At 62.2% G+C, this 55339-nt stretch carries 60 protein-coding genes (2 of these 60 running past the window's edge); 33 read left to right on the top strand and 27 right to left on the bottom strand.

Going from position 1 to position 55339, the window contains the following annotated elements; genetic code table 11:
* Both ACO07D_RS06135 and ACO07D_RS06130 read left to right on the top strand, forming a co-directional pair.
* On the top strand, positions 1-1140 hold the 3' portion of the coding sequence (locus tag ACO07D_RS06135) for a DNA translocase FtsK 4TM domain-containing protein (protein ID WP_421702068.1). 1929 nt of this gene lie to the left of the window's left edge; the window shows 1140 of its 3069 coding nt (coding positions 1930-3069); its start codon lies off the left edge, out of view; it ends in the stop codon at positions 1138-1140.
* 92 nt (positions 1141-1232) lie between these two features.
* The gene (locus ACO07D_RS06130; protein WP_421702067.1) at positions 1233-1850 is read left to right on the top strand and encodes a LolA family protein; all 618 of its coding nucleotides are present in this window, start codon (positions 1233-1235) and stop codon (positions 1848-1850) included.
* A gap of 21 nt (positions 1851-1871) precedes the next feature.
* Here the strand turns inward: ACO07D_RS06130 and ACO07D_RS06125 are convergent, their stop codons facing one another.
* Both ACO07D_RS06125 and ACO07D_RS06120 read right to left on the bottom strand, forming a co-directional pair.
* Positions 1872-2456, bottom strand: a complete 585-nt coding sequence (locus ACO07D_RS06125; protein WP_421702066.1) for a lytic transglycosylase — start codon at positions 2454-2456, stop codon at positions 1872-1874.
* Between the two features lie 62 nt (positions 2457-2518).
* A complete protein-coding gene (locus ACO07D_RS06120) occupies positions 2519-3400 on the bottom strand; it encodes an AEC family transporter (RefSeq protein ID WP_421702065.1) in 882 nt (293 codons plus the stop codon).
* An 83-nt stretch (positions 3401-3483) separates the two neighbouring features.
* Here ACO07D_RS06120 and hspQ point away from each other — a divergent pair, with 83 nt between their 5' ends.
* A complete protein-coding gene (hspQ, locus tag ACO07D_RS06115) occupies positions 3484-3810 on the top strand; it encodes a heat shock protein HspQ (protein WP_421702064.1) in 327 nt (108 codons plus the stop codon).
* 36 nt (positions 3811-3846) lie between these two features.
* Here the strand turns inward: hspQ and ACO07D_RS06110 are convergent, their stop codons facing one another.
* The 3 genes from ACO07D_RS06110 to ACO07D_RS06100 all read right to left on the bottom strand — a co-directional run bounded on the left by ACO07D_RS06110 (position 3847) and on the right by ACO07D_RS06100 (position 6586).
* Positions 3847-5430: a gamma-glutamyltransferase family protein gene (locus tag ACO07D_RS06110; RefSeq protein ID WP_421702063.1), complete on the bottom strand. Its 1584-nt coding sequence runs from the start codon at positions 5428-5430 to the stop codon at positions 3847-3849.
* A 306-nt stretch (positions 5431-5736) separates the two neighbouring features.
* Positions 5737-6225 (bottom strand): ATP-binding protein, encoded by a 489-nt coding sequence (locus ACO07D_RS06105; RefSeq protein ID WP_421702062.1) that lies wholly within the window; start codon positions 6223-6225, stop codon positions 5737-5739.
* A gap of 13 nt (positions 6226-6238) precedes the next feature.
* Positions 6239-6586, bottom strand: a complete 348-nt coding sequence (locus ACO07D_RS06100) for an STAS domain-containing protein (RefSeq protein ID WP_421702061.1) — start codon at positions 6584-6586, stop codon at positions 6239-6241.
* Between the two features lie 102 nt (positions 6587-6688).
* Between ACO07D_RS06100 and ACO07D_RS06095 the strand changes: the two genes are divergently transcribed.
* The 13 genes from ACO07D_RS06095 (at position 6689) to ACO07D_RS06035 (ending at position 21012) form a co-directional block, all read left to right on the top strand.
* Positions 6689-7867 carry a thiolase family protein gene (locus ACO07D_RS06095; RefSeq protein ID WP_421702060.1) on the top strand — a complete coding sequence of 393 codons (1179 nt, stop codon included), beginning with the start codon at positions 6689-6691 and terminating at the stop codon, positions 7865-7867.
* A 74-nt stretch (positions 7868-7941) separates the two neighbouring features.
* Positions 7942-8394: a GAF domain-containing protein gene (locus tag ACO07D_RS06090; protein WP_421702059.1), complete on the top strand. Its 453-nt coding sequence runs from the start codon at positions 7942-7944 to the stop codon at positions 8392-8394.
* A gap of 114 nt (positions 8395-8508) precedes the next feature.
* The gene (locus ACO07D_RS06085) at positions 8509-9081 is read left to right on the top strand and encodes a helix-turn-helix domain-containing protein (protein WP_421702058.1); all 573 of its coding nucleotides are present in this window, start codon (positions 8509-8511) and stop codon (positions 9079-9081) included.
* Between the two features lie 10 nt (positions 9082-9091).
* Positions 9092-9460 (top strand): GFA family protein, encoded by a 369-nt coding sequence (locus tag ACO07D_RS06080; protein WP_421702057.1) that lies wholly within the window; start codon positions 9092-9094, stop codon positions 9458-9460.
* 10 nt (positions 9461-9470) lie between these two features.
* Positions 9471-9860, top strand: a complete 390-nt coding sequence (locus tag ACO07D_RS06075; RefSeq protein WP_421702056.1) for a GFA family protein — start codon at positions 9471-9473, stop codon at positions 9858-9860.
* A 10-nt stretch (positions 9861-9870) separates the two neighbouring features.
* Positions 9871-12318, top strand: a complete 2448-nt coding sequence (locus ACO07D_RS06070; protein ID WP_421702055.1) for a GcvT family protein — start codon at positions 9871-9873, stop codon at positions 12316-12318.
* Positions 12319-12567: 249 nt separating this feature from the next.
* Positions 12568-13542, top strand: coding sequence for a GlxA family transcriptional regulator (locus tag ACO07D_RS06065; protein ID WP_421702054.1), 975 nt, complete (start codon positions 12568-12570; stop codon positions 13540-13542).
* Positions 13543-13664: 122 nt separating this feature from the next.
* Positions 13665-16115, top strand: a complete 2451-nt coding sequence (locus ACO07D_RS06060) for a GcvT family protein (protein WP_421702053.1) — start codon at positions 13665-13667, stop codon at positions 16113-16115.
* 102 nt (positions 16116-16217) lie between these two features.
* Complete coding sequence (locus ACO07D_RS06055; protein WP_421702052.1) at positions 16218-17339, top strand: GGDEF domain-containing protein; 1122 nt, start codon at positions 16218-16220, stop codon at positions 17337-17339.
* A gap of 116 nt (positions 17340-17455) precedes the next feature.
* Positions 17456-18358: an EamA family transporter RarD gene (gene rarD / locus ACO07D_RS06050; protein WP_421702051.1), complete on the top strand. Its 903-nt coding sequence runs from the start codon at positions 17456-17458 to the stop codon at positions 18356-18358.
* 39 nt (positions 18359-18397) lie between these two features.
* Positions 18398-19042, top strand: a complete 645-nt coding sequence (locus tag ACO07D_RS06045; protein WP_421702050.1) for an RluA family pseudouridine synthase — start codon at positions 18398-18400, stop codon at positions 19040-19042.
* 93 nt (positions 19043-19135) lie between these two features.
* Entirely contained in the window at positions 19136-20263 is a 1128-nt protein-coding gene (locus ACO07D_RS06040; RefSeq protein WP_421702049.1) for a beta-ketoacyl-ACP synthase III, read from the top strand.
* Between the two features lie 92 nt (positions 20264-20355).
* The gene (locus ACO07D_RS06035) at positions 20356-21012 is read left to right on the top strand and encodes a peroxiredoxin (RefSeq protein ID WP_421702048.1); all 657 of its coding nucleotides are present in this window, start codon (positions 20356-20358) and stop codon (positions 21010-21012) included.
* A 69-nt stretch (positions 21013-21081) separates the two neighbouring features.
* On the opposite strand, the gene ACO07D_RS06030 is transcribed toward ACO07D_RS06035, so the two are convergent.
* Together ACO07D_RS06030 and ACO07D_RS06025 are read right to left on the bottom strand one after the other, a co-directional pair.
* Positions 21082-22521, bottom strand: a complete 1440-nt coding sequence (locus tag ACO07D_RS06030) for an aldehyde dehydrogenase family protein (protein ID WP_421702047.1) — start codon at positions 22519-22521, stop codon at positions 21082-21084.
* A gap of 166 nt (positions 22522-22687) precedes the next feature.
* Complete coding sequence (locus tag ACO07D_RS06025) at positions 22688-23296, bottom strand: TetR/AcrR family transcriptional regulator (RefSeq protein ID WP_421702046.1); 609 nt, start codon at positions 23294-23296, stop codon at positions 22688-22690.
* An 87-nt stretch (positions 23297-23383) separates the two neighbouring features.
* Here ACO07D_RS06025 and ACO07D_RS06020 point away from each other — a divergent pair, with 87 nt between their 5' ends.
* Positions 23384-23764 carry a hypothetical protein gene (locus ACO07D_RS06020; RefSeq protein ID WP_421702045.1) on the top strand — a complete coding sequence of 127 codons (381 nt, stop codon included), beginning with the start codon at positions 23384-23386 and terminating at the stop codon, positions 23762-23764.
* A gap of 65 nt (positions 23765-23829) precedes the next feature.
* On the opposite strand, the gene ACO07D_RS06015 is transcribed toward ACO07D_RS06020, so the two are convergent.
* The 5 genes from ACO07D_RS06015 to ACO07D_RS05995 all read right to left on the bottom strand — a co-directional run bounded on the left by ACO07D_RS06015 (position 23830) and on the right by ACO07D_RS05995 (position 27541).
* Positions 23830-24024, bottom strand: coding sequence for a DUF2783 domain-containing protein (locus ACO07D_RS06015; RefSeq protein WP_421702044.1), 195 nt, complete (start codon positions 24022-24024; stop codon positions 23830-23832).
* Positions 24025-24028: 4 nt separating this feature from the next.
* The gene (locus tag ACO07D_RS06010) at positions 24029-25648 is read right to left on the bottom strand and encodes an FAD-dependent oxidoreductase (protein WP_421702043.1); all 1620 of its coding nucleotides are present in this window, start codon (positions 25646-25648) and stop codon (positions 24029-24031) included.
* A gap of 147 nt (positions 25649-25795) precedes the next feature.
* Entirely contained in the window at positions 25796-26044 is a 249-nt protein-coding gene (locus ACO07D_RS06005) for a hypothetical protein (RefSeq protein WP_421702042.1), read from the bottom strand.
* A gap of 2 nt (positions 26045-26046) precedes the next feature.
* Entirely contained in the window at positions 26047-26997 is a 951-nt protein-coding gene (locus ACO07D_RS06000) for an MBL fold metallo-hydrolase (protein ID WP_421702041.1), read from the bottom strand.
* Between the two features lie 82 nt (positions 26998-27079).
* Positions 27080-27541, bottom strand: coding sequence for a DUF2059 domain-containing protein (locus ACO07D_RS05995; RefSeq protein ID WP_421702040.1), 462 nt, complete (start codon positions 27539-27541; stop codon positions 27080-27082).
* A 101-nt stretch (positions 27542-27642) separates the two neighbouring features.
* Between ACO07D_RS05995 and ACO07D_RS05990 the strand changes: the two genes are divergently transcribed.
* Complete coding sequence (locus ACO07D_RS05990) at positions 27643-28194, top strand: DUF2585 family protein (protein WP_421702039.1); 552 nt, start codon at positions 27643-27645, stop codon at positions 28192-28194.
* A 17-nt stretch (positions 28195-28211) separates the two neighbouring features.
* On the opposite strand, the gene fahA is transcribed toward ACO07D_RS05990, so the two are convergent.
* Positions 28212-29474 carry a fumarylacetoacetase gene (gene fahA, locus ACO07D_RS05985; RefSeq protein WP_421702038.1) on the bottom strand — a complete coding sequence of 421 codons (1263 nt, stop codon included), beginning with the start codon at positions 29472-29474 and terminating at the stop codon, positions 28212-28214.
* Between the two features lie 72 nt (positions 29475-29546).
* Positions 29547-30899, bottom strand: a complete 1353-nt coding sequence (gene hmgA / locus ACO07D_RS05980) for a homogentisate 1,2-dioxygenase (RefSeq protein ID WP_421702037.1) — start codon at positions 30897-30899, stop codon at positions 29547-29549.
* 252 nt (positions 30900-31151) lie between these two features.
* Between hmgA and ACO07D_RS05975 the strand changes: the two genes are divergently transcribed.
* The 5 genes from ACO07D_RS05975 (at position 31152) to ACO07D_RS05955 (ending at position 37016) form a co-directional block, all read left to right on the top strand.
* Positions 31152-31991: an OmpA/MotB family protein gene (locus ACO07D_RS05975; protein WP_421702036.1), complete on the top strand. Its 840-nt coding sequence runs from the start codon at positions 31152-31154 to the stop codon at positions 31989-31991.
* Between the two features lie 100 nt (positions 31992-32091).
* Positions 32092-33399, top strand: a complete 1308-nt coding sequence (locus ACO07D_RS05970; protein WP_421702035.1) for a flagellar hook protein FlgE — start codon at positions 32092-32094, stop codon at positions 33397-33399.
* 29 nt (positions 33400-33428) lie between these two features.
* On the top strand, positions 33429-34895 hold the full coding sequence (gene flgK, locus ACO07D_RS05965) for a flagellar hook-associated protein FlgK (protein ID WP_421702034.1): 1467 nt from the start codon (positions 33429-33431) through the stop codon (positions 34893-34895).
* Positions 34896-34905: 10 nt separating this feature from the next.
* Positions 34906-35916 (top strand): flagellin, encoded by a 1011-nt coding sequence (locus ACO07D_RS05960; RefSeq protein WP_421702033.1) that lies wholly within the window; start codon positions 34906-34908, stop codon positions 35914-35916.
* Positions 35913-37016, top strand: a complete 1104-nt coding sequence (locus ACO07D_RS05955; RefSeq protein ID WP_421702032.1) for a flagellar basal body P-ring protein FlgI — start codon at positions 35913-35915, stop codon at positions 37014-37016. The genes ACO07D_RS05960 and ACO07D_RS05955 overlap by 4 nt, the downstream gene beginning before the upstream one ends.
* Positions 37017-37222: 206 nt before the next feature.
* On the opposite strand, the gene fliP is transcribed toward ACO07D_RS05955, so the two are convergent.
* From fliP to fliF, 4 genes are read right to left on the bottom strand one after another with little or no spacing between them, the layout of a single operon-like run.
* A complete protein-coding gene (gene fliP, locus ACO07D_RS05950) occupies positions 37223-37918 on the bottom strand; it encodes a flagellar type III secretion system pore protein FliP (RefSeq protein ID WP_421702031.1) in 696 nt (231 codons plus the stop codon).
* Between the two features lie 53 nt (positions 37919-37971).
* Complete coding sequence (locus ACO07D_RS05945; protein WP_421702030.1) at positions 37972-38259, bottom strand: FliM/FliN family flagellar motor switch protein; 288 nt, start codon at positions 38257-38259, stop codon at positions 37972-37974.
* Positions 38252-38893: a flagellar biosynthesis protein gene (locus ACO07D_RS05940; protein ID WP_421702029.1), complete on the bottom strand. Its 642-nt coding sequence runs from the start codon at positions 38891-38893 to the stop codon at positions 38252-38254. The genes ACO07D_RS05945 and ACO07D_RS05940 overlap by 8 nt, the downstream gene beginning before the upstream one ends.
* Positions 38890-40581 (bottom strand): flagellar basal-body MS-ring/collar protein FliF, encoded by a 1692-nt coding sequence (gene fliF, locus ACO07D_RS05935; protein ID WP_421702028.1) that lies wholly within the window; start codon positions 40579-40581, stop codon positions 38890-38892. The genes ACO07D_RS05940 and fliF overlap by 4 nt, the downstream gene beginning before the upstream one ends.
* A 126-nt stretch (positions 40582-40707) precedes the next feature.
* Between fliF and ACO07D_RS05930 the strand changes: the two genes are divergently transcribed.
* The 10 genes from ACO07D_RS05930 (at position 40708) to ACO07D_RS05885 (ending at position 50768) form a co-directional block, all read left to right on the top strand.
* Complete coding sequence (locus ACO07D_RS05930) at positions 40708-41208, top strand: flagellar basal body-associated FliL family protein (RefSeq protein WP_421702027.1); 501 nt, start codon at positions 40708-40710, stop codon at positions 41206-41208.
* A 19-nt stretch (positions 41209-41227) separates the two neighbouring features.
* Entirely contained in the window at positions 41228-41599 is a 372-nt protein-coding gene (locus ACO07D_RS05925) for a DUF6468 domain-containing protein (protein ID WP_421704996.1), read from the top strand.
* Complete coding sequence (locus tag ACO07D_RS05920) at positions 41596-42198, top strand: MotE family protein (RefSeq protein ID WP_421702026.1); 603 nt, start codon at positions 41596-41598, stop codon at positions 42196-42198. Before ACO07D_RS05925 ends, ACO07D_RS05920 begins: the two co-directional genes overlap by 4 nt.
* Positions 42199-42265: 67 nt before the next feature.
* The gene (motA, locus tag ACO07D_RS05915) at positions 42266-43135 is read left to right on the top strand and encodes a flagellar motor stator protein MotA (protein WP_421702025.1); all 870 of its coding nucleotides are present in this window, start codon (positions 42266-42268) and stop codon (positions 43133-43135) included.
* Between the two features lie 452 nt (positions 43136-43587).
* On the top strand, positions 43588-45579 hold the full coding sequence (locus ACO07D_RS05910) for a hypothetical protein (protein WP_421702024.1): 1992 nt from the start codon (positions 43588-43590) through the stop codon (positions 45577-45579).
* A gap of 146 nt (positions 45580-45725) precedes the next feature.
* Positions 45726-46430, top strand: coding sequence for a lytic transglycosylase domain-containing protein (locus ACO07D_RS05905; protein ID WP_421702023.1), 705 nt, complete (start codon positions 45726-45728; stop codon positions 46428-46430).
* A gap of 3 nt (positions 46431-46433) precedes the next feature.
* Positions 46434-48518 (top strand): flagellar biosynthesis protein FlhA, encoded by a 2085-nt coding sequence (gene flhA, locus ACO07D_RS05900; RefSeq protein WP_421702022.1) that lies wholly within the window; start codon positions 46434-46436, stop codon positions 48516-48518.
* Positions 48515-49291, top strand: coding sequence for a flagellar biosynthetic protein FliR (locus ACO07D_RS05895; protein WP_421702021.1), 777 nt, complete (start codon positions 48515-48517; stop codon positions 49289-49291). Before flhA ends, ACO07D_RS05895 begins: the two co-directional genes overlap by 4 nt.
* Positions 49291-50388 (top strand): EscU/YscU/HrcU family type III secretion system export apparatus switch protein, encoded by a 1098-nt coding sequence (locus ACO07D_RS05890; RefSeq protein WP_421702020.1) that lies wholly within the window; start codon positions 49291-49293, stop codon positions 50386-50388. The genes ACO07D_RS05895 and ACO07D_RS05890 overlap by 1 nt, the downstream gene beginning before the upstream one ends.
* On the top strand, positions 50385-50768 hold the full coding sequence (locus tag ACO07D_RS05885) for a hypothetical protein (protein WP_421702019.1): 384 nt from the start codon (positions 50385-50387) through the stop codon (positions 50766-50768). The genes ACO07D_RS05890 and ACO07D_RS05885 overlap by 4 nt, the downstream gene beginning before the upstream one ends.
* A 7-nt stretch (positions 50769-50775) precedes the next feature.
* On the opposite strand, the gene ACO07D_RS05880 is transcribed toward ACO07D_RS05885, so the two are convergent.
* The 9 genes in view from ACO07D_RS05880 to ACO07D_RS05840 are tightly spaced (at most 12 nt apart) and all read right to left on the bottom strand, a layout consistent with a single transcriptional unit that may run on beyond the window.
* Positions 50776-51279 carry a flagellar basal body-associated FliL family protein gene (locus ACO07D_RS05880; RefSeq protein WP_421702018.1) on the bottom strand — a complete coding sequence of 168 codons (504 nt, stop codon included), beginning with the start codon at positions 51277-51279 and terminating at the stop codon, positions 50776-50778.
* A 12-nt stretch (positions 51280-51291) separates the two neighbouring features.
* Entirely contained in the window at positions 51292-52020 is a 729-nt protein-coding gene (gene flgH / locus ACO07D_RS05875; protein ID WP_421702017.1) for a flagellar basal body L-ring protein FlgH, read from the bottom strand.
* 11 nt (positions 52021-52031) lie between these two features.
* Positions 52032-52463, bottom strand: a complete 432-nt coding sequence (flgA, locus tag ACO07D_RS05870; RefSeq protein ID WP_421702016.1) for a flagellar basal body P-ring formation chaperone FlgA — start codon at positions 52461-52463, stop codon at positions 52032-52034.
* Positions 52463-53248, bottom strand: a complete 786-nt coding sequence (gene flgG / locus ACO07D_RS05865; protein WP_421702015.1) for a flagellar basal-body rod protein FlgG — start codon at positions 53246-53248, stop codon at positions 52463-52465. The genes flgA and flgG overlap by 1 nt, the downstream gene beginning before the upstream one ends.
* 11 nt (positions 53249-53259) lie before the next feature.
* Complete coding sequence (locus ACO07D_RS05860) at positions 53260-53979, bottom strand: flagellar hook-basal body complex protein (RefSeq protein WP_421702014.1); 720 nt, start codon at positions 53977-53979, stop codon at positions 53260-53262.
* 3 nt (positions 53980-53982) lie between these two features.
* Positions 53983-54252, bottom strand: a complete 270-nt coding sequence (locus ACO07D_RS05855; protein WP_421702013.1) for a flagellar biosynthetic protein FliQ — start codon at positions 54250-54252, stop codon at positions 53983-53985.
* Entirely contained in the window at positions 54249-54542 is a 294-nt protein-coding gene (gene fliE / locus ACO07D_RS05850) for a flagellar hook-basal body complex protein FliE (protein ID WP_421702012.1), read from the bottom strand. The genes ACO07D_RS05855 and fliE overlap by 4 nt, the downstream gene beginning before the upstream one ends.
* Positions 54543-54553: 11 nt before the next feature.
* Positions 54554-54946: a flagellar basal body rod protein FlgC gene (gene flgC, locus ACO07D_RS05845; protein ID WP_421702011.1), complete on the bottom strand. Its 393-nt coding sequence runs from the start codon at positions 54944-54946 to the stop codon at positions 54554-54556.
* 11 nt (positions 54947-54957) lie between these two features.
* Positions 54958-55339, bottom strand: the 3' portion of a protein-coding gene (locus ACO07D_RS05840; RefSeq protein ID WP_421702010.1) for a FlgB family protein. It continues 11 nt past the right edge of the window; 382 of the gene's 393 nt are visible here — the last part of the coding sequence; the start codon falls outside the window, past its right edge — the gene reads right to left on this strand; the stop codon is at positions 54958-54960.

The raw sequence follows: 55339 nt of genomic DNA, 5'->3' as shown, positions 1-55339 counted from the left end.
AACATGCGCCTGCCGCTGGCGCTGGGCAAGGATATCGGGGGCGACGCCATTGTCGCGAACCTGGCCAAGATGCCTCACCTGCTGATCGCGGGGACCACCGGGTCGGGTAAATCCGTCGCGATCAACACGATGATCCTGTCGCTGCTTTACCGCCTGACCCCGGACGAATGCCGCTTGATCATGATCGACCCGAAGATGCTGGAACTCAGCGTCTATGACGGCATTCCGCACCTGCTCTCGCCTGTCGTGACCGACCCGAAGAAGGCGGTCGTCGCCCTGAAATGGGTCGTGGGCGAGATGGAAGAACGTTATCGCAAGATGTCCAAGATGGGCGTGCGCAACATCGAAGGCTACAACGGCCGGGTGGCTGACGCGCTGGGCAAGGGCGAGATGTTCGAACGCACCGTGCAGACCGGGTTCGACGAGGATACCGGCGAGCCGATCTTCGAGACTGAGGAGCTTCAGCCCGAGAAACTGCCCTATATCGTCGTCGTTGTCGACGAGATGGCCGACTTGATGATGGTTGCGGGGAAAGAGATCGAGGCCTGCATCCAGCGCCTGGCGCAGATGGCGCGTGCCTCGGGCATCCACCTGATCATGGCCACGCAGCGCCCGTCGGTGGATGTGATCACCGGTACGATCAAGGCGAACTTCCCGACCCGGATTTCGTTCCAGGTGACGTCGAAGATCGACTCGCGGACCATCCTGGGCGAACAGGGTGCCGAGCAACTTCTGGGCATGGGTGACATGCTTTACATGGCTGGCGGCGCACGCATCACCCGTGTGCACGGTCCCTTCGTGTCGGACGAGGAAGTCGAGGAAATCGTCAGCTATCTCAAGAGTTTCGGCCCGCCGGAATACATGAGCGGCGTGGTCGACGGACCGGCGGATGAGAAGGCCGATGACATCGACGCGGTTCTGGGCCTGGGTGGCAATACCAATGGTGAAGACGCGCTTTACGATCAGGCCGTCGCCATCGTGATCAAGGATCGTAAGTGTTCGACCTCCTACATCCAGCGCAAGCTGGCGATCGGCTACAACAAGGCCGCACGTCTGGTTGAGCAGATGGAGGAGGAGGGACTGGTCTCTGCCTCGAACCACGTGGGCAAGCGCGAAATCCTGGTGCCGGAGCAGCAGTAAGGGGCCAGGAATTTCTGGCACTCTTCGGCGGGTCTCTGCCTTGTGAGGGCCAGGGGGGTGCCAAGCGGCGCGGCAGCGACTATGTGGAAGATATGAAACTGTTTCGCATTGCCCTGCCCGCCGTCCTGTCTGCCGCCGTGTTCGCGGCGTCTGCCCTACCCGCCGCTGCCGAGAAGCTCTCGATGGCTGAAATCTCGACCTACCTGAATGCGATCAAATCCGCGCAGACGCGGTTCGTGCAGGTCAATGCGGATGGCTCGCAATCCACCGGCACCGTTTTCATCAAACGCCCCGGCCGCGCGCGGTTCGAATATGACCCGCCGGTCGATGCATTGGTCATGGCGGGGGGGCAGCAGGTGGCGATCTTCGATCCGAAATCGAACGCCGGCCCCACGCAATACCCGCTGAGACGCACGCCGCTGAACCTGATCCTGGCACGCCGCATTGACCTCAGCCAGGCGCGGATGGTGGTGGGGCATGGGGAAGAGGATGGTATGACCACGATCACCGCCCAGGACCCCAAGAACCCGGAATATGGCACGATCCGCCTGTTTTTTTCACATGAACCGGTGACGCTGCGCCAGTGGATCATCACGGATGGGGCCGGGGATCAGACCAAGGTGATCCTGGGAGATTTTGACCGTGATGTCGAGCTGGGCAGCGCCATGTTCTCCATCCCCACCGAGACGCGCAAACGTCTGGGGGAATGATCCAAGCTCTGGGCCCGCGCCTCAGCGGCGCGAGCAGTTTGCGAGCTGCACCCGGTAGGTTTCGGCCCGTTCAGCCACCCGATTGGCCACGTTCAACAGCCAAGGTTTCGACCGGTAGGTGCCGCGTGCATACCCGCCGCGCCCGTCGTGATAGGCCAGGTACTGGTTGCGCGCATCCGACAGCGGGATGCCCAGTTCCTCGTAACTTTGTGTCATGTACCAGCCCATGAAATCCGTTGCGTCGCGGATATCATCACGCTTGGCGCCACGGCCCCCTTCGGCGCGCTGGTATTCCTTCCAGGTCGCATCCAGCGCCTGGGCATAGCCATAGGCCGAGCTTTGCCGTCCCATCGGCAGCACGCCCAGCACGTATTTCACCGGTGTGCGGTTGTCGCCGATGAATTTCGATTCCTGGTGGATGATCGCCATCTGCACATGCACGGGCACCCCCCATTTGCGTTGGGTACGTTTCATGGCCTTCAGGTAGGTCGGCCGCTGTTTCACGATGCTGCACGCGTTGTCCAGATTGCGTGGTGCCTTGCTGCCCCCGCCGGAACAGGAAGCCACCAGAAGAATGACGATGCATGCGCGAAGAAGTCTGCTCATCTGCCCCTCGCTTTTGTTTTGTGGGTATTCTACCGCAGCGAGCGTGGCGAAGGAACCCCGGTTCAGATCACAAAAGCGAGGATGAGCGGAAGTGCGGCCACCGACAGCAGGGTCGAGACGACGACCAGCCCGGCCACCGCATCTGCATCCGCGCCGTATTTCTCGGCCAACAGGTATGAGGTGACGGCGACGGGCGTCGCAATCTGAACCACCAGCACGCCGAAGGCCACGCCGGTCAGGCCGAACCACAGGCCCACGCCCCAGGCTGCGGCCACGCAGATCACCACCTTCAGTGCGCTCAGCCACACCGCCCGCGACACCGCGCCCGGATGCAGTCGCGCAATGGCCACGCCCAGGGTCAACAGCATCATCGGAATCGCAAGTTGCCCCAGAAGCTCCAGCGTATTGGTCAGGAACCGCGGGGTCTGCCAGCCCTGCCACAGGAACACGGCGCCCAGCACGGTGGCGCCGACGATGGGCTCCTTCAGCACCTTCAACAGTGATCCGCCGCCCGACACTAGCCAGAGTCCGAAAGTGAAACTGCCGATGGCCATCACCGCAAAAACCACCACGGCAAAGCCCAAGCCTTCATCCCCAAAAGCAAACAGGGCCAGGGGCAGTCCCAGGTTGCCGGTATTTCCGAAGATGATCGGGTTCAGATAGGTGCGCATGTTCAGCCCGGCCAACCTCAGCACAACGTAACTGATCACCGTAACCAGCGCATAGGCGGCCAAGGCGGCCAGAGAAACGGCGGTCAGGGCGGCCGGATCGACCTCGGTCTTCATCAGCGCGGTAAAGATCAGCGCAGGCACGGACAGGGTCATCGCCAGGCGCGTGATGAACTGGATCCGGTACTCAAACCCCAGTTTCACCCAGGCAAATCCGATGCCCGCCAACAGGAAAACCGGGGCGGTGATCTCCAACACTGTCAGAACAAGGTTCACAAACTGTTTCCCAAATACTTGGCCCGGCCACATGGACAAGCCTGCTCTGCCCGGAGTATTAATTGTTAAGGGGCTGTAAAACCATGCTGAAAACACGCGCAAAATACGCTTTGGGACAGGTTGTCCGTCACCGCAAACACCCGTTTCGCGGGGTTGTGTTTGATGTGGACGCGATGTTCTCTAACACCGAGGAATGGTATCAAGCCATTCCCGAAGAGGCGCGCCCGGCCAAGGATCAGCCTTTCTACCACCTGCTGGCGGAGAACGATCAGTCCTATTACGTGGCCTATGTCTCTGAACAGAACCTGGTCGCGGATTACTCCGGTGAGCCGGTCAGCCACCCCGATCTGCCAGACCTGTTCGGTGAATTCGAAGACGGGCATTACCCGCTGGAATTCCAGATGAACTGACGCCCGGCGGGGCGCATTTTAGACAGTTTGATCCCCTCAGAACCCCAGGGCGCAGCCGTCCTTGCGTGGGTCCGATGCGCCGACCAACAGGCCGCGCGCGTGGTCGATATGGATCGCCTGCCCGCCGCCCAGCGGGCCCTCGGGCACTTCAATCTGGTGTCCCATCTCGGCAAGTTCGGCCTGTACCGCATCGGGATAGCTGCGTTCCATCTTCAATACACCGCCGTCTGCAAAACTGCGCGGGGCGTCCAAGGCCTCCTGAAGCTCCATGCCGTGGTCGACCATGTTCGTCATGAAGCGCGAATGCCCCACCGGCTGATAGGCGCCGCCCATGACGCCGAAACTGGTGGTAATCCTGCCACTCTCGGCCAGCATGCCCGGGATGATGGTGTGCATCGGCCGTTTGCCGCCGCCCGCCTCGTTCGGGTGGCCCGGGGTCAGGTTGAACCCGGCGCCGCGGTTCTGGAACAGCAGGCCGAACTTGTCCGAGGCCAGGCCCGAGCCGAAACTGTGGTAAATCGAATAGATCAGGCTGGCCGCCATCAGGTCGCGGTCCACCACGGTCAGGTAGACCGTGTCCTTGTGTACCGCCTCCGTCAGCGGCGCAGGGGTCGCCATGGCCCGCTTCGGATCAATCAGGGCGGCCAGTTTTGCCGCCGTTTCCGGAGCCAGCATATGTTCCAGCCGGGCGGTGTGATCCGGGTCTGCGATGAAGCGGTTCCGCGCGTCATAGGCGAGTTTTGCGGCCTCGGCTTCCAGGTGTACCCGGGCAGCAGACAGAGGTGGGACCGGGTCGAAATGGGCCAGGATGTTATTCAATAGGATGGCCGTCGCGCCCTGGCCATTGGGCGGGTGCTCGATCAGCTCGACCCCCTTGTAGGCCCCCGAGACCGGCGTGGAGTCCGTACAGCGCGTGGCGGCGAGGTCGTCCAGCGTGTGACAGCCCCCCATCGCGCGCAGGCTGGAGATCAGGTCCTCGGCCACCTCGCCCTCGTAGAACCCGGTGCGGCCCTGCTGGGCGATGCGGCGCAACACTTCGGCCTGACCCGGCGCGTGAAAGAGGTCGCCTGCGGCATAGGGCGATGTCCCGTTCTTCAGGTGCAACGCCTTTGCTCGCCCACTCAAATGCCCGTCGCGGGCCGAGATAGCCCAATCGAAAGCCACGCGGGGGGCAACCGGAATGCCTTCTTCGCCATAGCGGATCGCCGGGGAGAGCACTTGCGCCAACTCCAGGTTGCCGTAGGTCTCGTGTAAATGGCAAAACGCATCCACGGCGCCGGGCAGCGTTACCGCGCGCACATCGCGAATCGGCATGGCCTTGTTCCCTTCGGCGCGCAACCGGTCCGGGTCCAACCCAGCCGGAGCACGACCCGAGCCGTTCAGACCGATGACCCGATCCTCATCCGCTGGTTTCAGCAACACAAAGCAGTCACCCGCCAGTCCGGTCATCTGCGGCTCGGCGATTCCGAGCACCGCTGCTGCCGCAATCGCCGCATCCACCGCGTTGCCACCATCCTGCAGTATCCCGACTGCAGTCTGGGCAGCCAGTGGATGCGAGGTGGCACAGATGCCCCGCGTGACGTAGACGGCCGAGCGGCCGGGCAGGTGGAAATCGCGCATGGGGCTCTCCTTCTGATCGGACCCTGTGTTCGGGCACGAGCCTAGGCACCTTGGCGAATTCTGCAACCATGTGGGGAGGGGACTGCGGGAAGAAGCCTCGGTGCCGCGCACTGGGTGGGGGCTGTTCAACGCGACACCGAGGGAAGCCTATGCAGCTACAGCCCTGTTATGACTCGTGTTTCGGGCCGGTCTGGGGACTCAATGGGGCAATTTCGCGGCATTCCCGAACGGAGCCCGGTTGGATCTGCGCAGAATGCAAAAGCACGCCCCAGGATGGGACGTGCCGATACTCGCACATAAATTGGGTCAGTTGGGCAGTTGGTCGCCCTTCAGTTCGATACGGAAACTCAGATGGTTCCGGCTGCCATCGCGGCGATAGGTCAGGTTCTGGGTAAGCTCTCGGATCAGGAACCAGCCGAATCCGCCCTCGGGCAGGTCCTGTTCCCCAAGCGCATCCAGATCATGCGGTAGCCCCATCGGCATCTCACCCCCGGGCATCGGTACGCCGTCATCAAGGATCTTGACGTCCAGTTCATCGCCGCGACGCACAACGTCCAGCTCGATCACGCCGATGTCGCGTTCCTGATATGCGTGTTCGACCACGTTGTTCAGTACTTCGGCCAGCACCAGTTCGACCGAGGCTTTGTCGTCCTGGCCCATCTCCAGATGGGCCAGTCCTTGCATGCAGCTCTTCAGAGCCTTGCGCACGGACAGCTGATTGCCGGGAAATACCAGATGCACCCGTTGCATCTGCGCCATCATGCCCTCCCGATGCAGGTCACGTGCGTGGCCCATGAAAGCGAACCTTTCAGGACGCATTTGCCACGTCGCCGCCCAGGACGCTCGCCGCACTCGCGTGAATGGTAAAGACAGTGTCCATGCGGGTCAGTTGGAAAACCTTCTTCACGGTCGGGCTCAGCCCCGCCAGTTCCAGGACCTTTTCCTTGCCGACCTGTTTCATCGAGGCGACGACGGCACCCAGACCCGAACTGTCGATGAAGCCGACCTGCGCCATGTCCAGCACGATCCGATCCGGCCCATCTTCGCACAACTCGCGCATCCGGTCCTTGAAGGTAATCGCCACGGCGGCATCGATCCGGCCTTCGCCGACGGTGATGAGCCGCATGTCCTTGGTGTCAGTATAATCAAGCTGCACGGTTTTTCTCCTTCCCGAGGGCATCTTCGGAAATGAGGCTAGACGTGTATCGTTACCATTCGGTAAGCGTGGGTCGGAATTTCGGGAGTTTAGGAGAAAGCCATGAAGAATGTCGTGATTGCAGGGGCGGCGCGCACGCCGATGGGAGGCTTTCAGGGCGCGTTTTCCGGGGTAACGGCCTCGGAACTGGGCGGTGCCGCGATCAAGGCCGCGCTGGAAAACTCAGGTGCCGACGTTGCGGATATCCAGGAGTTGCTGATGGGTTGCGTGCTGCCTGCTGGTCAAGGCCAGGCTCCCGCGCGCCAGGCAGGATTTGCCGCCGGTCTGGGCGAAGAGGTCCCCGCCACGACGCTGAACAAGATGTGTGGGTCGGGCATGAAAACCGCCATGATCGCCTATGACCAGGTGGCACTGGGTGACACCGATGTGATGGTCGCGGGCGGCATGGAAAGCATGACCGAAGCGCCCTATGTGCTGCCGAAGATGCGTGCGGGCGCGCGGATCGGCCATGGTGCGGTGGTCGACCACATGTTCCTGGACGGGCTTGAGGATGCCTATGACAAGGGCCGCCTGATGGGGACATTCGCCGAGGATTGCGCCGAAAGCTTCCAGTTCACCCGCGAAGCGCAGGACGAATATGCGCTGAAATCGCTGTCCAACGCGTTGGAAGCACAGAAGACCGGCGCCTTCGAGGGCGAAATCGCCCCGGTCACGCTGAAGACCCGCAAGGGCGACGTGGTGGTGGGCGAGGATGAGCAGCCCGGAAATGCTCGCCCCGACAAGATCCCGACGCTGAAGCCCGCCTTCCGCAAGGAGGGCACGGTGACCGCAGCCAACAGTTCGTCTATCTCGGACGGCGCCGCGGCGCTGGTGATCGCCTCGGAGGAGGCCGCGAAGGAAAAGGGTCTGACCGTGCGCGCCCGCATTCTGGGTCACGCCAGCCACGCCCAGGCGCCTGGCCTGTTCACCACCGCGCCGGTGCCCGCCGCGCAGAAGCTCCTGGACAAGCTCGGGTGGGACAAGGACGACGTGGATCTGTGGGAAGTGAACGAGGCCTTTGCCGTCGTGCCCATGGCCTTTATGCGGGAAATGGGCCTGGAGCGGGACAAGGTGAACGTCAACGGCGGCGCCTGCGCGCTGGGCCACCCGATCGGCGCCTCGGGCACGCGGATTATGGTCACGCTGTTGAATGCGCTGGAGAAACGCGGGCTGAAACGCGGTGTGGCCGCCATTTGCATCGGCGGGGGCGAAGGCACGGCCATCGCGATCGAGCGGGTCTGATCCCGCTTTTCTTGCCGCAAGTACCTTGGGGTCCGGGGCAAAGCCCCGGTCTTCCGCTTTCAAGGAGCGCCGAGATGCGTGTGAACTACTCTGACCTGGCCAAGCAGATCGCCGCCTTGACTGATGGCGAGAGCGACGAGGTCGCCCTGATGGCCACCTTGGCCTGTGAAATCCACCATTCGGATGACAGGTTCGACTGGACCGGCTTCTACCGTGTGGTTGCGCCGGAACTGCTAAAGATCGGCCCCTACCAGGGCGGCCACGGCTGCCTGGTCATCCCGTTCTCGCGCGGGGTCTGCGGCGCGGCGGCGCGAACCGGCGAGGTGCAGCTGGTCGCTGATGTTGACGCCTTCCCTGGCCACATTGCCTGTGCCAGCTCGACCCGGTCTGAGATTGTCCTGCCCGTGTGGAACAAGCTCGGCGAACTGATCGCGGTGCTGGACATCGACAGCGACCAGCCGGATGCGTTCACCGGGGAAGACGCCTCGGAGCTTGCCTCCATTCTCACGGCCACTTTCTCCCGCTGACACCCCTGTCATGCTGCTCTGCGGCGAGTTTTTCGCTTGCCGCGAATCACCCTTTGCCGCCATTCATGAAAAAACGCGTGAAAATTTCACGCACATTTTCATCTGGGGGCCCGAATGCTGCACAGCAATCCGAACAGCACCAAGACGCTTGGCGCCGACATTCGTGCGCTGCGCAAGTCGCGCGGGCTGACCCTGACCGACCTAGCCGAGACCCTGAACCGCTCGGTCGGCTGGCTCAGTCAGGTGGAGCGCGACAAGTCCGAACCCTCGATCTCGGACCTGCGTGAAATCGCGGGCGCGCTGGGCGTGCCCATGTCCTTCCTCTTCGCCCACAACTCTGCCCCTGCGGACGAACAGGGCTACGTGGTTCGTGCGGGCACGCGGCGGCCGATGGGCGCGGGCGAAGAAGGGTTGATCGAAGAACTGCTGTCGCCCGACCTGACCGATGATTTCGAGATGGTGCACTCCACCTTCGCGCCCCGCTCGGCGATGCAGAAACCGGCCAACCGCCCGACACAGGAGGTGGGCTACATGGTTTCCGGAAAGCTGGATCTGGAGATCGGCGGGCGTCACTTCACAGTTGGCCCCGGCGACAGTTTCCGCATCAAGCATGAGCCCTATCAATGGGCCAACCCCTATGACGAACCGGCCGTGGCGATCTGGGTGATCGCGCCGCCGGTCTACTGAGGAGGACGGAATGAAAGGTGATTGTCTTTGCGGTGCCGTTTCCTTTGAAACCGATGCCACACCTCAGGGCGCTTCGATGTGCCATTGCGGCCAGTGCCGCAAGCAATCGGGCGGTATCTGGTCCTCGGCCTATGTGCCCGAAGCTGACCTCACCATCACTGGTCCGGTCAGCTGGTTCGCCTCCAGCGACACGGCCAAACGCGGGATCTGTCCGCGCTGCGGTTCCTTCCTGTTCTGGAAGGCCCATGACGAAGACACCATCAGCTTTTCGCTTGGTTCAGTCAACGGCCCCACCGGCCTGACGCTGAGCAAGCACATCTTTGTCGCCGACAAGGGCGACTACTACGAAATTGCGGACGGCGTGCCGCAAAAGGACTGAGGAGACGGGCATGAAGTACAAAGGATCCTGTGAATGCGGTGCGGTGGCCTATGAGGCCGAGGCAGCCCCCCGTGATGTGACCATCTGCCATTGCGGCCAGTGCTTGCGTACCAGCGGCCATGCTTGGGCTTCAGTGTCGGTGCCGGCGGACAGCATTACGCTGATCCGCAGCGATGGGCTGAAATGGTTCACATCCTCGGAGATCGCACGCCGCGGATTCTGTCAGGAATGCGGCTCTAGCCTGTTTTTTGATGTCTTTGGCAAGAATCGTACAGCCATCGGCGCTGGAACCCTTCACCAGCCTACCGGCCTGAAAACCGGCAAGCATATCTTTGTCGCGGACAAGGGGGATTACTACGACATCTCCTGCGCCGCTCCGCAATTCGAACACTACGACTAAGGGAGAGACCATGTCTGATTTTCCAACCAAGGCCCGCGTGGTCATTATCGGCGGCGGCGTCGTCGGCGCCTCGACCCTTTATCACCTGGCCAAGAAGGGCTGGACCGACTGTGTGCTGCTTGAAAAGAACGAGCTGACCGCGGGCTCGACCTGGCACGCGGCCGGGAACGTACCGACCTTCTCGACCTCCTGGTCGATCATGAACATGCAGCGCTATTCGACCGAGCTCTATTCCCGTCTGGGTGAGGAAGTCGACTATCCGATGAACTACCACCAGACCGGTTCGATCCGCCTGGCCCACACCAAGGAGCGCATGCAGGAGTTCGAGCGTGCCTGCTCGATGGGCCGCTACCAGGGCATCGAGATGGAGATCTGGACCCCGGAACAGGCCAAGGAACGCTATCCGTTCCTGGAGACCCACGACCTGGTCGGCGTGCTCTGGGATCCCTCGGACGGTGACATCGACCCGGCGCAGGTGACCCAGGCCCTGGCCAAGGGCGCGCGCGACATGGGCCAGAAGATCATCCGCTTCTGCCCGGCCACCGGTGTCACCCAGAAGGAAGACGACAGCTGGATCGTGCACACCGACAAGGGTGACATCGAATGCGACTACGTGGTCAACGCGGCGGGCTACTATGCCCAGCGGGTTGGCGAGATGTTCAAGCCCTATGGCGGGCGCACCGTGCCGATGATGGTGATGGAGCACCAGTACCTGCTGACCGAGCAGATCCCCGAGATCGAGGCCTGGTCGAAGGAACACGGCGGCAAGCTTCCCCTGATCCGCGACGTGGATGTCTCCTATTACCTGCGTCAGGAGAAACACGGCTATAACCTCGGCCCCTATGAACCCAACTGCAAGGCGCATTGGGTGGATGCCGAAGACGCCATGCCCGAGGATTTCAGCTTCCAGCTGTGGCAGGAAGATCTGGATCGGATCGAAGATATCGTCGTCGACGCCATGGCCCGCGTGCCGCTGATGGAAAGCTCGGGCGTGTCCAGCGTGATCAACGGCCCGATCCCTTATGCACCCGACGGGCTGCCGCTGATGGGGCCGATGCCAGGTGTGAAAAACGCCTTCGAGGCCTGCGTCTTTACCTTCGGCATCGCCCAGGGCGGCGGGGCTGGCAAGGTGATGGCCGAATGGATCGTCGATGGCGCGACCGAGTGGGACATGTGGGCCGTCGATCCGCGCCGTTACACCGACTACACCGACCAGGATTACTGCAATAAGAAGGGCATGGAAGTCTACGGCAACGAATATGCCATGCACTTCCCGCATCACGAATGGCCCGCGGCGCGCGACAAGAAACTGTCGCCGGTGCATGACAAGGTCATCGCTGCGGGTGGCGTCATGGGCGCCTATAACGGTTGGGAACGCGCCAACTGGTTCGCGCAGGAAGGCGATGACACTTCGCTGGAAGCCACCCACACCTGGGGACGTTCGGGCCCGTGGGAGCAACGCATCAAGGAAGAATGCGAAGCGGTGCGCGATCACTGCGGAGTTCTGGACCTGCCCGGCTTCTCGCGCTTCATGGTCAAGGGTGAAGGTGCGGCTGAGGCGCTGCGGGGTCTGGTCACCGGGGGCCTGCCCAAGGTCGGCCGCATGAACTTGGTCTATGTCGCCGAACACCGCGGCCGCATCCTGACGGAAATGTCCTGCATGCGCCTGGGCGAGGATGAGTTTGTCATGATCACCGCTGCCACCGCGCAGTGGCATGACCGCGACATCCTGGTGAACGCCATGCCCAAGGGTGTGACCGTCGAGGATGTGACCACCACCCGCGATACGCTGATCGTCACCGGCCCTGCGTCGCGTGAGATCCTGTCGGGTCTGACCGATGCGGATCTGACCACCGGCTGGCTGACCCATCAGTCGGCCACCGTCGCCGGTCAGCCCGCGCATCTGGTGCGTGTTTCCTTCGCCGGGGAACTGGGCTGGGAAGTCCATGCGCTGAACGCGCACATGCCGACGATCTACGACGCCATCACCGGTGCCGGTGCCAAGCCTTTTGGCATGTATGCGCTGAATAGCTTGCGCCTGGAGAAGGGCTATCGCGCTTGGAAGGGCGACCTGTCCACGGATTATTCGATGCTGGAAGGCGGGCTGGAGCGTTTCGTCAAGCTCGACAAGCCGCAGGACTTCCCGGGCAAAGCCGCGATCTTGGCTGAGAAACAGCAGGGCGTCGCGAAGAGCTTCGTCACCCTGCTGGTCGAAGCGGGTGATGCCGATGCGCCCTATATGTCCTGTGTCTGGTCGGGTAATGAGATCGTCGGCGAGACGACCTCGGGCGGCTGGGGCTACCGGGTGAACAAGTCGATCGCCCTGGGCATGGTCCGTGCGGAACTGGCCGTGCCGGGCACCGAGCTGGAGGTCGAGATCTACGGCGAGAAGTGCAAGGCGGTGGTGCAGGAAGACCAACCGCTTTGGGATCCGGAAAACGCCCGTATCCGGGCTTGATGTGAAAAGGGCGTCGCCCCGCGCGGTGGGGCGGCACCTGACTTGGGGTGGGCGTTTGGGGAGTGGTACTCCCACGCACGGCTGAAAGCCGGGCGGCGCCCGACCCTCCCCACGGGAGGGCGCTTTGCAACGTTGCATCCTGCGTGATCGTCACGCTTGTGTCACCGACATCGCGTCTTTCCACCCTTACGACCGCCCTCGCAGGCTCGGGTGCCGCCCGGCTTGCAGGGCAAACAGGGGATAGGCACGATGAACCAACCGCTGCGCCACGCCACAACGGCGGCAGACACGATCCGCTTCGACATCCTCGTCAGCGACGGTTTCGTCCTGATGGAGCTGGCCGGTGTGGCGGAGCCCATTCGCATCCTGAACCGGGTCACCCTGCAGGACGGAGTCTCGTTCCGCTACCTCAGCCGCCATGGCGGGCGCATCGCCTGCCGGGCGGGGATCGACTTGGACACGGACCCGGTGCCGGAAAAACCCGACGCCGATTACCTGGTCGTGATCGGCAATACCGACCCGGCCGCGCCCGGCCTGTCGGTGCAGGACATCATCCGCCGCTATACCCATCGCGGCGCCAAGGTCGTGCTGCTGGCCGAGGCCGCCAGTCGCCATATCGCCGAAACCACCCCCGACAGCCCGCACACCACCCATTGGGAGAACTCCACCGTCCTGGGCGAAACACCGGTCAGCTTCGACCCGAAGTTTGCCCTGGCGGTCGAGGATGGCGCGATCCTGACTTGCGCCGGGATGGGGGCGACCGTCGACCTGATCCTGTCTCTGCTGACCCGTCACGTGCCGACCGCCAAGGTCATGGCGGTGGCAGGCGTCCTGCTGCATGACCGCATTCGTGACTTTGCCACCCAGCAACCGATTGGTGGCCCCACGGTGAACGCCACCGGCGATCGCGACCTTGATGCGGCGATCGAGCTGATGCAGGCCAATACCGAGGAGCCCATTCCGATCCACGAACTGGTAGCGCTGCTGGGCCTGTCGAACCGCTCGCTCGAACGCAAGTTCAAGCAGCGCTTGGGCACCACGCCACACCAGTTCTACCGCGCGCTTCGTCTGAACAAGGCCAACAACCTGCTTCTGAACACCTCCATGTCGATCCAAGAGATTGGCATCGCCTGCGGTTTCCTGGGCGGGTTTTCCGGCCCATTTAAGGCGATGTTCGGCACCACCCCGCAGCAGGTACGCGCCCAAAGAACCCGTCACGGCTGACGCTTTTGCCCGGATTCGGGGGATATCTGCCGCTTTTCGCGATATCATGACGCCTGAGCCGTGCCACCGTTCCCGCGTCCACGGACCACGATCACACTCACCACTATCCATAGGAGCGCCCCATGGCTGATCTTCCCACCCACGCCCGCGTCGTCATTGTCGGCGGCGGAGTCATCGGCTGTTCGGTCGCCTATCACCTGGCGAAACAGGGCTGGACCGACGTGGTCCTGCTGGAGCGCAAGCAGCTGACCTCCGGCACCACCTGGCACGCCGCCGGGTTGATCGCCCAGCTGCGCGCCACGGCGAACATGACCAAGCTCGCGAAATACTCGCAGGAGCTCTATGGCAACCTTGAGGCTGAAACCGGCGTTGCCACCGGCTTCAAGCGCTGCGGCTCGATCACCGCGGCCTTGACCGGTGAGCGGCTCGAAGAGCTGCACCGTCAGGCCGCCATGGCCCGCGCCTTTGGTGTCGAGGTCGAGGAAATCTCGCCCGCCGAGGTAAAGGCGAAGTATGAGCACCTGAACATCGACGACGTGACCGGCGGCGTCTATCTGCCCCTGGACGGGCAGGGCGACCCGGCGAACATCGCGCTGGCGCTGGCCAAGGGCGCGCGGCAGAACGGCGCGGTGGTCAAGGAACGTATCAAGGTTACCGGCGTGGCCAAGGCCGACCGGCGTGTGACCGGGGTGGATTGGGTCTCGGACGACGGGTCCGAACAGGGCCACATCACCTGCGACCACATCGTCAACACCGCAGGCATGTGGGGCCACGAGGTCGGTCGCATGATGGGCACCAACGTGCCGCTGCATGCCTGCGAGCACTTCTATATCGTGACCGAGAACATCCAGGGCTTGACCCAGATGCCGGTGCTGCGCGTGCCGGACGAATGCGCCTATTACAAGGAAGACGCAGGGAAAATCCTGCTGGGCGCCTTTGAACCCAACGCCAAGCCCTGGGCGATGAACGGGATTCCCGACACGTTCGAATTCGACCAGCTGCCCGAGGATTTCGACCATTTCGAACCGATCCTGGAAGCCGCCTGCAACCGCATGCCGATGCTGGCGGAAGCGGGGATTCACACCTTCTTCAACGGGCCTGAGTCATTCACACCCGATGATGCCTACCACCTGGGCCTCGCGCCCGAGATGGACAATGTCTGGGTCGCCGCCGGCTTCAACTCGATCGGCATCCAGTCGGCGGGCGGCGCCGGTCAGGCGTTGGCGCAGTGGATGGATGATGGCGAAAAGCCTTTTGACCTGGGCGATGTGGACATCAGCCGCATGCAGCCGTTCCAGGGCAACAAGACCTACCTCTACGAACGCTCCAAGGAAACGCTGGGCCTGCTCTATGCCGACCACTTCCCGTTCCGCCAGAAGGCCACCGCGCGTGGTGTGCGGCGCACGCCCTTCCACCACCACCTGAAGGAACAGGGCGGCGTCTTCGGTGAAATCGCCGGTTGGGAACGCGCCAACTGGTTTGCCAATCACGGCCAGAAGGCCGAGTACGAATACACCTGGGGCCGCCCGAACTGGTTCGAAAACTCCGCCGCTGAACACCGCGCCGTGCGCGAAAACGTCGGCATGTATGACATGTCCTCCTTCGGCAAGATCCGTGTTGAAGGCCCGGATGCCGAGGCGTTTTTGAACTACATCGGCGGCGGCGACTATTCGGTGCCGAATGGCAAGATCGTCTATACCCAGTTCCTGAACTCCCGCGCCGGGATCGAAGCGGATGTAACCGTAACCCGTCTGACCGAAACCGCCTATCTGGTCGTCACCCCGGCCGCCACGCGTCTGGCGGATCAGACCTGGATGGAGCGCCACAAGGGCGACTTCCGCGTCGTCATTACCGACGTGACGGCGGGCGAGGGCGTGCTGGCCGTCATGGGCCCCAACGCGCGCAAGCTGCTGGAAGCGGTCAGCCCGGCTGATTTCTCCAACGCCGTGAACCCCTTCGGCACCGCGCAGGAGATCGAGCTGGGCATGGGCCTGGCCCGCGCGCACCGCGTCACTTACGTGGGCGAGCTGGGCTGGGAGCTCTATGCTTCCTCCGACATGGCAGGGCACATGTTCGAAACCCTGTTCGAGGCAGGCCAGGACATGGGGCTGAAGCTTTGCGGCATGCACATGATGGACAGTTGCCGGATCGAGAAAGGCTTTAGGCACTTCGGCCATGACATTACCGCCGAGGATCACGTTCTGGAGGCCGGTCTGGGCTTTGCGGTGAAGACCGACAAGCCCAACTTCATCGGCCGCGACGCGGTGCTGGCGAAGAAGGAAACAGGGCTGGAAAACCGTATGGTGCAGTTCAAGCTGACCGACCCGGAGCCGCTGCTGTACCACAACGAGCCGATCATTCGTGACGGCGAGATCGTCGGTTACCTGTCCTCAGGCAACTACGGCCACCACCTGGGCGGCGCCATGGGCATGGGCTACGTGCCCTGCAAGGGTGAGAAACCGGCGGATGTGCTGGCCTCGACCTATGAAATCGACGTGGCCGGCACCCGGGTGAAGGCCGAGGCTTCGCTGAAGCCGATGTATGATCCGAAGGGCGAACGCGCCAAGGCGTGACCCCACCGCCCGGAAGGGTTTGTTAACCTCAAGCACCTACCCTCGCCCCAAGCGCGGGTGGGTGTGCCCCCGCCAAGGATTAACCGGGCCTTTGGGGGCGCAATGAAACACGATACCAACCTGACCGATTTCACGCTGGCCGAACACATGCGCATCACCGATGCGGAAGTGGCGGAGCGCAAGCGCATGCTGGGCCTGACGCCCGCGCATGAGCAGATCCTGGCCGGGTTCGATCAGGCCATTCGCGAATGTGCCGAGGGGCTGATCGAGGATTTCTATCTCCAACAGACCGAGTTTACCCAGATCCAGGCGATCATCGGCGATGCGGATACGCTGAAACGGCTCAGGGCCTCCATGCGCGGCTATGTGATCCGGCTGTTCAGCGGCAATTACGATGCGGATTACGTGAACTCGCGCCTGCGCATCGGCAAGGTCCATGCCCGCATTGGCGTGCCGCCGAAGACCTATGTCGCCTCGATGCACCGGTTGGAGCATCACGTGACGACGGTCCTGACGGAAAGCTACGGCTATGAGCCCTCTTGCGGGGCGCTGACCAAGTTGATGCTGTTCGACCTTGGCCTGGTGTTGGACACCTATATCCAGGGGCTGGTGAACGAGGTCGAACTGGCCCGAGACGAGGTGCTGAACCATTCCGAACGGCTGGAACGCATCGTGCGCGAGCGTTCGGCTGAAATCCGGCGCATGACACAGATCGATGAGCTGACCGGGCTTTTCAATCGCCGCCATTTTCTGGAGCTGGCCAAAGACGCCTGTGACAAGGCCAAGCGTGGGGGCACCGCCGTGTCCTTTGTCTTTGTCGACCTGGACCGGTTCAAACGGGTGAATGAGGCGCTGGGGCACCAGGCGGGGGACCGCATCCTGGCCCAGGTCGGTGCTGTGGTTGCGGAGCTGCTGGGCGATGATGGCATTGCCGCGCGGCATGCGGGCGACGACTTCTGGGTCCTTTTGCCCCGCACCGATGCGGATGGGGCGCAGGGGTTTGGCGAGGCCCTGTCGGCGCGGCTGCCCGAGGTCGAAGGCCTGCTCCTGACCGCGCGCTATGGCATCGCCTCGGCGGGGCAGGGCAGTTACCCTTCGCTGGACGAGCTCATCGCGATTGCGGATGGGGCATTGCACGCAGAGGACCTTGTGGGGCCCTCGCGTGAGGAACCGGAAGAAGGTGAGACCATTGTGTTCCAGCGCAGCCAGCTGCCCGGCGCATAGGTGCGCGCGCTGGTGTAGCGACGCAATCCGGACGCTGATATCTGGCATCACAAATCTTCATGACATGTGTCGCGCATGGCACTTCTGAACGCGTGAAATGCTGCCATAACAGCGCCATGAAGACACCACGGACCGTACAGAACCAGGATACGCCGCAGGGGCTGGCCTTTGCCGTCACCGCCTATGTCCTTTGGGGATTCCTGCCGCTTTACATGAAGGCGCTGGCGCATATTCCCGCGCCCGAGGTGGTGGTGCACCGGGTGCTCTGGTCCGTGCCCGTGGCCGGTGTGCTGCTGATCGTCTTGGGACGGACCCGCGACTTGGCGACCGCGCTGCGTTCGCCGCGTACCCTGGCAATGGGCTGCGTGACGGCGGCGCTGATTTCGGTCAACTGGGGCATCTATGTCTGGGCGATTGCCGTGGACCGGGCGCTGGATGCCGCCCTTGGGTACTACATCAATCCGCTCTTTTCGATCTTCCTGGGGGCGGTGCTGCTGGGCGAGCGTCTGACCCGCGCGCAAATGGCTGCCATTGCTCTGGCCATTGGCGCCGTGGCGGTTCTGACCTTCGAGGCTGGATCGCTGCCCTGGCCCGCCATTGCGCTGATGTTCAGCTGGGGCTTCTACGCGCTGGCCAAGAAACAGCTGCCGATCGGGCCGAACCAGGGTTTCATGCTGGAGGTGCTGATCCTGACCGGCCCGGCGCTGGTCTATCTGGCCTGGCTGGTGGCAAACGGGCAGAGCCATTTCGGCGGCTCCGTTTTTGACACCTGGATGCTGGTGGGGTGCGGGTTGGTCACCGCAGTGCCGCTGATCATCTACGCCAATGGTGCCAAGCTCTTGCGCCTGTCGACTGTGGGCATCCTGCAATATATCGCGCCGACGATGATCTTCCTCACTGCTGTCTTCGTCTTTGGCGAACCTTTCGGCGGCGCACAGGCGATTGCCTTCCCGATGATCTGGGCTGCGCTGGTGATCTACAGCTGGTCGATGGTCAAACAGGTGCGCCGCGCGACCTGAGCCTTGCCCCTGCGGCGCCAGCCCGCTATCTCGCGCCCCATGGACGCCTATTGCCCCCCTGATACGCCGCTCGACATCCTGCACCAGGACCACGAGCTTCTGGTCGTGAACAAGCCCTCGGGGCTCCTGTCCGTGCCGGGACGGGGCGAGCACCTGGCCGACTGCCTGATCTCCCGCATCCAGGCGGTCTTTCCCGAGGCGCTGCTGGTGCACCGTCTGGATCGTGACACCTCCGGCGTGATGGTCTTTGCCATGACGCCCCATGCACAGCGGCACCTGGGCCTACAGTTCGAGAAGCGGCAGGTGAAGAAGGTGTACATCGCGCGGGTTTATGGCGAGGTCGAAGGGGGCGAAGGCACCGTGGACCTGCCCCTGATCGTCGACTGGCCCAATCGCCCGCGCCAGCATGTGGATCATGAGAACGGCAAACCCGCCGTGACTGATTGGAAAGTCGCCAAGCGTGGCGACAATGAGACCCGCATGCGCCTGTTCCCGCAAACTGGTCGCAGCCACCAGCTCCGCGTGCATATGTTGGAGCTTGGCCATCCGATCCTGGGCGATCCCTTCTACGCCACCGGCCCCGCGTTGGACGCTCCGCGTCTGATGCTGCATGCAGAGAGCCTGCGCCTGCGCCACCCGGATGGCGGGCGGGGCATGACCTTCAAGGCGAAATGCCCGTTTTGAGGCGCCTGCCCAAACGTCAACCGCGCCCCGGCGCCTTGCCCTTCCCACGGTGACCTGTTTGACTGCGGGGAACCTGTAAACAAGGGACTTCGCATGTTCACACCCGTCATCTCCGGCACCGGAGTCTTTACCCCGGACCAGGTCGTTACCAATGCCGAACTGGTCGAGGCCTTCAACGCCTATGCCGACAAGCAGAACGCCCTGAACGCCGAGGCCATCGCGGCGGGCGAGGTGGAGCCGATCGGTCATTCGAGCGAGGAGTTCATCGTCTCGGCCTCGGGGATCAAGCAGCGTTTCGTGATGGACAAGTCCGGCGTGCTGGACCCGGATCGCATGTATCCGGCGCTGGCGGAGCGGGCGGATGACGCCCCGGGTATCATGACGGACATGGGCGTGGATGCCTGTCGCAAAGCGCTGGCTCAGGCCGGGGTGGACGCCAGCGAGGTCGATCTGGTGATCTGTGCCGCCTCGAACCATGAACGCGCCTATCCGGCCATTGCGGTCGAGATCCAGCAGGCGCTGGGCGCGGGCGGGTTCGGATTTGACATGAACGTGGCCTGTAGCTCGGCCACCTTTGGCATCCAGGCGGCGGCGGACATGGTGCGGTCGGGCTCGGTTAAAAAGGCGCTGGTGGTCAATCCCGAGATCTGTTCGGCCCACCTGGAATGGCGCGACCGGGACTGCCATTTCATCTTTGGCGACGTGGCCACCGCCACGCTGATCGAGCGTAAGGAAGACGCACAGGGTGATCACTTCGAGATCCTCTCGACCCGTTGCCTGACGCAGTTCTCAAACAATATCCGCAACAACAACGGTTTCCTGCGCCGCACGCGGGAAGGCACCGGCGCCCTGCCGGATCGGCGCGACATGCAGTTCATGCAGAACGGCCGCAAGGTGTTCAAGGAGGTGCTGCCGATCGTGTCGAAACACATCCTTGGCCATATGGCCGAGGAAGGCGTGGCGCCCGACCAGCTGAAACGCCTGTGGCTGCACCAGGCCAACAAGACGATGAACGATTTCATCGGCAAGAAGGTTCTGGGCCGTGTGCCCGAGGAAGGCGAGCAGCCCAATATCCTGCAGGACTATGCCAACACCTCCTCGGCCGGGTCGATCATCGCCTTCGACAAGTATTCCGCTGACCTGACGCCGGGGGATCTGGGCGTGATCTGTTCCTTTGGTGCCGGGTATTCGGTGGGCTCGGTGCTGGTGAAACGGGCCTAGGCTCTCCCCTGCTTGTCTTTGGGGCGATTTTGGCGCCCTTTCCGACTGTGCTAAAATGCCCCTCACAGGATCAAGTGAGGGAGGACGAAACTATGGCACTCAGGATCAACGATACTGCCCCGGATTTCACGGCCGACACCACGGAAGGCCCGATCTCTTTTCACGATTGGATTGGCGACGGGTGGGCGGTGGTGTTTTCCCACCCCAAGGATTTCACCCCCGTTTGCACGACCGAACTGGGCATGATGGCGGGGATCAAGGGCGAGTTCGACAAGCGTAACTGCAAGATCATCGGCATTTCGGTGGACCCGGTCGAGGATCACCTGCGGTGGAAGGAAGACATCAAAAAGGCCACCGGCCAATCGGTCAACTACCCCATGATCGGCGACCCCGAGCTGTCGGTGGCCAAGCTCTATGACATGCTTGGGGCCGAGGCCGGCGACAGTTTCGAGGGGCGCACGGCGATGGACAACCAGACCGTCCGCACCGTCTTCCTGATCGGCCCCGACAAGAAGATCAAACTTCAGCTGTCCTACCCGATGACCACGGGTCGGAACTTTGACGAGTTGCTGCGCGTGATCGACTCGGTGCAGCTCACCTGGGATCACAAGGTCTCCACGCCCGCAAACTGGACCAGCGGCGATGACGTGATTGTCGTCCCGGCGGTGTCCGACGATGATGCGCGGGCGCAGCATGGCGACTTTGATGCGGTGCTGCCCTATTTGCGCGTGGTGCCTCAGCCGGGCTGACCAATGCAGAGGAAGAAAACCGAAAGGGCCCGCGTGTCGCGAGCCCTTTCATAATTCCGGCAGGTGGGATCAGCCGTTGAACCAGCCCGAGGCGGCCTTGATCTCCAAGAAATCCTCGATGCCAAATACGCCACCTTCGCGGCCGTTGCCGGACTGTTTGTAACCGCCAAACGGCGCACCAGCTGCACGGCCCTGGCCGTTCACTTCGACCATGCCCGAGCGCAGGGCGCGGGCCACGCGGTTGGCGCGCTTGCCATCCTGGGTCTGCACGTAATTGGTCAGGCCATAGACCGTGTCATTGGCGATCTCGATGGCTTCCTCTTCGGTGTCGAAGGGGATCATCGACAGGACCGGGCCGAAGATTTCCTCGCGGGCGATGGTCATCTGGTTGGTCACGTCGGCAAAGACGGTCGGTTTGACGAAATAGCCCTTGTTCAGACCTTCGGGACGGCCGGTGCCGCCGGCGACCAGGCGGGCGCCCTCGTCGATGCCTTTCTGGATCAGATCCTGGATCTTGCCCCATTGAAGCTCGGACACGACCGGGCCGATATGGCGGCCTTCCTCGCTGGCCGGACCGACGCCGACGCCTTCGGCAATCTCGCGTGCGGCTTCGACCGACTGGTCGTAGATCTCGCGCTGCACCAGCATGCGCGAGGGGGCGTTACAGCTTTGCCCGGTGTTCTGCATCATGTGCAGCACGCCGCGTTTCACGGCTTTCTCGTCCGCGTCGGCAAAGAGGATGTTGGCCCCCTTGCCGCCCAGCTCCAGGCTCACGCGTTTCAGCGTGTCGGCGGCGGCCTTTGAGATCGCGATGCCGGCGCGGGTTGAGCCGGTAAAGCTGACCATGTCCACGTCCGGGTGGGTCGACAGCTGCGTGCCGACGCCGACGCCATCGCCGTTGACCATGTTGTAGACGCCCGCAGGCACACCCGCGTCATGCATGATCTCGGACCAGACGACCGAAGATAGAGGCGAGATTTCCGACGGTTTCAGAACCATGGTGGAGCCCGCCGCGAGTGCGGCAATGACCTTCAACGAGACCTGGTTCATTGGCCAGTTCCACGGCGTGATCAGGGCGCAGACTCCGATGGGTTCGTAGAGGATGCGGTCGTTCGGGGCATGGGCGCCCAGCATCTTGTCGAACTCGAACCCTTCGAAGGCGCGGATGAAGTTCTTGATGTGATAGGCACCGGCGCCGACCTGATTGGCGCGCGCCAGGCTGATCGGCGCGCCCATTTCCTGGCTCATCGCCTGGGCCAGGTCTTCACCGCGCTTGGCGTATTCCTCGGCGATGTTCTGCAGCACTTCCAGCCGGTCCGCCTTGGAGCTCACACCCCAGGTCGTGAACGCCGCCTTGGCCGCTGCGACCGCCGCGTCCGTGTCAGCCTGGCCGCCCAGCGAAATGGTGGCGAAGGCTTCCTCGGTCGAAGGGTTGATGACGGGGAAGTCATTCGGGACGGTGGGGGCTACCCAAGCACCGTTGATGTAGAAGTCGCGTTTCTCGATCATGTCTCACTCCGGTTCGGATTTGGCGGCACTCTGTCACCGGGATTCGGTAGGTGCAAGCAAGCTTCCGGGGGATATGATCAAAAAATCGTGCTGGTGGAAATGGCCAATTATTGGATTGGTCGGCGGACCAATTTCGGCGTCCCGGTCCGTTCGGTGCTCTGGCAGATTACCGGTCGGTAGGCGACAGAAGCAGGCGGAAATGCGACAGTGCCCGGGTGGCGCGTCGAGCAATTTCATCTGGTGTGGGACATTTGGTCTGGCCGATGGCGCGCCGGATCTGTTGATCCCCGACCAGCAGGTCCAGAAACAGGGACACTGCGTCCTGGGGGATGTCAAAGTCCAGGACCCCGTCCGCGCGCGCCTGTTCGAGCACTTGGGAGATCAGAGGCGCAATGGCTTCGCGCCCGGACCGGGAAATCGCCTGCCCCAGCGCTCCGGTACTGTCCGCCGCAGCCGCCCGGTTCAGCGCAATTGCGCGGTCCCCCAGCAATAGCGTCAGCAGGGCAGGCGCGAAATCCTCTAGGATCTGCATCGGGTCCGCCTGTGCCTCCAAGCCGGTTTCCAGCATTTGGCGGACCTCTGCCGCATTGCCTTCAACCAGGGCGGAAAACAGTCCGATCTTGTCCCCATACCAGCGATAAAGCGTCTCGTTCGAGGCCTTTGCCGCCTTGGCAATGGCCAGCATTGAGGCCCCGGCAAAGCCCTTTTGTTCCAATACCTCATAGGCGGCGGTTTCGATCTGCTGCTGTCGTATTTCGCGTTTGTCCGATTTCACGGGGGCCTCCAAACCTGTTGACAGAATCCGTACATGCAATTACGGCTAGGTACAAGCGTACACATGATTACGGTATTGGAGGCTGATATGAGAGATGATGAGAACACAAGAATTGCAACCACCGGGCTGGTGATGCTGATCATTCTGCAGGGGGTCATGCTGGCGTCGCTTTATGCCGGAGTGCCACCCCATCCACCGGTGAAAATCCCGCTGGGAGCGATTGCACCCATTCTGGCGGCAGGGTTTGCCACGGCGGTGGCAGGCATCCTGCTGCGCCCGACCACGTTGCTGGGTCGGGCGTTTGCGCTGCTGGCGGTGGTGATCGCGCTTTTGTCCTTTGGGCCGCAGAAATACCTCAACGATCAATTTGCGCTGATCTGGCCTGCAGTGGTTCTGGGCCAGGTGGCGGCCTTGATGGTGGTGGCCGGTGCGGTGTCACCTGTTTTGGCGCGGCGCAGGCCTGCTTGAGGCACGCGCACAGCAAAAGAAAAGCCCGGCCAATGGCCGGGCTTTTGAGTGTCTTGTCAGGTGGTTCAGCCGTCCAGCTTGGCCACCTTCAGGGCTTCGCTCAGCACCGCGCGGTCACCCACCTGGTTGGCCAGCACCAGCACAAGGCGGGCATTCAGCGCATCGCTGTCCGCTTTTGACAGGCCCTCGTGGGCGGCCAGAAGTTCGGCGTAGAAGTCATCCGCGCCAGCGATGTTCGGTTGCAGGTTCAGATCAGACATGGGGTTACTCCTTTCCGGTGGCGCGGCGAATGGCGGCGCGGAACAGGTTTTCGTCAAAGCTCGGGCGGCGGGCCGCCACGTGCTGGTCGGGACGGATCAGGTAGACCGCTGACTCCTCGTTACCGAGGTAGCGCGCCTTCAAGAGGCCCGTGGTATCGGCCTTGGCCGACAGGGCCAGGCGGGTCACTTCGATCCCGTCCTCTTCCAGGCTGTCCGGCGCATCTGCGTCGATGGTCAGCAGGGTGAACTTGTCGCCCAGTTGACGCAGAAGATAGTCGTCACCCAGCTTCACGTCCGGGCAGGGGGAACCAGGGCGCGTTCGCTCCGGCCCATCCAGCGCGTCGGCGGTGTTCAAGGGCGAGCCGTCATAGGTGCAGGGCACCGACAGGCGACCGGCATTGACCAGCGGGCGGGCGAATTCATGCTGCTCGGCCAGGTCCAGCACCGCGTCGCGCAGGATACGGGACATGTCCGACTTCGGCGTAATGAAGTCGGTCGAGCGCGAGGAGTTCATGATGTTCTCGTCCGCGCCATGGATCCGCTCCATGTCGTAGCTTTCCAGCAGGCTTTCGGGCGCCTTGCCGTCCATCACCAGCTTCAGTTTCCAGCCCAGGTTGTCGGTGTCCTGCAGGCCCGAGTTCGCGCCGCGGGCGCCGAAGGGCGACACCTGGTGCGCGGCGTCACCGGCAAAGATCACGCGGCCATGGCGGAATTTCTCCATCCGGCGGCATTGGAAGGTATAGATCGACACCCATTCCAGTTCGAACTGCACGTCCTCGCCCAGCATCGCCTTGAGGCGCGGGATGACGTTTTCCGGTTTCTTTTCCTCGTCCTTGTCGATGTCCCAGCCCAGTTGCAGGTCGATGCGCCAGACATTGTCGGGCTGCTTGTGCAGGAGAGCGGACTGACCCTTGTTGAAGGGTGGGTCGAACCAGAACCAGCGTTCAGTGGGGAAGTCGGCTTCCATGATCACATCGGCGATCAGGAAGTTGTCTTCGAACACGCGACCGACGAAGTCGAGGCCCAGCATCTGGCGGGTCGGTGAACCGGCGCCGTCACAGGCGATCAGCCAGTCGGCTTCGACATTGTAGGGGCCTTCCGGCGTGTCCACTTCCAGCGTGGCATGGGTGTGGTTGTTGCTGATCGCCGAGACCTTGTTCTTGCCGCGGATCTCGATCTTCTTGCCCTCGGCCTGCAGCTCGCGGACCCGGTTCACCAGGTATTCCTCGAAGTAATACTGCTGGAGGTTGATGAAGGCCGGACGCTCGTGCCCGTCTTCGGGCAAGAGGTCGAACTCATAGATCTTGCGTTCGTCGAAGAAGACCTTGCCCAGGTTCCATTCGACGCCCTTGTCCACCATCGGCTGGCCACAGCCCAGGCGGTCGAGGATTTCCAGCGGGCGCTTGGCGTAGCACACCGCACGCGAGCCGAAGGAGACCTTGTCATTGTCGTCCAGGATCACCACCGGCACGTCCTGTTGGGCCAGGTCGATTGCCATGCCCAGGCCGATGGGGCCTGCGCCGATGATCACGACGGGGTGGCGGACCGCAGCTTCGCTGTCCTGGTCCGGGCTCCGCTCATAGGCATAGAGCGGCACTTCGAAAATCTTGTTCTCGGCGTTCATTGTGTCTCCTCCGGCGACGGGCAGGGTTTCTGCCCTTAGCTTAAACCGTAAATTCCGTTGCGTTTGCAACGATAGGTGTGGCCGCTCGCCGCATGTCTCCTCAAGATGCGACGAGCGTTGGTGTGGTCCGGGGCTGTCCCGGCTGGATCAACTCTCGAAGAGTGTCTCCAGGCTTTGTGCGTCCTGCTCGTCCTCGGCGTCACTCTCCCCATCCTCATCGACCCTGCGTCGCAGAGCTGTGGCTTCCAGTCCAATGGTTGCAGCAAAGAAGCTCGATGCAGCCAATGTGGGAACCACCCAAACCATCTTGTCCGTCAGATAAGCAGCCAAGTAGGAGGGGATTAGAACGACCGCCGCTTTCAGAGCGGCCGTTTTGAAGTGAGTGACGCGGGTCATGATCAGCCCTGCAGGGCTTCCCACATGTCCAGGTCGCGCTGCGCGGTCCAGATGCGGGGGGTGTCTATGCCGCGCGCTTCGTCATAGGCGCGCGCCACGTTGAAGGGCAGGCAGTGTTCGTAGATCGCGTAATCGGCGAATTTCGGGTCGCATTCGGCGCGGGCCGCGTCCCAGGCTTCTTTCAGCGAGCCACCGCGCGCGGCAACCTTGGCGACCGGCTTATAGGTGCTTTCGACGAAATCGCGGGTGCTTTCGATGGCGCGATTCACGGCCTCTTTGCCGACCAGAGCGCCGCCACGGCCCGGTGCGATGGCGTCCACGTCGAACCACTTGATGTTGTCCAGTGTGTCACCCCAATCGTTGAAATGCCCGTCGCCGCAATAGCAGGCCGAGTGGTCTTCGACGATGTCACCGGTGAACATGACGTTCTGATCCGGCACGTGGATCACGGCGTCACCAGCGGTGTGGGCGCGGCCGACCTGCATGATGTCGACGCGGCGGTTGCCAAGGTACACGGTCATGGAATCGCTGAACGTGGTGGTCGGCCAGGTCAGGCCGGGGATGCTTTCGTGTCCTTCGAACAGGCGCGGGAAGCGCTGGAACTCGCTGTCCCAGTCTTCCTGACCGCGCTCGACCACCATGGACCGGGCCACGTCCGACATGATGATCTGGCTGGCGCCAAAGGCTGAGGCGCCCAGCACGCGCACGGCGTGGTAATGGGTCAGTACCACGTGGGAAATCGGCTTGTCGGTCACGGACCGCACGCATTCGATCACCTTGTTTGCCAGGCGCGGGGTCGCCTGGGCTTCGACGATCATGACGCTTTCATCGCCGATGATCACGCCGGAGTTCGGGTCGCCCTCGGCGGTGAAGGCGTAGAGCCCTTCGCCGATCTCGTCGAAGGTGATCTTCTTTTCGGTCATGTCGCCTTGCGACGCGAATGCCTTGGCCATGGGGTTAATCCTCTATGCGTTGGTCAGGGTTCGGGCTGGCGCGGTCGGGGGGCTTCCGCGCCAGCGTGCTTTGAGGCAGGGGTCATTCCTGCATGATTTCGATGATCTGCGGCAGAACGGCCTGCTGCATCGCCCCCATTCGCGGCATGAGCTGCGCCATGACATCGGCCATGTAGGGCTGCATCTTGCGCATGGCGGAGGCGCCATGTTCCGAGCTGTAGAATTCGATCAGTGCCGACAGCTCATCCTCCGAGAAGGCGTCGGCCATGCTGGTGATCATGTAGTTGGTCATCTCCGGGCGCAGCTTGTTCATCTCGATCGACAGGACGTCTCCGATCCGGGACAGTTTTTCGTCCGAGATTTCGATCTCTGCGGGTACGCCCAGCCGGAACTGAGCGGCCAGGGCTTCGGAGGAGAACATGTCTTCGAACAACTGCTGCACACCGGGCAGGTTGGCGTATTCATGTGCCAGTGCCTTGGTGTCCGCCAGGGCGGGCAGGGGCATCAGCAGAGAGGCGACAAGAGACAGGGTGATCAGGCGCATTGCAAGTTTCCTTTCAAGGTGGACGCGCGCGCAGCTTCCCGTGGACCGTTGCCGGATACAAGGTGGTAGACAGCCGCGCGCTGGCGTGATTCCATCGCCGCATGTTTGATCGTCGTTATCTGCCCTATTGGGCCACATTCGTTGTCTTCGTCGGCACCCTGGTCACCCTGTGGATGATGGGTCGCAACCTGATCTGCACCTGTGGAGAGATCTGGTTGTGGGATGGATCCGGCAGCTCGCAGCATCTGTTCGACTGGTATGCGCCCAGCCACCTGATCCATGGTTTCCTGTTCTACGGCGCCACCTTCCTTGTGATGCGCCGCGCAGGCCTGGGCTGGCGCCTTCTGGTCGCCACCGTGGTGGAATGCGCCTGGGAGGTGGTCGAGAACACCGAGGCCGTGATCAACCGCTACCGCGAAACCACTGTCAGCGACGAGTATTGGGGCGATGCGGTAATCAACTCGGGCCTGGATGTGGTCGCGATGTTCGTTGGCTTCTGGCTGGCGCTGCGCCTGCCGATCTGGGCGACGCTCGCGATCATTGTGGGGTTCGAGGTGTTGACCACCCTGTTGATCCGAGACGGTCTGGCGCTGAACATCATCATGCTGCTCGCGCCCAGCGACGCGATCTTGCAGTGGCAGCAGGGGATATGACGTCCAGCGCCCCATGATCAGCGCTTGTACGGGTCGTCGAGCGCAGGCAGCACGGTGCCGGTGCAGTTACCAAAGCCGATCTGATACCCGTCGCCCTTGGCCGCCCCTTTCAGGGTCAGCGTGTCGCCGTCTTCCAGGAACGAACGTTCCTCGCCGGTGTCCAGGGTCAGCGGTTCCTTGCCGCCCCAGCTGAGTTCCAGCAGGCTGCCACGCTCGGGTTTCGTTGGGCCGGAAATTGTGCCGGAGCCCAGCAGATCCCCCACGGTCATGGCGCAGCCCGAGGTGGTGTGATGCGCCAGCTGCTGTGCGGCCGAATAATACATCTGGCTGTAGTTCGTGCGCGCGATGGTGGTTTCCGCCTTGCCTTCGGGGGCCAGGGTTACTTCCAACTCGATATCATAGAGCCCGGGCTTTGGCTCGGTCAGGTAGGGCAGCAACTCTTTCTCGCGCTCGGGCGTCGAGGTGCGGAAAGGCTCCAGCGCGGCGGCTGTGACGATCCAGGGCGAAATCGTGGTCGCCGTCGCCTTTGCCTGGAACGGGCCCAGCGGCTGGTATTCCCAAGCCTGGATGTCGCGTGCCGACCAGTCGTTCAGAAGCACGTAGCCAAAGATGTTCTGGTCCGCCTCGCCCACGGTGATCGGCCCTTCGCTGGGCTGGCCGACGATGGCGCCCATTTCCAGCTCCAGGTCGAAGCGGGCACAGGGGGCAAAGCGCGGCATCTCGTCATTGGGGCCTTTCAGCTGGCCCCAGGGGCGGCGCACATCGCTGCCTGAAACGACGACCGACGAGGCACGGCCGTTGTAGCCGATCGGGATGTGCAGCCAGTTCGGCGGCAGTGCGTTTTCCGGGCCGCGGAACATGGTGCCGACGTTGAAGGCATGGTTCTTGCCCGCGTAGAAATCCGTGTATTCCGACACGGCGAAGGGCATGTGCATTGTTGCCTCTTCCTGCTTGACCAGATGCGGGATCACGCTGGCCTTGGCATCGGCGATAACATCTTCGCTCAGCAGTTGTTGCAGTGCGAAGCGGAAATCTTCCCAGACCTCGGCGCCCAACTGCATGAAGGCGTTCCATGATCCGGCATCAAATACGTTCGTGTCGTCAATGCGGATCACGCCCTTTTCTTCCAGCGCCGTCACATCAAGGATCAGATCACCGATCGCAACGCCACAATGGGGTTCGCTGTACAGCGTGGAAAAGACGCCATAGGGCAGGTTGTTCAGCGGGAAGGGGGTCTCGGCCGAGTTGGCGCTGTCGACCCAGGATTTCATCAGGCTCATAAGTGTTCTGTCCTCTCAACGGATCCGGGATCTTCGCAACCCCGGCAAGAAAATGCTCGGTTTTCTTGTGCCCTATTTCTTGCCCGGGGTGCCATCGAATTTCTTTTCGATGTCGGCCCAACAGTCGATGTAGTCGTCCTGCAGCGGTGCCTCGTTCGCGGCGAAGGCGGTCAGGTGCTGCGGGAAGCGGGTCTCGAACATGAAGGACATGGTGTTGTCCAGCTTGTCCGGGCCGAGGTTCGCGTTCGAGGCCTTTTCAAAGGCGTTCTTGTCCGGTCCGTGCGGCAGCATCATGTTGTGCAGGCTGACCCCGCCGGGCACGAACCCATCGGGCTTGGCGTCGTACTCGCCATAGATATTGCCCATCAGCTCGGACATGATGTTCTTGTGGTACCAGGGCGGGCGGAAGGTGTCCTCGGCCACCATCCAGCGTTCGCGGAACAGCACGAAGTCGATGTTGGCCGTGCCAGGATCGCCCGAGGGGGCGGTCAGAACCGTGAAGATCGACGGGTCCGGGTGGTCGAACAGGATCGCGCCGACCGGGCAGTAGTTGCGCAGGTCGTATTTATAGGGTGCGTAGTTGCCGTGCCAGGCGACCACGTCCAGCGGCGACTGGCCGATCTCGGTCACGTGGAACTGGCCGCACCACTTGATGGTGATGGTGGACGGGACTTCGCGATCCTCGAAAGCCGCCACCGGCGCCTTGAAGTCGCGCGGGTTGGCCATGCAGTTGGCGCCGATCGGGCCACGTCCCGGCAGCTCGAATTTCTTGCCGTAGTTCTCGCAGACAAAGCCGCGGGCGGGGCCGTCGATCAGCTCGACCCGGTAGACCAGGCCGCGCGGGATGATACCGATCTCCTTCGGCTCCAGATCAATGATGCCCAGTTCCGTGTAGAACCGCAGGCGGCCTTCCTGCGGCACGACCAACAGCTCGCTATCGGCTGAGAAGAAATAGTCATCCACCATCGATTCGGTCACCAGGTAGATATGCGAGGCCATGCCGACCTGGGTGTTCACGTCGCCCGCCGTGGTCATGGTGCGCATGCCGGTGATCCAGTTCAGACCTTCACTTGCCTCGACTGGATTCCAACGGTACTGGCCCAGGCTGATCACGTCCGGGTCCACGCAGGGGGCGGATTTCCAATAGGGCACGTCGATCTTGCTATAGCGGGCCGAGTGTTTCACCGCGGGGCGGATACGATAGCACCAGGTGCGTTCCGGCGGGTTGGCGGTAAAGGCGGTGCCCGACAGCTGCTCGCCATAAAGGCCGTATTCACAGCGCTGCGGGCTGTTCATGCCCTGGGGCAGGGCGCCGGGCAAGGCCTCGGTCTCGAAATCATTGGCCCAGCCGGGCATGTAGCCTTCGGTCGTGCCCACCGAGGTGGCTGCGGTGATCATCCGGCGTGCGGTGTCTTGCGTGTTCATCTCGTCTCCCCCCGAAATCCGTCGGCTGCCAGGCGCTGACGGAATTGCTGCACATGTTATGCATTTCCTGTTGCGTGGTTCGGAGAATATTGTTTCAGATGCAACGAAGTCAAGAAAAACTGGGTCGGGTGGTGCCGCCAGGCCGGGAAAAACCCGCCCCGACCCCCGAAAATCCGCACAATTTGAAAGGTTAAGTCGATCTTTACGCCCCCTTGCTACGGTCATCCCTGGGTGAACAAATGAGGTGGTGGGATGGCTGCGCAATCAAATGCGCCCATCATCATCAAGAAGGTCAAAAAGGGTGGTGGCGATGGTCACCACGGTGGCGCCTGGAAGGTGGCTTATGCCGACTTCGTGACTGCCATGATGGCCTTTTTCATGTTGATGTGGCTGCTGAATGCTACGACGGAAAAGCAAAGAAAAGGTATCGCGGACTATTTCAGTCCGACGATCCCGGTGAACCGGGTGTCCGGCGGTGGCGATGGCTCTTTCGGAGGCGACTCGGTCTTTACCGAGGAAACCCTGGCCCAGACTGGCCATGGCGGGCTGCCGCGTCACCCCGGTGCCAGCGGCGAAGGTACCAGCGCAGGTGACTCTGGTGCCGAAGCGGCCGAAACCGCAATGTTGGAAGAGGTTGAAGAGATGCTTACCGGTCAGGCCGGTGAGAGCATGCTCGGCGACAAGGCGATGCGTCATATCGTGACCCAGGTGACGGATGAGGGCTTGGTGATCGAGCTGTTCGACCTGGCTGGTGAGCCTCTGTTTGAAGATGGAACTGCCGTGCCCATGCCGGTTCTGGCCGAGCTTGCGGGCATGATGGCCCGGGTCTTCGCACTTGTTTCCAACGATGTGGCGTTGGGTGGTCACGTGCGGGCGCAGCCGATCGTTGTTGCTGAGAACCCGTCATGGGATTTGTCCGCCGAACGGGCTGCAATGATGCGTAAACTGCTGGAAACTGAAGGGTTTGCATCGGATCGCGTGCAGCGTGTGACAGGTCATGCCGACCGTGATCCAGCGGCGCGAAACCCGATGGCCGTGCGCAACAATCGCATCGAGCTGATCCTGCTGCGCTCTGATCTGGACGGAGAGTGAAGGGCGGATAGATAGGATTTTAGATGTTAGGGGGCTGTTAAGGGCTGCTTGCTATGTCTGAGCATTGACAAGGGGTTGATGCAGCAGAAAGGCGCACCTTATGACGATTTCCTCCTCGCTGAGTGCCGGCGTGGCCGGCCTGAACGCCAATGCCACCAAATTGGCAACCATCTCCGATAACATCGCGAACTCCTCGACATTCGGCTACAAACGCGCCACGGCGGATTTCGAAAGCATGGTGATTGGCGGGATTGCCGGGGCGGGCACCTATTCCGCCGGTGGGGTGCGCACCACGACATCGCGGATGATTGATGAACATGGGCCGCTGATCTCAACCTCGAACCCGCTGGACATCGCGATTGCCGGGAACGGCATGCTGCCGGTTACGCAGGAGGTCTACCTTGATACCTCGGCTGGTGATCGGCCGATGATGATGACCACGACCGGTTCGTTCCGCACCGATGCCGAAGGTGTGTTGAAGACGGAAACCGGCCTGGTGCTTTTGGGCTGGCCCGCGGATGCCGACGGCACAATAGGGACCTTCCCGCGCGATACCGCCAACGGGCTGGAACCCATCGTGATCAACTCGAATCAAAGCGCCGGAGACCCGACCACGCAGATGAACCTGGGGGTGAACCTGCCCGCTGTCGATACCGAGGCGGGTTCGGCCGGGACCGCTCTGCCGCTATCGGTAGAGTACTTTGGCAACCTGGGTACCTCCGAGTCGCTCGACATTACCTTTACGCCGACCGTTCCCGCTACCGGGTCGTCCAACGAATGGACCATGGTGATCCGCGACAGCGCCTCGGGCGGTGCGGTGATTGGCGAATATGTCCTGACATTCGATGATACCCGCGCCAACGGGGGCACGCTGGCTTCGGTTGCCGTGACGTCTGGCGGGGCTTATGACCCGGCCACCGGCGAGCTTGCCTTGACCGTGGCCGGCGGGCCGTTAGACGTGACAATCGGGCGGATAGGCGACACCAACGGTCTGACCCAGCTATCCGACAGTTTCGCGCCGACCCAGATCACCAAGGACGGCTCGCCGGTCGGTAACCTGACCGCCGTTGAGATCGACGAGGATGGTCTGGTCACAGCCACCTATGACACCGGCTTCACCCGTACGATCTACCAGGTGCCGTTGATTGATGTGCCCAACCCGAACGGGCTGATTTCGCTATCTAACCAGTCCTACCAGGTGTCGGTGCAATCGGGCTCCTTCTTCCTATGGGATGCCGGTGACGGCCCGACCGGCGAGGTGATCGGTTTTGCCCGCGAGGGGTCGACCACGGATGTGGCGGGTGAACTCACCAACCTGATCCAGACCCAGCGAGCCTACAGTTCGAACGCCAAGGTCATCCAGACCGTTGACGAGATGCTGCAGGAGACCACGAACATTAAACGCTAAGCTCCGGGGTGGGATACGGAGGTTAAGGCATGACCATTGCCGGATCATTGAACAACGCCCTCTCCGGGCTGACCGCCACTGCGCGTGCGACCGAGGTCGTCTCGTCCAATGTGGCCAATGCGAACACGCCCGGTTACGCCACCCGCCAGCTCGAGGTGTCCTCCCAGTATTTGGGAGGCACGCCCGGCGGTGTAAAGGTCAATGGCGTGACGCGGCTGGTCGATCAGGGTGTGATCAACGACCGGGTGCTGTCCGATGCCAGCGCCGGGCATGACAGTTCGATTGCGGCCTTTCTGAATGATCTGGAGAGCATCATCGGCACGCCTGAAGATGCGCATTCCCTGTCCGGTCGCCTTGCCCAGTTCGAAGCAGCTCTGGTCGAGGCCAGCTCGCGTCCCGACAATGAATCGCGCCTGAATGCGGTTCTGGATGCTGCGCAGGATCTGGTGAGCCATATCAACGGGGCCACGGATGGGATCCAGCAGGCCCGGATGGAGGCCGATACCAGCATCGCCAACCAGGTCACGTCGCTCAATGAAGGCCTGAAGCGGGTAGAGACGCTGAACTACGAAATTCAGGAGACCATTGCCCGCGGGCTGGACCCATCCTCGCTGATGGATCTGCGCCAGCAGGAGATCGACAAACTCTCGCCCATCGTGCCCCTGCGCCAGGCGCCGCGCGATAATGGTATGGTCGCGCTTTATACCGATGGCGGTGCGATCCTGCTGGACGGTAAAGCCGCCACAGTTGGCTTCTCGCAAGCGGGCAGCTTGATCGTGCCTGAGATGACGCAGGCTTCCGGCGCCTTGTCTGGATTGACCCTGAACGGTTTGGCCATGCCTTCGCCGGATGGCCAGGGGCGCAACGCCTTTGGCGGCGGTACGCTCGCCGCCGCATTCGAAATCCGCGATGTCCTGGCCGTGGACGCACAAAAGGACCTCGACGCATTTTCCCGGGACCTGGTCGAACGGTTTCAGGATCCGGCGCTGGATACCACCCGCGCGGTTGGTGCAGCAGGCCTGTTTACGGACGCGGGCAGCGCTTTCGATCCGACCGACGAGGTCGCCCTGTCCGAAAGGCTGGCTGTAAACACCGCCGTCGATCCCGCCCAGGGCGGGGCCATCTGGCGCCTGCGCGACGGGCTTGGGGCAGCCACCCCAGGCGAGGTGGGCAATGCACAGCTTCTTCAGGATCTGACCAACGCTCTGACGGACACGCGCACCGCCGCCAGCGCGGATTTCACCAATGCTGCGCGATCCTCCAGCGGTTTGGCGGCGGATTTCTTGTCGTCGGTCGGTGCGGATCGGCTGCACGCTGAAAACCTGCTCGCCTCGTCGAGCGCACAGAATGAGACCCTGAAGATGATGGAGCTGGAGTCCGGTGTGGATACCGACAACGAGATGCAGAAGCTTCTGCTGATCGAACAGGCCTATGCTGCCAACGCTCGGGTGATCGCAACGGTGGATGAAATGATCCAGCAGCTCCTGTCGATGTGAGGAGGGACAGATGACCAACCTGACCATCGGTGACATGGCCGGCACCTTCCAGACCCAGCGCTTGACCCGTCAGCTGAAGACAGATCTGACCCGCCTATCGACCGAGTTGACGACCGGGGTGCGTGAAAACACCTCCTCGAAAGTGACCGGGGATTACGGTCCGATCGCAGGGATCGAACGCACGCTGAAGGCGCTCGACGCTTACAAGACCGCCACGGTCGAGGCGGCCTCATTGACCGATACCGTACAACTGTCCCTGGAGTATGTTCAGACCACCAGTCAGGAACTTGCACCGGCGCTTCTCCAGGCCAGCTCCTCGCGCAATCCGACGCTGCTATACAACACGGCCGCTGATGCGCAGCAGAAATTCGCGTCAGTTGTTTCTCAGCTGAATACGCGGATTGCGGATCGCACCCTGATGGCTGGTGCTGCCACGGATGGACCGGCCCTGGCTGATGCGGATACCATCCTGGCAGAGCTGAACCTGGCGACGGCCAGCGCCGCCTCTGCGGTCGATATTTCTGCTGCGGTGGATGCCTGGTTCGACACGCCAGGTGGCGGTTTCGAAACTCTGGCCTATCTGGGTTCAACAACTGACATGGGTCCGATCCGTGTGGGCGATGGGGAGATCGTCACGCAACCCGTGCGCGCCGATGACCAGGCGCTGCGCGATGTGATGAAATCCTATGCCAAGGTCGCCTTGATCGCCGAAGGGCGGCTTCCCGGGGACAGTGATTCCCAGGCCGATCTGCTCCGCATCGCAGGCGAAGGGCTCATGACCGCTGACGGTCCACTGACCAGCCTCAGGGCAGAGATTGGCGCGCAACAGGCTCGGATCGAGGATATCTCGGTCCAGAATACTGCGGAACGATCTGCCCTCGAGATCGCGCGCAACGACCTGATCGGTGCCGACCCCTATGACACTGCAACCGAGCTGGAAGCGGTCTATGGCCAGATCGAGACGCTCTACACGATCACCGCGCGTATCGCGCAGCTCAACTTCACGGATTACATGCGATGATGAAAACAATACTTACTCTTTTGTGGTCCCTGTGTCTGGTCGTTCCGGCTGTCGCGAGTGAAGTGCGGATCAAGGATCTGGTGGAGTTCGATGGCGTACGCGGAAACGACCTGATCGGATATGGCCTGGTGGTCGGGCTGAACGGAACCGGCGATGGCATTCGCAACGCGCCCTTTACCGAAGACATCATGGCCAACATCTTGGAACGTCTGGGTGTGAACGTCACTGGCGAACAGTTTCGCCCCAAGAATGTCGCGGCCGTCTTCGTGACGGCAAACCTGCCGCCCTTTGCGCGGGCCGGGTCCAAGATCGACATTACCGTTTCGGCGATTGGTGACGCCAAGAGCCTGCTGGGTGGCACCCTGGTCATGACCCCGCTGAACGCGGCGGACGGGCAGATCTATGCGGTGGCCCAGGGTACTGTGATCGCCGGTGGCGCCTCGGCAGATGGCGATGGCGCCAGTGTGATCCAAGGGGTGCCAACCGCAGGTGTTGTCCCTAGCGGCGCACGGGTGGAGCGTGAGATCGACTTCGATTTCACCCAGCTGGAATCGATCCGCCTGGCCTTGCGCACGCCGGACTTTACCACCGCGGAGCGGATCGAGGATGCGATCAACCGAAACTTCGGCCGCGTGGTGTCGCGCATGCTGGACAGCGGCACGGTGCTTCTGGACATCAAGGCAACCCGCGCCCTGTCGCCCGCCCATGCGATTGGCGAGATTGAAAACCTGCCGGTCGAACCCGAGCGCAAGGCGCGGGTCGTGGTGGATCAACGCTCCGGCACCATTGTCATGGGAGCCGATGTGCGCATTAGCCGGGTCGCCGTATCCCAGGGCAATCTGACCCTGCGGATCCAGGAGCAGCCTCTGGTGGTGCAGCCGAACCCGTTCTCGGGCGGCACGCCGATCGTGGTTCCGCGCACAGAGGTCGGGATCGAGGAGGAGCCGGGCATCGGCCTGGCCGAAGTGCCTGAGGGAACGAACCTGTCTGAGGTAATCGCAGGCCTGAATGCTCTGGGCGTCTCACCGCGCGACATGATCGATATTCTGAAGAGCATCAAGGCGGCCGGAGCGCTACACGCGGAGTTTATCGTGCGCTGAGCAGGTATCGTCATTCAATTCCGGAAGGCCGGGGCGTCGTGAAGGATGCCCCGGCCTTTCTCGTTCGAGATGCAGAACAGGTCGGCACCTGTCCGCACCTGCCGCTTGCTTGGATGCCACGAGGGACGAAGGACGCGTCACGTGAGTACAGCTGGAATAGAAGAAGGCGCGGGGAATGCCCGCGCCCATCGCCTGTTTGTTCTAAGTCAGAAGTAGCTTCGTACCAGCGCGCCGGATACCAGGCTCCACCCATCTGCGACCACGAAGAAGGCTAGTTTGAATGGGAGCGAGACGATCGCCGGCGGCACCATCATCATGCCCATCGACATGAGAATTGCCGCCACGACGAGGTCGATGATCAGGAAGGGCAGGAACAGAAGGAAGCCGATCTGAAAAGCGCGTTCGATCTCTGACAGCAGGAATGAGGGCACGAGCAGCGACAGTGGCGCCTCTGGCTCGGGTGCAATCCCCACGGTGGCCTCGCGCAGGCTGGCGAGGTTCTGGAAGGTCTCGACGTCGATCCGGGCGGACATGAAGACCCGGAAAGGCTCAAGTGCTGCCATGAAGGCTGGTTCCAGCTCCATATTGCCTTCGGAAAAAGGGGCGGCCCCACGCGCCCAGGCCTCGGTAAACACAGGTTCCATCACGAAATAGGTCAGAAACAGTGCGAGGCTGATGATCAGCATGTTGGGGGGGGATTGCTGCAACCCGATGGCCTGGCGCAGGATCGACAACACCGTGACGATGAACGGGAAGCAGGTGATCATGATTGCCAGCCCGGGCACTAGGCTCAACACCGTAACCAGAACCAGAAGCTGAATCGAGCGGGTTGCAAGGGACCCATCGTCGCCCAGGGAAATGGAAATATCCTGCGCAAGGGCCGGGCCTGCCAGGAAAATCATAGTTAACAAAATAGCCGTGCAGAAGCCCACGGCGCGTGTGACACGGGCCATGGTCAGAGCCCCGATTTCAGATCGGCAACTTCGGTCAGACGCACGGCCAGCTGCCCACCGGGGTCGCCTTCGACTTCCTCCAGCTCCCCTCGCGCAATCAGCTTGTCGCCGATGTAGAGTTCGACCGGATCCTCGACCTTCTTGTCCAGGGGTAGAACCGAATCCGCCTTGAGTTTCAACAGGTCCCGCACCATTGGCCGGGCCTTGCCCACCGATATCGTGATCTCGATCGGCACCTGGGTGAACGGGTTTGAGTTACCGTTGTCCATATCTTGTGCAAAGTCATCCATTCTGGAACGCCTTCTCGTTGAGTTCATAAAGACCGTTGATGGCGGTGCCGATCCGGTCGACCGCCCCGGTCAGATCAAGATGTTTTTCTGTCTTGCCCGAGCGCAGGAAGACTTGGCCTTCCGCCAGGCTTTCCTCTTCCTTCAGCGCGAAGGGCACGGTGGTGGCCTCCGACAAAAGGGTTTCCAGCGCCGGGCGGCTGGCCGGGCTGACCACGACCTCGATCGGGGTGTCGGCGGCTTCGGAGGCCAGGGGAAGCAGTTCTTCGACAATGGTCTGCCCCACGGTCTCGGACACGATGCGGGGCAGAACCTTTTCGACCATCCCGGTCAACAGAGGCTCCAGCGCATGCATCACGTGGCTGCGTGCCTCATGAAAGGTAAAGCCGAGGTCCTGCAGGTTGCGGGCAAACTCCGCGCCAATGCGGCTCTGATCCTCGGTCTCGGCGCGGTTGGCATCATCCCAGCCAGCCTGGTATCCCGCCTCGTAGCCTTCAAGGCGCACCTTCTCGAGCTCTTCGACCGATATCGCGGGGGCGGGAGGCGGAACTGGTGGAGCCGCAGCGGCCTTTGGGCGTTGCGTGCCCGAGGGCAGGTCGGCCGCGTCGAACTCCTCAAGGGGAAACAGGGATTTCATCGCACTGGCTCCTCTTCATCTTCCATCCAGCCCCGCAGAACTTCGACCATCTCGCCCTGACGTTCGTCGATGAGTGCGCGTAGGCGTTCGACCGGATCCAGGGGTTCGCCCCCCAGCGCAGGCAGATCGTCGTCGCCGAAATCAATGTCGGATACCACAGCCATTTCAGGCGGAGAGAAACCGCCATCATCAATTTCTCCCGTCAGGGGCGGCAGGTCGGGAATCGCATTGGGGTCGGGAAAACCCTCGCCGTGCGCTGCGGTGGGTGTGGGCAGGCCCGAGGGGATCGGCGCCGGGCCAGGAAGGGCGCCCGCAGCCGCGCCAGTCGGGGCGGATGCGTCCGCATTGGTGCCGAAGATCGGGCGCAGGACAAACAGGCCAAGAATCAAGGACACAAGGGCGAGCACACCTATCTTGATCAGCGACATGACATCCAGGTTCAGGCCTGACATCAGTCCGCCGCTGGCTTCGCTGCCCTCGGCAACGATCGGCTCGAACTCCATGGTTTTGAGGGTCAGGCTGTCGCCGCGGGCTTCGTCGAACCCGACCGCAGAGGCAACAAGCTCGCGCAATGCTGTCAGTTCGGCGTCGGGACGCGGCTCCCAGACCGGGTTGCCGTCCGCATCCACTGTTCGGATCCCGTCCACGAGGACGGCCACACTGATGCGTTTGACGGTTCCTGGCGCGCGCAGGATTTCACGGGTGGTTTCCGAGACTTCGTAATTCACCCGCTCGCGCGTTTCGGAATTGCTGGACGAAGAGGCGCCGTCACCGCCTGTTGCCTCGCCGGATGGGAGATTCGAGGCGACCGACACGCCGCCGCTGCGCGTATCGCGGGCAGAGTTCGTGGTCTCTTCGGTCTCGGTCGATATGGCGATGCGGCTATCGGGGTCGAAACTGCGCTCCAGGATCGATTCCCGTTCGGTCGCGGTTTCCACGTTCACCTCGACCACCGCGTTGCCATAGCCGACGCGGGCTTCCAGAAGGCGTTCGACGTTCCGCTTGAGCTCCTCGGCTCGGTCACCGCCATCGGCAGCGCCCGTTGCGACCTCGTCGCCTGACATGACCAGCCCACCACGCGCATCGATGATTGAAACGTCTTCCGGTGACAGCCCCGTGACGGCGGACGCCACCAGGAATTTCAAAGCTTTGGCGTGCTGGGCGGAAAGGGTGCCGCTGGCTGTGGCGACGGTAACCGATGCTGTTGGTGTCCCCCTTTGCCGAAAGCCCTGCGGCGAGGGGTTTGCGATATGCACGCGCGCTTGTTGGATGAGGGGAGAGGAGACAATGGTGCGCGCCAGCTCCCCTTCCTTCGCGCGCCAATAGGCGGCATCGAACATCTGCGAGGTGGTTCCGAATCCTGACAGGCCATCCAGCAGTTCGTAGCCCTTTGAGGAGTTCGTTGGCAGCCCTTCGCTGGCCAATGTCATGCGCAGCTCATCTCGGCGGGAGCCTTCGACGAAAATGGATCCGCCGCGAATCTCATATTGCGCTCCGCGTGCCTCCAGCGCCTTCACGACCTCACCGGCCGGACCCGATTCGAGCCCTGCATAGAGAAGCGACATTGATGGCTGGCTGGCCATGCGTGACAGGCCGAGCACGGCGGCAAACATCGCCACAGTGGCCAAGACCACAATCACCCTTTTGCGCATGTCCAGCGCGGACCAGACGTTCAGGATCTGCTGCAAGACGTAACTCCTTCTGCGAGCGGGCTTCTGCCCCCGTCGTTGCAACCGTTTTCCCAGATCGCCCTTAACAATCGGTTAGTAGGCACCGGGCTATAAGGATTCGACACGAAAAAAAGTGGTGACACCATGGCGGACGTTGAAGAGCCGATTGAAGGTGAAGAAGAGGCACCGAAGAAGAAGTCCAAGAAGGGCTTGCTGATCGGTGTTGTGCTCGCGTTGCTGTTGGGCGGCGGCGGGTTCTTTGCCGTCTATTCGGGGCTGATTCTGGGCCCCGCGACCGAAACCGCTAACGCCGATGTGCCGGTAGAAGAGGCCGTGGATCTGCCGCCGGTGGCTTTTGTCGAGATTGATCCGTTGGTGATTTCCCTGGGCAACGGGGTGAGCAGCCGACATTTGCGCTTTCGCGCCTCGCTGGAGGTTGAGCCACAATATCAAGAGGATGTGACCAAGTTGGTTCCGCGCGTTCTGGACGTGCTGAACTCGTATCTGCGCGCGGTCGAAATGCGGGATATCGAAGACCCTTCGGCGCTTTTGATGCTGCGTGCGCAGATGCTCCGGCGGATCCAGCTGGTGACCGGGGAGGGGCGCGTGCGTGACCTCCTCATCATGGAATTTGTCCTGAACTAGGGAAGGAGAACCCCCGATGCTGGACATGATTGCAGATACGCTTCTGGCCGCCGGTGCAGTCGGCGCGGCAATCTATTGCTTGGTGCTCAGCCGCCGCCTGAAGAAGTTCAACAACCTGCAGGACGGGATGGGCGGCGCAGTGGCCGTGCTGTCCGCGCAGGTTGATGACATGACAAAGACGCTGGAAAAGGCGCGCAAGGCGGCCGGGCGCAGTTCACGCGAGCTGACCGACCTGACTGAACGGGCTGAGGACGTGTCGCGAAAGCTCGAACTGATGTTGGCGTCGATGCATGACCTGCCCGAAGTGTCCGAACCGCCTGCCGCAGATCCGGACGAAAGGGACGAGCCGCTGTTTCTGAGCCAGCGCAACCGTGTGGAGGCAGCAGAATGAGCAAGCAGGAAAAGCAGGAAAAACCACGTCGCCGTCGCGGTACACGCGGGGTTCTTTGGGTCATTGCCTTGATGCTGGGCGCCTCCGGCCTGCTACGTCTCGGTGGTCCGGTGGGCCATGCGGTGGCTGGCGAGGTGCTTGCAATGGCCGAGCCCGAAGCGGAGCCGACCGCTAGGGCCGGTGATGCAGACCCGAACCTGGTCGTCGTCCTTGCCGAACTCAAGGAGCGTGAGGTGCGATTGAGCGCGCGTGAGGCCGCGTTGGAAAACCGGTTGCAGGCGCTCGCCGTGGCGGAAGAACAGATATCGAAGAACCTTGAAGCCCTGACCCGGGCGGAAGAGGAGTTGGCCGCAACGATGGCACTGGCGGATACGGCGGCAGAGGATGACCTGGCTCGGTTGACTGCGGTTTATGAGAACATGAAGCCGAAAGAGGCCGCGCCACTCTTCTCTGCGATGGACCCGCAGTTCGCCGCTGGTTTTCTGGCGCGGATGCGCCCTGACGCAGCCGCAGCAATCTTGTCCGGGCTAGAGCCCGAAAGCGCCTATGCGATCAGCGTGATTCTGGCTGGACGCAATGCCGCAGTGCCGACGAATTAGCCTGATGCTCAGGGTTTCTTAACCTTGGTCTGACAGGCTGATGACAAGGACGAGTGGAGGCTTTGACATGATCGGTATCGTCGGTATTGCGATGATTTTCGTAATGGTGTTCGGTGGTTACCTGGCCGCAGGCGGCAAGATGGGGATCATCCTGAAATCCTTGCCGTTCGAATTTACCATGATCGGCGGTGCGGCAGCCGGGGCCTTTGTGATTTCAAATGACCTTGGCGCGATCAAACATACGGTCAAGGATGTTGGCAAGGTCTTCAAGGGGTCCAAGTGGAAGCCCGAGGACTACAAGGATCTCCTTTGCCTGCTGTTCGAGCTGATTCGCCAAGCGCGCCAGAATGCGGTGGCGCTTGAGGAACATATCGAAACCCCGGAAGACAGCCCGATCTTTCAGAAATACCCCAAGATCCTCACTGATCGTGAGGCGATCGACCTGATCTGTGACACGCTGCGTTCGGCCTCGATGAACTATGATGATCCACACCAGGTCGAGGAAGTGCTGGAAAAACGCATGGAGGCAAATCTGCACCACGCGATGCACTCCTCCCACGCGTTGCAGACCGTTGCCGATGGCCTACCGGCGCTGGGCATCGTTGCGGCTGTCCTGGGGGTTATCAAGACCATGGGCTCCATCGACCAGCCGCCCGAGATCCTCGGCAAGCTGATCGGCGGCGCGCTGGTTGGGACATTCCTGGGCGTGTTCCTAGCCTATGGCCTGGTTGGGCCGTTCGCTTCGAAGGTAAAAACGGTGACCGAAGAGGACGCGCATTTCTATCAGCTGATCCGTGAGGTTCTGGTCGCCAATCTCTACAACCATTCGACCAATATCTGTATCGAGGTTGGACGTCAGAACACGCCCAGCCATATCCGCCCCAGCTTCTCGGACCTCGAAGAAGCTCTGAAGGAAGTGAAAAAGGACGCCGCATGATTGCGCGAGCCGCTCTTTGGGTTCTGTTGCTTTTCCCCTGCGCCTCCTGGGCGCAGGACGTGTCCATTAGGTCCGGGGAGCATGCGGATTTCTCCCGTCTGGTTCTGGATTTTGATTCCCGCGTGACTTGGCAGTTCGGCCGGGTCGAAGGCGGTTATGAGCTGCGCGTTTCAACGCCTGAAGTGCAGTTTGACCTAAGCCGTATCTTTGCACTGATCCCAAGGACACGCGTGCAGTCCGTTGAGGATCGTGGCGAGGGTAGGCTTTTCATCGCTTCGAGTTGCGACTGCCACGGGGATGCATTTGACCTACGGGCCAGCGAGGTGGTTCTGGACATCAAGGACGGGTCGGCGCCACATGCCGCAAGCCCTTTCAACCAAACCCTGCCAACTTTATCTGCGGCGCGGCAGGCAGACCCGGTTGACGCCATTTATCCAGATGAGGCGGTGGCTGTGGCAGAGGACGTGTCGCCTGAACCGATCATCATGCCCCAGGAACCACGAGAAGCGCGCGCGGGACTGCCGATTACCTTCGGGTTTGGCACGCCCTTGCCCCAGGCCGCGTCGCAAGCCGACCCTGAGTTGTCTGTGCAACCGACCGAGCCCGTCGCGGAGGCGTTGGGGGATGAGTCTGCCCCAGCCGATCCGCCTGTTGATCCCTACGCCGATGTCGCTGGGGACGAGATGGCAGAAGGGACGAGCACCCGCGTTTCGGAAACAGAAGAGGCATTGTTGCGTCAGATCGGTCGGGCCGCGGCCCAAGGTCTCCTTGAGGCGGACTTGGAGGCAACCGAGGCTGCGGTTGAAGCCGCGCTTGATCCGGTGCCTGAGCCCGAGCCTCAGTCGGCGCCGACCGAGGTGGAGGCCGCAGTTCCCGAAACACCATCCGACCCGACCGAACATTTGCGCATTCAGACCGTGATTGATCGTGACTTGGGCCTGTCCGAAACGGCGGATGCCCCCAGAACTCACGAAGGGGAGACCTGCCTGTCGGCGGAGCATTTCGACATCGCGAGCTGGGGTGTTCCACCCACCGACGGCGCGGATCTCTCAGTGTTTCGCGCGGGGCTTCTGGGGGAATTCGACAAGGCCAATTCCGATCATGTTCTGGGCCTTGTGCGCAATTACATCTACCTGACGTTCGGTGCCGAGGCGATTGCCGTTGCGCGCCGATACGAGGCGGACCTGCGACGGCCGGATTTGTTGATCATGATGGGTGAGATCATGGATCACGGGGAAAGCAGCCTCCCGGCCGCCGTGGTCGAGCAAATGGCCTGCCAAGGTCCTGTTGCTCTTTGGGCGGCCTTGGCGCAGCCCGAGCTGGCACCTGCGGCGGATATCGACCGGGGGGCGGTGATCAAATCATTCTCGGCACTTCCTTTGCACCTGCGTCGACATCTTGGGCCAGGATTGTCGCGGAAGTTTCTGGACATCGGCGACGTGGCGACCGCCAATGCCCTGCGCGATGCGGTCGCGCGGGCTCCGGGGAACCACGGGGCGGGGTTTGACCTTCTTGAGGCGCGCCTGGACAGGTCAAATGGGGATGCGACCCGGGCAGATGACCGATTGGACGAGATCATCAATGCAGACGGACCCATCGCTCCGGAGGCGCTGTTGTCTTTGATCGAAGCCCGTGCCGCAACTGGAGCACCGATTGATGCGCGGTTGCGCGAACTTGCGACGTCAATGGCTTATGAGCACCGTGGCACGGATATGGGTGCGACGCTTCTTGGTCTGGCGATCGAAACCGAGGCCCGTGCAGCTCGATTTGACGAAGCGTTTGTCCTGCTTGAGGAGGCAAGGGCGACCTACGGGGCGGATGCGGCTGGTACGAAGGCCTTGTATGAGACATTTTTGATCGAGCTGGCCGAGGCAGGCGACGATGCAACCTTCCTGACCCATGCTGTGTCGGAAATCGAACAGATACAGGCTTTGCCAGCGTCGGTTAGGCGCGTGGTTGCCGGTCGGCTGCTTGATCTTGGTTTCGCAGGTTCCGCGCGCATCAGCCTGTCCCATCCCAATGAGATACCAGGACCGGAAGACCGAGTGCTCTTTGCACGGGTGGCGTTGCTGGAAGGCCAGGCCGGTGTGGCCATGGGCTACCTTGCCGGGCTCGATGACCCGGCAGCAGTTCGGCTGCGGGCCCGGGCACAGTCGGCTCTGGCGGATCACGAAGGTGCCGCGTCAAGTTGGGCGCAGCTTGATGAGGAGCAAGCACGGTGGGACGCGGCCTGGCTTGCCGGGGATTGGGAGCTTCTGGAACATGCCAAGGGCACTCATTATCAGGAAGTTGCGCAGATCATGTTGCAAGACCGTCTGGAAGAGGCGGCGCAAGATGGCCTGCCCGAAGGAAATGCCATGAGTCGAGGGCAGGATGCGCTGTCGCAGAGCCAGCGGATACGGTCCACCCTGTCGAACCTGCTTGAGGGGACGGGGCCCCCCTGACCGGTGCGAAGTTACGGATTGTAAACCAATTCTGCCTAGTCTGAGCCATGAAGTAGTCAGCAAGAAATGCGACGGTCATGGCATATGTTACGAGGAATCGCGGGTGGGGGTGTCACTTGCTTCGATCGAGCTTTCTGCTCCTGTCCTTGGCCGTTCTTCTTGCCGCTCCGATTCCGTCCAACGCTGACTCCAGCCACGCGGACGGTGACCTTTGCATCGCAGCCGCAAACCGGGCGGCCGAGGCGACCGATGTCCCGAACGATGTTCTACTTGCAATCAGCATCCTCGAAACCGCGCGTCCCGAAGTGACCCCTTTGGCCGCCTGGCCTTGGACAGTTTCCGTTCGGGGCGAAAGGTTCCATTTCGCAACGCGAAACGCTGCAGCAGGCTTTATGAAAACCTCCATTCAAAACGGTGAAGTTGCGCTTGAGGCGGGATGTTTCCTGATTGACCTGAGCCGTCATGGCGCGGGCTTTCCCACCATGCTGCACAGCCTGGACCCTGAGACCAATGCGCTCTATGCCGCGCGGCTCTTGTTGGAGTTGTACCGGGAAAAGGGGGATTGGGATCTGGCCGCCGGGGTCTACCACTCCCGTTCAGTGGCTCTGGCGCGTGACTACGCAGCCAGATTTCGGATCCTGCGTGCGGATGTGATGATTGCTGACGGGGCGGCAACTGCCTTGCGGCAACCCGTTTCAACTCTCGCCTCGGCATTTTCCAACTCTGCCCCCGGCACACCAAGGGAAATTCGGTCATTGGACTTGGCCTCGCCCCGTTCGCCAACCTTGGGGTCCCTGTTCCCGACGAATGGGATTACCGATCTTTCCGCAACCCTGCCACGGGACGAGTGACCAATGACGCTGGACCTTTCGACCATCTTCAAACCCACCATCCTGCTGGCGCTTGCGCTCATGGCGGTGATCGTCATGATGATCCTGCCAATGCCGGCCTGGGTCCTGGACATCGGGCTGGCGGCCTCGTTCGCGCTGGCGATCCTGATGTTTACAGTAACCCTGTTCATTGAACGCCCGCTGGATTTTTCTGCCTTCCCGACTGTGCTTCTGGCCAGTCTCATGCTGCGCCTTTCGCTCAATGTTTCGTCGACCAAACTGATCATCGGTGAAGGGCACAGTGGTACCGGGGCTGCGGGGGATGTGATCGAAGGCTTCGCCAATTTCGTCATGTCGGGCAGCGTGTTCCTGGGTCTGGTCGTGTTCTGCGTTCTGCTGATCGTCAATTTCATCGTCATCACCAAGGGCGCCGCGCGCATGGCGGAAGTCGGCGCGCGCTTTGCTTTGGACGGTATGCCCGGCAAACAGCTGGCGATTGACAGTGACATGTCAGCCGGCGCGATCGACCACGCCGAAGCCAAGGCCCGGCGTGAGAAGGAACAGCAGGAAACAACCTTCTTCGGCTCACTGGATGGTGCTTCGAAGTTCGTCAAAGGGGACGCAATTGCCGGGCTTCTGATCACACTTCTGAACATGGTCATGGGGCTGATCATCGGCATCGTCATCCACGATATGGAACTGAGCCGCGCCTTTGAAACCTATGCGATTCTGACCGTCGGTGACGGTTTGGTCAGCCAGATTCCGGCGGTCATCATCTCGATTGCCTCAGCGCTGCTGCTGGCCCGCGGCGGGGCCACTGGATCAACTGATATGGCGCTGTTCTCGCAATTGGGCCGCTACCCGCCCGCGCTGGCCACGGTTGGGGTTCTGATGGCGCTCTTCGCCCTGGTGCCCGGCCTGCCCTTCCTGCCTTTCGTGGCCGGTGCGGCTGTGCTGTGCGGTGCGGCCTGGTGGGTGCATCAGAACACCCAGAAGAAGGCCGCAGAACAGGCGCAGGCACCCAAGCAGGAAGAGCCTGTGCGCGAAGAAAGCATGGGCGATGTGCTGGATTTGGACGATATCCATGTCGAGTTCGCGCCGGACCTCGTGGCCATGGTTCTGGACCCTGCAACGGGCTTGGACGCGCGCATTGCCAATATGCGAAACCATGTGGCCACGGTGTTCGGCCTGATCCTCCCCGAGATCCGGCTGACGGACAATGCCTCACTTTTGACCGGGCAGTATGTGGTCAGCATTCAGGGGGTTGAACAGGCCCGCGACCGGCTGGAGCCGGACATGGCTCTGGCAATCCTGACCGGAATGGAGGTCGACCTCCCCCCGGGAGAGGACGTCAAGGAACCGGTCTATGGGGCACCTGCGCGATGGATCCCGATCGCGGATCAGGAGTCTGTGGCGCTGCAAGGAGGCACTGTCGTGACCCCGACAGAGGTGCTGGCCACCCATCTGCTTGAGGTGATGAAACGTAACTTCGGGCGGCTTCTGAGCATGAAATCCCTGCGCCGTCTGCTGGATGAGTTCACCAACCTTTCCGACCCGGCACGCGCTGAAGCAAACCAGCGCCTGTTGGACGATCTGGTACCGGAAAAGGTGCCGATGGACCTTCTGTTGACCGTCTTGCGACTGTTGCTAGAAGAACGGGTGTCGATCCGCAACCTGCCCTTGATCCTCGAGGCGGTTGCCGAGGCGCGCGCAGTTATCCCGACACCAGAGGGGATCTGCGAACATGTACGCCAGCGGCTTGGCTTCCAGCTGATCGCCGAGTTGAAACGCGAAGATGGCACCCTGCCACTGGTTCAGCTTGCCCCGGAATGGGAGCAGACCTTCTCCACCTATCAGATCAACAGCGAACGGGGGCCGGGCGACGTGGCGCTGCCGCCTGAGGACTTCAATCGCCTGGCCAATTCCATTGCTGAACGCATCGCGCGAGCGGGGGCGGACGGGATTTATCCAGCCCTGGTCACGTCGACCCGCCGTCGCCGCTTCCTGCGCACGGTGTTGAGCGCGAAAGGAATTGCCAACCCGGTGTTTTCCTTTGAAGAAATCGGGACAGAGGCACGCCCATCGCTCGTTGGCATGATCCCGGCATGAGCGGGCAGCTGGCAGAAATCCTGGCGCTTGGTCAGGGGGGGCTCTTGGTTGCGGGGATCGTATTCCTGCGCGTTGGGGCCGCCATGGCCTTGCTGCCGGCTTTTGGTGAACGCTCGGTTCCGGAACGCATTCGACTGGTGCTTACACTCGCCTTTACTGCGATCGTCTTCCCGGCCGTGGCCACAAGTTTGCAGACCCGGATCGATACGGGAACCTTTCTGGGTTTCTTCCTGATCACTGAGGTTGTTGCGGGGCTGGCCATAGGCATTGTCATCCGCCTGTTCGTTCTGGCCTTGCAAATTGCGGGGAGCATTGCGGCGCAATCGACGTCCCTGGCGCAGATTTTCGGCGGGGCCACGGTCGATCCGCAGCCTGCCATCGGCCATGTGCTGCTGGTGGCCGGGCTGGCCTTGGCGGTGATGCTGGGCCTGCATGTGCGCCTGGCCCAGGTTCTGATCCTCTCCTATGACATCCTGCCTGCGGGGCAGATGCCCAGTGGGGATCTGCTCAGCCAATGGGGAATTGCGCGTATTGCGCGGGCCTTTGGTCTGGCTTTTACCCTGGCCGCGCCCTTCGTAATCGCCTCGCTGATCTACAACGTGGCGCTGGGTGTCATCAATCGGGCAATGCCGCAGCTGATGGTGGCCTTCGTCGGGGCCCCCGCAATTACGGCCGCGGGTTTGATCCTGCTGTTTCTCACGGCGCCGATCCTGCTGGCGACCTGGATCCGCGCACTGGACCTGTTCTTGAACAACCCGTTTGGAGCGTGGTGATGGCTGACGGATCGGACGACCAGGACAAGCAACACGAACCAACCCAGAAAAAACTGGATGATGCCCGCAAGAAGGGTGAAATCCCGCGCTCTGCCGACCTGGCCACCGCCGCATCCTATGCGGGTGTGTTGCTCGCCGCGACGGCAATCGGGGCGACAAACATGAAAGACATTGGTGCGGAGCTGGCAGGGATCATCGCCCGCGCGGACCGATTGGCACCGAATGTGTTCAACGGTGGCGGGCTGACCTTCGCAGGCAGCTTGCTGATTGATCTGGCCGGGCTTCTTGCACCCTGGTTCATGATCCCGATCGTCACCGTTCTGGCGCTGTTGATCGCAACCCGCAGTTTTGTTGTCGCACCGGAGAAACTGCAACCCAAGCTGAACCGCATCTCTCCTCTGTCCAACGCCAAGAACAAGTTCGGGCGCAGCGGGCTGTTCGAGTTTGCCAAGAGCTTTGTCAAACTCACGATTTACTCGATCATCTTGGGGGTCTTCCTGTGGCAGAAATTGCCCGAAGTGATCGGCACAATCGGGGTCGAGCCCGCGATGGCGACCAGCGTGCTCTTGGAGCTGTGTGTGCAGTTTTTCGGTATCGTGCTGCTGATCGCGCTGGTGATTGGTGGGATCGACTTTGCCTGGCAATACCAGGAACACCTGCGCAAGAATCGCATGTCCCACAAAGAACTGATGGACGAGGCCAAGCAGAGCGAGGGCGATCCCCACATGAAACAGCAGCGGCGTCAGAAAGGGTATGAGATCGCGATGAACCAGGGCATTCAGGACGTTCCGGATGCCGATGTTGTTGTGGTCAACCCGACCCACTATGCGGTGGCGTTGAAATGGTCGCGCCTGCCGGGAGAGGCCCCGATCTGTGTCGCCAAGGGCGTTGATGAGGTTGCGGCCCGCATTCGCGAAGTTGCCTCGGAAGCAGGGGTGCCGATCCATCGTGATCCGCCCACGGCCCGCTCGCTGCATGCGATGGTTGAGATCGGACAGGAAATCCATCCTGAACATTACCAGGCCGTGGCCGCCGCAATCCGCTTTGCCGAGAAGATGCGCGCCAAGGCGAAAAGCAGCGTGGTACGCATGCGATGAGCAAGGCGTTGTCGGATATGGCCCGGATCGGGCAGATGGTGCTGGATGGCGACCTGGCCGAACTGCGTGAGGTGTCGGAGCGCATCGATGCGTTGCGGGCACGGGTTCGCGAGCTTGATGCGCAGCTCTCCGCCCGGGCAAGAACGGCGGCACAGGGGCTGGAAGAGGATCTGGCGTTGCTCAATGGTCGGGACGAGGCTTGGGCGGACTGGGTATCTGCGCAAAAGGCCGAGGTGCGCCGCCAGCTTGCCGGGCTGATGGCCGAACGCGAGGACAAGCTGGCCCAGGCGAAACAGTCTTTCGGTCGCGCTCAGGCGATCGACGCATTGCAATACCGCGCCCGGGAGGCGCGGTTGATCAAGCTTTCACGACAAGGATAGGTGGGTGTCAGATGTCCTGACGCACGAAATCGGTGATCAGCACGTCGATGACCGAATTGCCCATCGTCTTGACAGCGACCTCTTTCAGAGCCTTGCGCAGCGAGTTCAGCTTGGTGCTGTCGGTAAAAACCCCGTCGAACCCGCCGATGTTGGAGTGGGCAAAGAGCACGTCCAGGAACTCGCTGCGCAGCCTTGGTTCACGCTGATAAAACTCCTCGGTGCTGCCTGGTTTGACCTCCAGGTTCAATGACATGACCACCAGCGCTGAGACCTGGCCTTCAGACACGACCGGCACGACGAACTGGTTGTTCATCTTGACGAAGTCGCTGGTCGGCTCGCCTTCTTCCACCGGCTCCTCTTCGGGCGGGGCGGCGGCATGCATGACATCTGCCCCGATATCACCACAGGGGTTGATCTCGACCACTTCCGGTTCGGGCCGGAGCATCAGCCCCGCTCCGACACCGCCGCCAAGACCGATCAAAGCCAGAAGGATGGGAAGGATCTTGCCCATGGGAACCTCGGATCAGAAGGGAAGGATGATATCGGCAACCTGCTGGCCGTAGCGGGGTTGCTGCACGTCGGTGATCTGTCCGCGGCCGCCATAGGAAATGCGCGCCGAGGCGATCTTGTCATAGGGGATCTCGTTCTGGCGCGAGATGTCTTCGGGCCGCACGAAGCCTGTCACGATCAGTTCGCGCAGCTCGAAGTTCACCCGCACTTCCTGGGTGCCCTGGATCTGCAAGACGCCATTGGGTAGGGTGCCGATCACGGTGGCTGCGACGCGCAGGGTCAGTTTTTCGTTGCGCTTGGTCGTGCCGCTGCCTGAGGAGGCGCTGTTCGAAGTGGTTTCCACGGCCGAACCCATGGTTGCCCCGGTCGGCAGGGCCTGATCCACGGTCTGCGGAATTCCGAACAAGTGCGGCACACCCATCGTTTCGGCCCCGCTGCGCGACCGAGAGGAATCGTTGGAAAACTCCGCCTGATCATTGATCTCGATCGTAACGGTCAGGATGTCACCGGTGTTCTGAGCGCGCCGATCCCCCAGCAGGGAGCTGCGCCCGCCGCTCCAGAGCGAGGCGCGGTCCACGGGGCGATCACCTTCGACTTCGACCGGCAGGCCCGCGCGGTTCATTGCGGCAAACTCGGCACCGCTTTCGGCAGGAGACATCGCCGGGGCTTTGCCGACATTTTCCAGGCGCCCACAGGCGGAGGCGGCAATAACGAGGGAAAGAAGGAAGGCAAGACGCCGCATTTCTGTGTCCTTTACATGGAGGGAATGGAGGGCGGGCTGACGGTCACGGTGCCGTCCGCCCGGATGATGCCGGTGACCGTGTTGCGCGAACCCAGGTTCATGACGCGGATCGCGTCGCCCACGCCGCCGCGCGACAGTGACCGGGCCTCTGCCGCAATGACCAATGGCCCGGAGATGTAGTAGATCGTGACGATCTGGTTGCGTTCGATCAGGGCGGGCGGGCCGATATCCTCGATCCGGATCGGTCGCCCTGCGTAGAGCACGACGCGGGCCTCTTGGCCGATCACCTCGTTCAGGGCGATGTAGGTGCCAGGCGCCTCGCCCTGGATCACCTGCACGTCGCCAGGACCCAGGATTGCCTGGCTGCGAATGGTGCGGGTCGGCACGACGATGTCCGCAAAGGCGGGCGTGGTCATCAGAAGGAGGGCAAACAGACGGATCATCAGCGCACCTGCGTGGTTGCGGCGAGCATCTGGTCGGCGGCCGAGATCACCTTGGAGTTCAGCTCATAGCCACGCTGCGCCTCGATCAGTTCGGTGATTTCACGCACCGCGTCGACCGAGCTGTTTTCAAGATAACCCTGGCGCACGGTACCCAGCCCGTCTTCGCCGGGCACGGAAACGGTGGCGGGACCGGAAGCTTCGGTCTCCAGGTAGAGGTTCGAGCCGATCGCCTGCAGCCCCTTCTGGTTGGTGAAGTTGGCCAGCGTGAACTGGCCCAGCAGCTCCGGTTCGATCTGGTTCGTGAAATAGGCGTAGACCTCGCCGTCGGCGTTGATCGAAACGCGCAGCGCATCGTCCGGGATGGTGATATCGGGCACGACCACATAGCCGTCCGAGGTCACGACCTGGCCGTCGCCGGTCATCTTCAACCCGCCATCACGGGTATAGGCGGATTGGCCGGAGGGCAGGGTGACCTCCAGATAACCCGATCCCTCGATCGCCAGGTCCAGCTCGCCACCGGTCTGGGCGAGCGACCCCTGTTCCACCATCATCGACACCGCGGCGGGGCGCACGCCCAGGCCCAGCTGGACCCCGGTGGGCAGCACCGTGCCATCGGCCGCATTGATCGTGCCGGGGCGTGCCATCTGCTGGTAGTGCAGGTCGGCAAACTCCGCCTTGCGCGCGTTGTAGGCGGTGGTGTTCATGTTGGCGAGGTTGTTCGAGATCGTCTCGACCCGCATCTGCTGGGCAAGCATCCCGGTGGCGGCAATCTTCAGGGCACGCATGGCGGGCTCCTTTACTTGATGACGGTTTGCGAGACGGAGCGGATGCGCTCGTCCTCGCGTTCCAGGAAGGTCTGGCCCAGCTCGTAGGAGCGCTGGACCTCGATCATGCGGGCGATTTCGCTGACGGGATCGACGTTGGACCCTTCGACGTAACCTTGCAGGATGGCGGCCCCCTCGACCACCGGCTCGGTGCCGCCGGGGGCTTCGAACCGCACTCCGTCGCGATATTGCAGGTCGGTCGGATCGGCGGGCAGGAACAGGCCGATCTGGGTCAGGGGGCGGCCATCGGCGGACAGGGTGCCATCGGCGGCGACGGAAATACTGGCGGCATCCGGTGGCGCAAAGATCGGCGCGCCGCCCAGATCCAGAAGGCGCAGCCCGTCCGGGGTGGCCAGCTCCCCGGCCTCGTTCGGCGTGAAGGATCCCGCGCGGGTCAGAAGTGGCCCCTGCGGTCCCTCGACCATGAAGAAGCCCTCGCCCTCGATTGCGAAGTCGAATGTGCCATTGGTCTGTGTCAGGCCACCTTGGATCAGGTTGATTGAATGGGCGTTCGCCGTGGCCATCGACAGCGACGGGTCGCCCGGCTCCAGCGCCTTGACGAATTCGGAAAAGATCACGTTCTGCGCGCGATACCCGGTGGTGGCGGAGTTGGCGATATTGTTCGCCACGCTCTGCATTTCGCGCAGCAAGCCCGATTGGCGGGTCAGGGTGGTGTAACCGGCATTGTCCATGTCCTACCCTCCTGCGATCAGCGTGATGACGGTGGTCTGGAAGAAGCCGACCAGGGTTTCGGTCATGAACCCCATCGAAACCCAGAACACGGCGAGGATCGCGGCCAGTTTCGGCACGAAGGTCAGGGTCATCTCCTGGATCGAGGTCAGCGCCTGGAACAGGCCCACCGCGACGCCCGCGACCAGAGCGACGGTCAGGATCGGCAGTGCGATCAGCACCGCGTTCCAGAGCCCGGCGCGCAGCGTGTCGTAGAAGATGACCTCGTCCATCATACCGGCATCCTCAGGATTTCCTGGTAGGCCTCGACCACCTTGTTACGCACGGTGACGGCGGTTTCGACCGCCAGCTCGGTCTGTGCCAGGGCCTGGACCAGTGCGTGCGGGTCGGCGTCGCCGGCCATGGCGGCCATTGCGGTCTGCTCACCCTCGCGGATGGTCTGGGCAAAGTCGCGCGCGACCCCGGCGAAATCGGGCCCGTCCGAGCCACCGGTCTGCGGCTTTGGCGCCGTGGCCGGACGGGTTGCGGCATAGCCTTGTGCGGCAAATGCGGATTTGATGTCCATTCTGGACCCTCCTATCTGCGGAGAAGATCGAGCAGGCTGCGCTTCATCTGACGCGCCTGATCGAACATCTTGAGGTTCGCCTCGTAAGAACGCTGCGCTTCGCGCGCGTCCGCGATTTCGACCACCAGATCGACATTCGATCCATCGTAGTAGCCGGTTTCATTCGCCATCGGGTGCGAGGGGTCATAGATCTGCGGCAGGGCGCCTTGATCCAGTTTCAACGGGCCGGTTTCCACCTGACCGGTCGCCCGACCACCGTCGAGCACCTGGTCGAAGGACACGATCTTGCGGCGGTAGCCGGGCGTGTCCACATTGGCGATGTTTTCCGAGACATGGCGCAGGCGATTGGCCTGGGCCTGCATGCCCGAGGCCGATGCAGCGGTGGAGGCGCGAAAGTCACTCATGCGTCACCCCCTCACTGCTTGCCCAGGCTCGCGCGCATGATTCGCAGCGAGCTCTGATAGACCCCCAGCGCCAGGTCGTGATCGCCCTTGGCGGAAGCGGAGGCCATGATTTCGGTTTCCAGGGAAACGGTGTTGCCATTGGGCGAGGCCGCGCCTGGGCGCAGCACTTCGCGTGCCTCGACCACGTTGTGCGGACCGCTGGCGGTGTTCAGATGCCCCGCACGCGTGGCGCGCATGCCATCGGTCTGCTGCGGCGCATAGGTGTCGGCAAAGGACGCCATGTCCCGTGCGCGGTAGCCGGGCGTGTCTGCATTCGCGACATTCTGCGCGATCGTCGACTGTCGTTTGGCGGCATGCATGGCCAGTCCCTGGCTCATGCGAAAAATTTCCAGT

Source organism: Aliiroseovarius sp. (genome assembly GCF_965228805.1).
Classification (GTDB): Bacteria; Pseudomonadota; Alphaproteobacteria; order Rhodobacterales; family Rhodobacteraceae; genus JASBTN01.
The sequence above is the reverse complement of the archived record's forward strand: the minus strand, read 5'-3'. Positions and strand labels throughout refer to the sequence as shown.

What these genes read in the sequence shown, in the direction of transcription:
- flhA (WP_421702022.1), top strand. Translation starts at nt 46,434, where the DNA reads ATGACGCTGGACCTTTCGACCATCTTCAAACCCACCATCCTGCTGGCG.
- ACO07D_RS05990 (WP_421702039.1), top strand. Translation starts at nt 27,643, where the DNA reads ATGTTTGATCGTCGTTATCTGCCCTATTGGGCCACATTCGTTGTCTTC.
- ACO07D_RS06040 (WP_421702049.1), top strand. Translation starts at nt 19,136, where the DNA reads ATGTTCACACCCGTCATCTCCGGCACCGGAGTCTTTACCCCGGACCAG.
- hmgA (WP_421702037.1), bottom strand. Translation starts at nt 30,899, where the DNA reads ATGAACACGCAAGACACCGCACGCCGGATGATCACCGCAGCCACCTCG.
- flgA (WP_421702016.1), bottom strand. Translation starts at nt 52,463, where the DNA reads ATGATCCGTCTGTTTGCCCTCCTTCTGATGACCACGCCCGCCTTTGCG.
- ACO07D_RS06070 (WP_421702055.1), top strand. Translation starts at nt 9,871, where the DNA reads ATGTCTGATTTTCCAACCAAGGCCCGCGTGGTCATTATCGGCGGCGGC.
- ACO07D_RS05895 (WP_421702021.1), top strand. Translation starts at nt 48,515, where the DNA reads ATGAGCGGGCAGCTGGCAGAAATCCTGGCGCTTGGTCAGGGGGGGCTC.
- ACO07D_RS06035 (WP_421702048.1), top strand. Translation starts at nt 20,356, where the DNA reads ATGGCACTCAGGATCAACGATACTGCCCCGGATTTCACGGCCGACACC.
- ACO07D_RS05995 (WP_421702040.1), bottom strand. Translation starts at nt 27,541, where the DNA reads ATGCGCCTGATCACCCTGTCTCTTGTCGCCTCTCTGCTGATGCCCCTG.
- ACO07D_RS05860 (WP_421702014.1), bottom strand. Translation starts at nt 53,979, where the DNA reads ATGGACAATGCCGGTTACACCACCCTGACCCGCCAATCGGGCTTGCTG.
- ACO07D_RS05890 (WP_421702020.1), top strand. Translation starts at nt 49,291, where the DNA reads ATGGCTGACGGATCGGACGACCAGGACAAGCAACACGAACCAACCCAG.
- ACO07D_RS05880 (WP_421702018.1), bottom strand. Translation starts at nt 51,279, where the DNA reads ATGGGCAAGATCCTTCCCATCCTTCTGGCTTTGATCGGTCTTGGCGGC.
- ACO07D_RS06095 (WP_421702060.1), top strand. Translation starts at nt 6,689, where the DNA reads ATGAAGAATGTCGTGATTGCAGGGGCGGCGCGCACGCCGATGGGAGGC.
- ACO07D_RS05960 (WP_421702033.1), top strand. Translation starts at nt 34,906, where the DNA reads ATGACCAACCTGACCATCGGTGACATGGCCGGCACCTTCCAGACCCAG.
- ACO07D_RS06105 (WP_421702062.1), bottom strand. Translation starts at nt 6,225, where the DNA reads ATGGGCCACGCACGTGACCTGCATCGGGAGGGCATGATGGCGCAGATG.
- ACO07D_RS06055 (WP_421702052.1), top strand. Translation starts at nt 16,218, where the DNA reads ATGAAACACGATACCAACCTGACCGATTTCACGCTGGCCGAACACATG.
- ACO07D_RS06005 (WP_421702042.1), bottom strand. Translation starts at nt 26,044, where the DNA reads ATGACCCGCGTCACTCACTTCAAAACGGCCGCTCTGAAAGCGGCGGTC.
- ACO07D_RS06075 (WP_421702056.1), top strand. Translation starts at nt 9,471, where the DNA reads ATGAAGTACAAAGGATCCTGTGAATGCGGTGCGGTGGCCTATGAGGCC.
- flgK (WP_421702034.1), top strand. Translation starts at nt 33,429, where the DNA reads ATGACCATTGCCGGATCATTGAACAACGCCCTCTCCGGGCTGACCGCC.
- motA (WP_421702025.1), top strand. Translation starts at nt 42,266, where the DNA reads ATGATCGGTATCGTCGGTATTGCGATGATTTTCGTAATGGTGTTCGGT.
- flgH (WP_421702017.1), bottom strand. Translation starts at nt 52,020, where the DNA reads ATGCGGCGTCTTGCCTTCCTTCTTTCCCTCGTTATTGCCGCCTCCGCC.
- ACO07D_RS05945 (WP_421702030.1), bottom strand. Translation starts at nt 38,259, where the DNA reads ATGGATGACTTTGCACAAGATATGGACAACGGTAACTCAAACCCGTTC.
- ACO07D_RS06015 (WP_421702044.1), bottom strand. Translation starts at nt 24,024, where the DNA reads ATGTCTGATCTGAACCTGCAACCGAACATCGCTGGCGCGGATGACTTC.
- ACO07D_RS05855 (WP_421702013.1), bottom strand. Translation starts at nt 54,252, where the DNA reads ATGATGGACGAGGTCATCTTCTACGACACGCTGCGCGCCGGGCTCTGG.
- flgG (WP_421702015.1), bottom strand. Translation starts at nt 53,248, where the DNA reads ATGCGTGCCCTGAAGATTGCCGCCACCGGGATGCTTGCCCAGCAGATG.
- ACO07D_RS06085 (WP_421702058.1), top strand. Translation starts at nt 8,509, where the DNA reads ATGCTGCACAGCAATCCGAACAGCACCAAGACGCTTGGCGCCGACATT.
- flgC (WP_421702011.1), bottom strand. Translation starts at nt 54,946, where the DNA reads ATGAGTGACTTTCGCGCCTCCACCGCTGCATCGGCCTCGGGCATGCAG.
- ACO07D_RS06065 (WP_421702054.1), top strand. Translation starts at nt 12,568, where the DNA reads ATGAACCAACCGCTGCGCCACGCCACAACGGCGGCAGACACGATCCGC.
- ACO07D_RS05920 (WP_421702026.1), top strand. Translation starts at nt 41,596, where the DNA reads ATGAGCAAGCAGGAAAAGCAGGAAAAACCACGTCGCCGTCGCGGTACA.
- rarD (WP_421702051.1), top strand. Translation starts at nt 17,456, where the DNA reads ATGAAGACACCACGGACCGTACAGAACCAGGATACGCCGCAGGGGCTG.
- ACO07D_RS06110 (WP_421702063.1), bottom strand. Translation starts at nt 5,430, where the DNA reads ATGCGCGATTTCCACCTGCCCGGCCGCTCGGCCGTCTACGTCACGCGG.
- ACO07D_RS06030 (WP_421702047.1), bottom strand. Translation starts at nt 22,521, where the DNA reads ATGATCGAGAAACGCGACTTCTACATCAACGGTGCTTGGGTAGCCCCC.
- ACO07D_RS06045 (WP_421702050.1), top strand. Translation starts at nt 18,398, where the DNA reads ATGGACGCCTATTGCCCCCCTGATACGCCGCTCGACATCCTGCACCAG.
- ACO07D_RS05970 (WP_421702035.1), top strand. Translation starts at nt 32,092, where the DNA reads ATGACGATTTCCTCCTCGCTGAGTGCCGGCGTGGCCGGCCTGAACGCC.
- ACO07D_RS06020 (WP_421702045.1), top strand. Translation starts at nt 23,384, where the DNA reads ATGAGAGATGATGAGAACACAAGAATTGCAACCACCGGGCTGGTGATG.
- fliE (WP_421702012.1), bottom strand. Translation starts at nt 54,542, where the DNA reads ATGGACATCAAATCCGCATTTGCCGCACAAGGCTATGCCGCAACCCGT.
- fliP (WP_421702031.1), bottom strand. Translation starts at nt 37,918, where the DNA reads ATGATTTTCCTGGCAGGCCCGGCCCTTGCGCAGGATATTTCCATTTCC.
- ACO07D_RS06125 (WP_421702066.1), bottom strand. Translation starts at nt 2,456, where the DNA reads ATGAGCAGACTTCTTCGCGCATGCATCGTCATTCTTCTGGTGGCTTCC.
- ACO07D_RS05940 (WP_421702029.1), bottom strand. Translation starts at nt 38,893, where the DNA reads ATGAAATCCCTGTTTCCCCTTGAGGAGTTCGACGCGGCCGACCTGCCC.
- ACO07D_RS06080 (WP_421702057.1), top strand. Translation starts at nt 9,092, where the DNA reads ATGAAAGGTGATTGTCTTTGCGGTGCCGTTTCCTTTGAAACCGATGCC.
- ACO07D_RS05955 (WP_421702032.1), top strand. Translation starts at nt 35,913, where the DNA reads ATGATGAAAACAATACTTACTCTTTTGTGGTCCCTGTGTCTGGTCGTT.
- ACO07D_RS05975 (WP_421702036.1), top strand. Translation starts at nt 31,152, where the DNA reads ATGGCTGCGCAATCAAATGCGCCCATCATCATCAAGAAGGTCAAAAAG.
- ACO07D_RS05930 (WP_421702027.1), top strand. Translation starts at nt 40,708, where the DNA reads ATGGCGGACGTTGAAGAGCCGATTGAAGGTGAAGAAGAGGCACCGAAG.
- ACO07D_RS06010 (WP_421702043.1), bottom strand. Translation starts at nt 25,648, where the DNA reads ATGAACGCCGAGAACAAGATTTTCGAAGTGCCGCTCTATGCCTATGAG.
- ACO07D_RS06000 (WP_421702041.1), bottom strand. Translation starts at nt 26,997, where the DNA reads ATGGCCAAGGCATTCGCGTCGCAAGGCGACATGACCGAAAAGAAGATC.
- fahA (WP_421702038.1), bottom strand. Translation starts at nt 29,474, where the DNA reads ATGAGCCTGATGAAATCCTGGGTCGACAGCGCCAACTCGGCCGAGACC.
- ACO07D_RS06130 (WP_421702067.1), top strand. Translation starts at nt 1,233, where the DNA reads ATGAAACTGTTTCGCATTGCCCTGCCCGCCGTCCTGTCTGCCGCCGTG.
- hspQ (WP_421702064.1), top strand. Translation starts at nt 3,484, where the DNA reads ATGCTGAAAACACGCGCAAAATACGCTTTGGGACAGGTTGTCCGTCAC.
- ACO07D_RS06090 (WP_421702059.1), top strand. Translation starts at nt 7,942, where the DNA reads ATGCGTGTGAACTACTCTGACCTGGCCAAGCAGATCGCCGCCTTGACT.
- ACO07D_RS06060 (WP_421702053.1), top strand. Translation starts at nt 13,665, where the DNA reads ATGGCTGATCTTCCCACCCACGCCCGCGTCGTCATTGTCGGCGGCGGA.
- ACO07D_RS05885 (WP_421702019.1), top strand. Translation starts at nt 50,385, where the DNA reads ATGAGCAAGGCGTTGTCGGATATGGCCCGGATCGGGCAGATGGTGCTG.